The following is a 41,679-nucleotide window of genomic DNA, read 5'->3' as shown; positions in this document are numbered from 1 at the left end:
TGAGTTCCTGAATGGCGAGATGTTCTACAGCCTGCGCGAAGCCCAAATCCTAATCGAAGAATGGAGGAAACACTACAACACGAAACGCCCGCATAGTGCCTTGGGCTACCGCCCACCGGCCCCGGAAACCATCGTCCCGATGGAACCAAGGCTGATCAGCCCCACTTGAGTGGTCCAGTTTGAATGTTAGTGCATGATTGGCCTTGGTTCCATCGGGACGATTTCGGGTGCCAATCCCCTTTGTCCTGAGCGCATGTCAGCGGATGCGCGCCTCGAAGAAATCGGCCGCATTCTGGCGGCTGGCGTCATTCGCCTGAACGCCGAAGATGCCAGTTCTTTATCTGCCGAAGGCGGAGACAGTTTCGTGGACTTCTCGCCCCGGAAGAGCGGTGGTCGTCGTGCAAAACGTATCCGCATCGGAGGAATTGATGAAGCATCACAATAAGATAAGCTCTACAAAACCTGGGCAGGACCGATCCATGGATCAAACCGTCCTAGCGCGCCTGGCCACGCTGAAGGCCATGTCGGTCAGGGATCTGAAAGCCGAATGGCAAAAACTTTTCGGCAGTGCCGCGCCGAACAACAGCCGGACCTTTTTGGAAATGCGCATCGCCTATCGTATCCAGGAACTGACCTACGGCGGCCCTGACCGGGAAACGCGCCGCATGTTGGATCTGCTGGCCGATGAGGTTGAGGGTGTCGCGCGGAGGAAAAACCAGATCGCCGATCCGCGCAATCCGGTGGTGGGCACGAGACTGATCCGGGAATGGGACGGGGTCGAGCAGACGGTGATCGTTCTGACAGACGGTTTCGACTGGCAGGGCCGGAAGTTCAAATCGCTCTCGGCCGTGGCCCGTGCCATCACCGGAACGCGTTGGAATGGCTATCGCTTCTTCGGCCTGCGTGAACGCAAGCGGGAGGAAGCATGATGGATATCAACGCCCGCCCCAAGCGCAGCCTGCGCTGTGCTATCTACACCCGCAAGTCGAGCGAAGAAGGGCTCGACATGGAATTCAACAGCCTCGATGCCCAGCGGGAGGCCTGCGAAGCCTATATCGCCAGCCAGCGATCCGAGGGCTGGGTTGCGATCCGCGAACGCTACGACGATGGCGGTTTTTCCGGTGGCACCCTCGAACGTCCCGGTCTCAAGCTGCTTCTGGCCGACATCGACGACGGGTTGATCGACGTGGTCGTTGTCTACAAGATCGACCGCCTCAGCCGCTCGCTGATGGATTTCTCCAAGCTGGTCGAGATCTTCGACCGCAACGGCGTCACCTTCGTGTCGGTGACGCAGTCGTTCAACACCACCACGTCCATGGGGCGGCTGACGCTGAACATTCTGCTCAGCTTCGCCCAGTTCGAGCGCGAAGTTATCGGCGAGCGGATCCGCGACAAGGTGGCGGCATCGCGCAAGCGCGGGATCTGGATGGGCGGCTATGTTCCGCTGGGTTATGATGTGCAGGATCGAAAACTGTTGGTGAACGACGCCGAGGCCGCATCGGTGCGTCGCATCTTCGAGCGGTTTGGCGAACTCGGGTCCGCCACGGTTCTGGCACGCGAACTCCGCCGCGACGGCTTCCGCAACAAGCAGGGAACGCTTATCGACAAGGGCTACCTCTATCGGCTGCTGAACAACCGTGTTTATCGCGGTGAGGCTGTCCACAAGGGCAAGGCTTATCCCGGCGAGCACGACGCTATCATCGACAACGACCTCTGGGATCGGGCGTACGCCATCCTGCAGGAAAGCCCGCGCAAACGTGCCAATCACAGCCTGGCGCGGACCCCCGCTCTCCTGAAAGGGCTGATCTTCAGCGACACCGGCGCGGCCATGACGCCCACAAGCACAAAGAAGGGCGCGAAGCTTTACCGCTACTACGTGTCGATGGACGTCATCCGGAACCGCGAGACCGGTGCTGAGACCGCCCCGATGCGGCTGGCGGCCGGAATGGTTGAGGATGCGGTCGTGACCGAGGTCCGGCGCATCCTGCAAACGCCAGAAGTCGTGACGAAGGTGATCACGGCCCTGAGCCAACAGGATGGCGCGGTTTCGGAGGCGGACGCCATCGCGGCATTGCATGAATTCAGCACGCTCTGGGCGCAACTGTTCCCGACCGAGCAGGCACGGATCATCCAGCTTCCAATCCGTCGTGTCACCGTCACAGCCGACGGCTTGGAGTTGGACATCAGGCGCGAAGGGATCGCAGGCGTCATCCGCGAGATGGTCGCGCCGCGCAATCTGGAGACAGCCGAATGACCCGTGCCGATGACACAATTCGCGTGCTGATACCATTGAAGGTCCGCAAGAAGAATGGTCGACCGAAAATCCTGCCGCCTGCCGATTATCTGCCGAGCGAGGACCAGACGCAGGATCCGCATGTCCTCCGCGCCATTGGGCGGGCGTGGGGTTGGCGGCGGCGCATGGACACTGGCGAATTCAGCACGAGCCAAGAACTGGCCGAAGCCGTCGGGCTGGCCGAGCGCCATGTCAGTCGCCAGTTGCGGCTGGCCTACCTAGCACCGGAGGTACTCAAGCGGCTGACCTGCGGGCGCGAGCCGTTGGCGGTCAGCCTGTACGATCTGTGCTTTCTCGCAGGAGAGGCTTGGCCAGAGCAAGAACAGCGCGGGTTCAGTTAGATTCTAATGAAAGCTCGCCTGAAAGGCCGTCGCGGTCAACGAGACATGGGCATCTAGCGGCGGGCGCAACTCAAATGCTTTCGGCTCACGCGAGAAATTCCAGAGACGGAACAAGCGCCATTCTGACCGGCGCTCTTCGGCGACCGCCAGTTCATTGCGGGAGATGTAAAAGGGCGTGCGTTCCCAGCCGTTTGTCGTTTTCACCTCGATCAACCGCTCCCGTTCGTCTGGCGCGAAGCTGGCAATGTCATACCCAGCACCATCGCCATCCTCTTCTGAAACCCAACGCACCTTTCTTGCCAGATCATCTCGACCGGCCACTTTCAATGCGGATCGCTCGTGTGCAACGACTCGCTCTTCTCCCGCCCGGCCGAGGGCCCAGTTGCGTTCATCCCGACCCGCCACGTCGAACTTTCTTGCGACATGCAACATTTGCTCCAGCTCCTGCGGCGGCGGCTGGTTAGACAGCGTCGGTGACGGTCCCATCCAGATCTGCGCTGCCTCGCGCAGGCCATTAGCTGGCCGCGTCCCAGGCAGTCGACCCAGCCAAGCCGGGTTCCATGCCAACCAGCGCGCCACAGCATCAACCAAGGTCATCTGGAAATTGAACGCTGGCTTGTAGCCGGCGATCCAATCTTCGCCGAGCCCCTTCAGCACAGCACTGATATTCTGATGCTTGAACTCGATCGAGCCTTCCGTTCGGCTTCGCAAAAGGGGCATCAAACTTCGCCGGTGCTGAGCCTTGTTGTAGGGACGGCCCGCCATGTCGTCGGCCAGCATCGCGAAGTAATCCGCGACGATCAGGTCGTTTTCTTCATCTGTCCAGGGCCCGTTCGACATGCCGCCAGGCTATGAGCGGAAAGTCTGTTTGTCATCAAAGACTTCTCGCGACCGTTCGCACTGTTTCGAAGAACTACGCCGCCTTCAGGTGTCTCTGACCGTTTCGATAGCGGTCGAACCTGCCTCAACTGCGGCGTAGTGAATTTTAGGCAACCTTCTGAAGGTAAAAGCATTTTTTAATACGTCTCGTTTTGGGTGAAGGGCGGGTGAAAGGAGACGCGGGGCGTTCGGAGACCACTTTTGGGCCAACGGCCAGTCTCCGAAAGTCGGATGGCATCGTCAAACCCCTTTGAACCAAAAAGAAAAAAGGCCCGCACTAAGGCCTGGTCTTGGGTTCGCGAATGGTTTGTGGCGGAGACGAAGGCCGCCATGCATTGATCCGCTGACTTCCGAGAAAGGCGCTACATGTCCACGCAATAATGGGCATTCACCCCTTCACTTGTGCGATGTGTTCCGACATGATCCGAGGCAATCCTCGTTATTGTGGGGGATGCAACGGGGGATAATATGCCGCGTGAAAATATCCGCAGACCGGAAAAGGCCCTGTCACCGCGCTTCGTGGAGACTGTGACCGATCCGGGCAAATACTTCGACGGTCAGGGCCTCTTTCTAAGGGTGGCGAAGAACGGCGCGAAACAGTGGGTGCAGCGGATCACCATTCGCGGCAAGCGAACCGAACTCGGACTGGGCAGCCCGCCCGCCGTGACACTGGCGACTGCACGCAAACTGGCGCTCGAAAACCGTGGCAAAGCGATGTTAGGCGGCGACCCATTGGCCGACAAGCGCAAAGCCCGCGAAGGCTTGACCTTTGCCGAGGCGGTGGACAAATACTTGGCAGCGAAGCTGTCAGAATTCAAAAATGAGAAGCATCGCAAACAGTGGCGCTCGACGCTGGACACCTATGCTTGCCCTATCCTTGGTCCCAAGATGGTGGCCGAGATCACGGTGCAGGACGTGTTGCGCGTGCTTGAGCCGATATGGAAAACCAAGACGGAAACAGCCTCCCGCCTGCGTGGTCGGATTGAAAATGTCTTGTCGTGGTCGACCGTCGCGGGACATCGAACAGGTGACAATCCTGCACGCTGGAAGGGCAATCTGTCCGAGACACTGCCGAAGCCGGCAAAAGTCGCGAAGGGTGAAAACCAACCGGCGTTGGCATTGTCAGACGTGTCGCGCTGGTGGTCTGATTTGCAACGACGAGACGGGATGGCCGCGCGGGCGTTAGAATTTTTGACCCTGACAGCTGCGCGATCTGGTGAGGTACGCGGCATGACTTGGGAAGAAGTTGACATGGGCAACGCCGCTATTTCTTCAACGGGGCCCGTCTGGATGGTTCCAGCTTCCCGCATGAAGAACGGGCGCGAGCATCGCGTGCCACTGACGCGCGAGGCAGTCGCACTACTGAAAGCCCTGCCGCGTCTGGATGGCTCCCCCTACGTTTTCTTCGCTCCCCGAGGCGGAATGCTGTCTGACATGTCGATTTCCGCCGTCATGCGCAGGATGCAGGATGCCCAGACCAAACAGGGGGAAGAGGGCTACATCGACCCACGCAACAAGCGACCCGCCGTCCCGCATGGTATGCGGTCAACCTTCCGTCAATGGGCCGCGGAGAAAGGCTATCCCCGCGACATGGCTGAAATCGCGCTGGCACATTTCATCGGTTCCGAGGTCGAGCGTGCTTACCAGCGGTCCGACATGCTTGACCGGCGGCGCGATATGATGGCGGCTTGGGTCGACTTTCTCAGAGCGAGAGCGGTGCCCAACGGCAACCTAATAAACATGACCACGCCCAAATGAACGCATCACGCGATGAACTGAAAACCCGTATCAAGCGCATCTTGGAGCAACACCTCAGCTTGGATGAAGCGCCTGAATTAGCGTGTAACATGTTGATCGAAATATTTTTTTCGACATTGACTGCTGCCAAGGAAAATCGCATCGGGAGACCCTTGGAAGTAGAGAAGGCCAAGGCCAACAAACAACTCAGGGACATCGTGCAACTGCTCAAGAAGGCCGAAGGAGCACTGTCCGGTCTGAATCCTTTGGCTCGTGAGCTGATTGCGCGCAATCAAGACGGTTTGCTTGACCTGTCTAACGGTGAGTTGGAGCAGTTCATCTGGTCAGGCGCCCAATTGGGTTCTTCCCATGCTGCCAATGACTTCACCGAGCAGGTTGCTGCGATACGCCATTCTATCGAACGGGTTTCCGCCGAGCTTGAGGGTAAGGTGCAAACGTTTGGCAGAGGGGCTCCACGCAAAGATGGCGCGCTTGCCGTTGCGCAGCTTTGTTCGCAGGCTTTCAAGGAGTACGTTGGCGAACCGGCACACCCGACATGGAACGATTACTCAAATAAGACGGAAGGCCGTTTCTATTCGTTTACAAAGGACGTCTTCGACGCTGGAGGCCTAGACGCCAGCCCAGAGGAGTTCGTGAAGCAAGCAATTGAATTAAAGCAGAAAATTAATTCAGGGAAGAGGTGATTTTCCTCCCTTATCGCTGGAAGACAAGTTCCGCGATGTTCCCCGTATGTTCAACACACAAAAGGGAACATGGAATGTCGAGTTCAAGTGATGTCGAAAGCGATGAAGCCCATGCACAGTTTGAAATCGCGCAACGCTTGCAAAAGGTGAAGGCGGCCAACGAGCGAGCCGCTGTGGAAACGGGTCAAATTTCAGGGCTTGGCTCCGCAGCGGATGCCGGTTTTGAGCACTCCAATCAAACCCGCCTTCTCCGCCGCCGCGAGGTGGAGGCCTTTACCGGACTTTCCCGGTCCACCCTATACGATTGGATGAAAAGGGGAGAGTTTCCCCAGCCGGTAAAGCTGGGCGCGCGCCTTGTTGCATGGAGAGAAAGCGACATTCGTGAGTGGTTGGAAACCCGCGAGACGCGGAAAGCCTAACGGATGCCTGCCATGAATTACCCCGGCGCGCTGGCGGGCGCGACCGGGGCCGAATGTCCTATCCAAGCGACAGCGGAAGGCCTTTCGAGAATACCCGAAATGCGCGCCCAGCGCCAGCACCACGCGATTGCCGAAGCCGATCCGGGAGTCGTTGCCAATCTCGACGGCAGGTGGCCTGTCGTCGTCTGCAAAGACTTTATCCAGTGGAGTTTGCGGCGCAAGGACGCTCAGAAGGCCGGACGGGCCGTGCGCATGCGCATTGACCGTGCGACGCTGGCCGCCTTCGTCACGCTGCCCAATGCTTCGGGGGCGCATGATGGAACATCTGCAAATCAAACTTCTGATGCTGCGCCACGGGCTGACCGAGGCACGGGCCCGCACAATCGCCGCGCTGATCAGGGGGACAGGCAATGACTGATGCAAGCGATCTGACGTTAAGACTCGGCGGGCGCTGGTATCATAGCTACGGAAGCGCGCCATGCCCCGTCTGCCAGCCCGAAGGCCGCAAAGAGCAGAACGCCCTGACGCTCCGTGACGGCGCGGGCGGGCGGCTGCTAGCGCATTGCAAGCGGTTGGGCTGCGACTTTCACCACATTCTGGTGGCCGCAGGCATCGCCTCCGGCGACTACCGCGCCCCTGATCCGCGCGATCTGTTGAAACGCGAGACGTCTCGACTAGCCGAGGCAGTCAAGCGGGCACGGCAAGCCGAAAGACTCTGGAACGAGGCGCAGGGGATTGCTGGGACGCTCGCTGAAACCTATCTTCGCGAGGCGCGAGGCATCACATGCCCCCTGCCCGGCACGCTGCGGTTTCATCCCGCGTGTTGGCACGGGGCAACTGCAACCCGGCAGCCCGCCATCGTGGCGCGTGTGGAGGGCGGCGACGGTTTCTCCGTGCATCGAACCTACCTACGCCCGGACGGCTTAGCCAAGGCGGCGCTCGACCCTAAGAAGGCAATGCTCGGCGCTGTCGCTGGCGGAGCGGTGCGGATCGCTGATGCGAAGGGCCCTCTGGTAGTGGCCGAGGGTATCGAAACCGCGCTGTCGCTTGCCTGTGGTCTACTGCGAGGGCCAGCAACCATCTGGGCGGCTTTGTCGACCTCGGGGATGCGCGGGTTGCGCCTTCCCCCGGAGACAGGTCGGCTGAACATTGCCTCGGATGGGGACGACGCGGGTCAGGCAGCTGCTTTTGCCTTGGCGGAACGGGCGCACGCGCACGGATGGTCCGTTTCGCTCCTGCCAGCACCCCAGGGCCGGGATTGGAACGACGTCATCAGAGGGATTGAATGAAAATGAAAGCGGTGAATGAAATCCCGTTCGTACCCGAGTGGCCGATGGCTGACACGCGTTTGCTGCGTTCCGATCTGCCCGAACCGCCCGAGTTGCCTTTGGATGACGTCTTTTCGCCTCATTGGGCGGTCTGGATAAAAGGCGCAGCAGCGACGAAAGGTGCACCGCCCGACTACGTCATGGCCGCGCTGCTTGGTGTTTGCGGTTCGCTGATTGGGAACACCAGATGGCCGTCCCCATGGTCAGGTTGGACCGAGCCGCCCGTTATCTGGCCTGTCATCATCGGGAACCCCTCAGCAAGCAAGAGCCCTGCAATTGATGCCGTTCTAGTTCCTCTGAAACGTGTTGAGCGGGCCATGCGAGAGTCGATGCAATCCGAATGGGACGACTGGTACGAAAGGAATGAGGTAGCAAAGGTAACTGACAACCAATGGAAGGAAGCAGTCAAGAAAGCTATCAAGGAGGGTGATGAACCGCCCAAGCGTCCGGCAAGCGCCGACCCGGGTCCTGAACCTTTTGTGCCTCGATTGGCGGTGTGTGACGCTACGGTCGAAAAACTATCGATGATAGTGGGCAATCAGCCTCGCGGAACGCTCTTGGTGCGCGACGAGTTGGCCGGATGGCTGGTAAATATGAGCCGCTATTCCAGCGGGTCTGATCGTCCGTTCTGGCTGGAAGCCTACGGCGGTCGCGCCTTTTCTGTCGAGCGTATAGGCCGAGACTCCGTGAATATCGATTTCCTGACAATAGGCGTACTCGGAGGTATTCAGCCCGACCGCCTGCAAAGTCTTCTGATGAAAGCCGACGATGACGGGCTGCTGGCACGTTTCTTGCCTGTTTGGCCGAATCCAGCGCCGGTGAAACGGCCTGAAACGCTCCACGACGAAGTGTTCATCGAGTCCGCCCTTCGGAGACTTTGGTCTTTGCGAATGCCGAGCGATGAAGACGGGCATCCTCGTCCGTCGTTCGTGCCATTCGCCGAAAATACGCGCAACCTGCTCGACAAATTTCGAATTTATGTCAGAGACTTGGAGGGAAATGCCGAAGGGTTAATCCTATCGTTCCTTGGCAAACTGCCGGGCATGGCAGTGCGCCTTTCTCTTGTACTCGCAATTATGGATTGGGCCAGCGGCGAAACGGATGAGCCGCAGGAGATTTCGGTGGCGCACTTCGGCAAGGCGGCGCATCTTGTGGCGGAATACCTGTTGCCGATGGCCAGGAGAGCCTATGCGGAGCGTTCCGTTAGTCAGGCGGAGCTTTCTGCGAGAGCATTGGGATTGCTTATCCGCGAAGAAGGTTGGAAGCAATTCACTGCCCGAGAGGTGCGCCGAAAGCAACGCGCCCATCTCCATGATATGGAGAAGATCAATCCAGCGCTTCGGATCCTCGAATCCGCCGATCTTGTAAAGCTGACCACGGTTCCACCTGGCCCTAAAGGCGGTGCGCCAAAACGCCTCTATTCAGTTCATCCGATAGTCCATGAGGCCGTGCAATGAGCATCTGGCTTCAAGCGGCAAATGAGAGCCTTTGCCGAACTGACGGGACTGACACTACTGACAATAGCCTCCGAAATCGTCCGGACGTGCGGAAAGATTTGGCGTCCGGCCAAGTCTTGTCAGTTGTGTCAGTTCGTCAGGCCGACCGTCAGGCACCCAACTCCGCGGCAAGATCGCGGAATAGAAAGCCCTTGGTTCACGGGACTTCTCCAGGCGGAAGGCCACTCACTTGGACAGGCCGGGTGGTGTCACTCGACGCTTGGCGCAACCTTTCAGAGTGGGAGCGCCATGGACCGCAACGGGCCCTAGGGAACGGTGCAAGCCGCAAATGGCAAGACGGGAGGACACATTGGAAGCCGTGCCGAGGCTACGCATGGTGCGCCTGGTCATCGGTCCGGCGGTTCGGCGTTGAAACCACAATGCAAAACAAAACATTTTTTGCCGAAGAACAGTCATTCAGGACAGCGTCCCGTTCAAAGGAATGAATGCAAATGAGTGCATGAGTTCAATCGATTTTAGAAACCGGCAAAGTCCCTATCGGCCCGCGGTTGTCCAAGACGTGCAGCGCTTGTAGCGTGTCGGCTAACCATCCGTTTGAAAGGCAAATTGTTTCCCATGTCCCAGTCCGAGCTATCCAACCTCATCTGGTCCGTGGCCGACCTCTTGCGCGGCGATTACCGCCAGTCCGAATATGGCCGCGTCATCCTCGCTTTCACCGTCCTGCGCCGTCTGGACTGCGTCCTCGCGACCACCAAGGAGGCCGTCCTCGACATCCAAGAAAAGATGATCGCGCAGGACCTGCCGCCGGACAGGTTCATGCGTCGCGCCTCGGGGGCAAGCTTCTACAACGGCTCCACGCTCGATCTGGCCAAGATCATCGGCGACCAGGACAATATCGGTCCCAACCTGCTGGCCTACGTCGACGCTTTCTCGCCCGAGGTCCGCGACATCTTCGAACGGTTCAACTTCACCGAACAGGTCGACCGCTTGGTCAAAAACAAGCTGCTCTACATGGTGACGGAGAAATTCGCCGGCTTCGACTTGCACCCGCACCGCGTCACCAACGCCCAGATGGGCCTCGTTTTCGAAGAACTCATCCGAAAGTTCGCCGAGGCCTCGAATGACACCGCCGGGGAACACTTCACCCCGCGCGAGGTCATCCGCCTCATGGTCAACCTGCTGTTCATCGAGGATGACGATGTCCTCTCTGGCTCCAACGTCGTGCGCACGATCTACGACCCGACGGCAGGCACCGGCGGCATGTTGTCCGTCGCCGATGAATACCTGATGGAGCACAATCCCAACGCCGCGCTCACCATGTACGGGCAGGAGTTGAACGACATGTCCTACGCCATCTGCAAGGCGGACATGCTGATCAAGGGCCAGAACGTTCAGAACATCATCGCGGGCAACACGCTCTCGGACGATGGCCACCCGGACGCGAAATTCGATTACATGCTGTCGAACCCGCCCTTCGGCGTCGAATGGAAGAAGGTGCAGAAGGAGGTTCAGCAGGAACATAAAGTCCAGGGCTTCAACGGCCGCTTCGGCCCCGGTCTGCCGCGCGTCTCGGACGGTTCGCTGCTGTTCCTCATGCACCTGCTGTCCAAGATGCGCCCGCTCAAGGACGGCGGCTGCCGCTTTGGCATCGTGTTGAACGGTTCGCCGCTGTTCACCGGCGGCGCGGGTTCGGGCGAAAGCGAGATCCGCCGCCACGTGCTGGAAAGCGACCTGGTCGAGGCCATCATCGGCCTGCCCACGGACCTCTTCTACAACACCGGCATCGCCACCTACGTCTGGATCCTGTCGAACAAGAAACCCGCGCATCGAAATGGCAAGGTCCAGCTGATCGACGCCTCGGGCATGTGGCAGAAGATGCGCAAGTCGCTGGGCTCGAAACGGCGCGAGATCAGCGAAGAGGGCATAGGCATCGTCACCCGACTCTTCGGCCAGTGCATCGAGGCGCAGATGGCCACCCTGATCGACGCCGAGGGCAAGGAGATCGGGCAAGAGGTCGTCGAGGCAGGACAGGATGCCCCGCGCGCGCCCGACGGCGGCAAGGTCAAGCTGCGGCCACTGTCGATGCTGCTGCCCAACAAGGCCTTCGGCTATCGCCAGATCACGGTAGAGCGGCCCTTGCGCGACGAGGATGGGAACGTGATCCTCGGCACACGCGGCAAGCAGAAGGGGCAGCCGCAGCCGGACAGCGCGCTGAGGGACACCGAGATCGTGCCGCTGACCGAGGATGTTGTGACCTATTTCGAGCGTGAGGTAAACCCCACGCGCCCGACGCCTGGATCGACATACCACGTGGGCCACCTTCGCAGGCGGCCCAGAGCCGACCTTCAACCACCTCTCAAGGTGCTGCATCGAGGTGCGACGTTGTCGCCATTCGCTGCAAACGCGAAATTCAATGGTCGCGACTTCCTTCCCAAACAGCACTTTCTCAGCTTGGCGCTGACCGGTCGTTGAATTTGACTACATCCAATGAGAGATACACGGATGTATCTTCATTGATGACATCGGTTCGAACAGACTGCAGAGCGGCTTCGGGCTAGGTAATCGTGATGGATCCGGAAACTGGAACTCACCTCGGAAAGCGGGTGATCCCATCCATGGGTTTCGGCGCCCAAAGGTCGATCAGCAATTGCCATGTCATCCGGAAAAGGGCGCGTCGTCCGGGCGGACGTCGCCCGGCGTACTCATTGGCCCCTCGAAGTCGACGCCAAAAGATTTGATGCCTCGATCAGGCCATCCCAGACGATGTCCAGGGCCACGCCAAGTGAGAGGTCTGGTTCATGGTTCCAAAGGTAAATCGCCCGTCCAATCGCACCGGTGATGGCACTGGCGAGCGCGGCAGCGGTTTGACGATTGTGAACCCGCTTGCACAGGCAATCCGTGAGTTCGCCGCGCTCCATGATCAGAAACCCTTCGAGAATGCCGCGTGCCTTCTCGTTTGACCGCATGACGCTACCCAACATCCTGAGGATGGGTTCATCCTTGACCAATGTCTCCAAGTGCTGGTCCAGAAACCGTTTGATATCGTCCGCCAGCGCGCCGGTTCCATCTCGCAATGCTTCCTTGTCTTCCTGCCGGAAAGCAGGCGGCGCCCCGACCGCGGCGGTTTCCTTGTTGGTGTAATAATTGAAGAAGGTCCGCGTGCTGACGCCTGCGGAGGCGGCGATCTCTTCCGTGGTGACGTTTTCTAGCCCGTGCTGGACCGCCAGCTCCAGTGTCGCCAGCTGAATCTCGCGCGCGGTTTGCTGTCTCCGTCTCTCTCGTAACGAAACTGTCATTTTCCACATTCTTGCATAGTGTGCAACATTTGCCTAGAAGGCACAAATATTGCCAGAAAGTCAAGGATGGTGAGCCGGATGAAAGTCAGCGCTTGGAAAATGATGGGTGCGGTCTTCGCGCTGACGGTGTCTGCCACGATTGCAAATGCGCAATTCGGTCCGCCGGGTGGCATGGACATGGGGCCGCTCGAAGTCAGTGTTGTTGAACTGACACTACAAGAGGTTCCGCGTGTCGTGACCTCGCCGGGTCGAGCTGTCGCGTTTCAAGAAGTTGCGGTGCGCCCGCGTGTGGGCGGCGTCATCGAAGAGGTTCTTTATTCACCGGATCAGCTTCTTCAGGTTGGCGATCCGTTGTTCCGGATCGACGATTCCGCTTATGTTGCGGCAGAGGCCACGGCGCGGGCGGATGTGGCGATGGCCGAGGCGAACCTCGCGGTGACCCAGTCGGCCTATGATCGCGCTGAGCAGTTGGCCGGTCGCGGGTATACAGAGGCCGAGGTTGAAGCTGCGCGCGCAAGTCTGGCCGAGGCCAAGGCGACGCTGGACGCGGCGCAGGCCGCGCTGGACTATGCCCAGATCGAACTGTCATGGACCACGGTGAGAAGCCCGATTGCCGGGCGTGCCGATGTTGCGACCGTGTCTGTCGGTGATCTTGTGACAGCGGGACAGGCTGACGCTTTGACCACCATCGTACAGGCCGACCCGATCTATGTGGACATGGTGGAGGCCAGCGCGCGCATTCTGTCGGTCCGCAAGGGCATTGCCGAAGGCGCGCTCAAGCAGAACGACGCGCTTGAGGCGACCTTGACGCTTGAAAACGAAGAGGTGTTTCGCGGTACTGGCCAGTTGGTCACCGCCGGCAACACGGTCTCGACCACGACAGGCACCGTGACCATCCGGTTCAAATTCGACAATCCCGATCATGTGGTCATTCCGGGCATGTTCGTGCGGGGTGAAGTCGTGATCGGCACTATGCAGGCTTATCTCGTGCCGCAACTGGCGGCCACGCGGGGAAATTCGGGTAAGCTGACGGCCTATATCGTGGGTGAAGACGGCACCGCGCAGCAGGTCACACTGGAAGACGACGGCTCCTATAAAAACGCATGGATCGTGCGCGCGGGGTTGAGCGAGGGCGACAGGTTGATCGTGGACGCGCTGTCCTCACTCCGACCGGGACAGGCCGTGACACCAGTCACTGCGGTCATTGATGGAGACGGCATCGTGCGCAGCGCCGACACCCCCGCGGTTGAGGACTGATCCATGGCCAAGTTCTTCATTCACCGCCCGGTGTTCGCCTGGGTGCTGGCCATCTCGACCATGCTGCTGGGTGCTTACAGCATGACCGGCCTGCCGATTTCGCAGTATCCTGACATTGCACCGACAACGGTGCGGATCTCGGCCGCCTACAGCGGCGCCTCGGCCGAGACAGTTGAACACTCGGTTACCGCGGTGATCGAAGACGGGCTGACGGGACTGGATGGTCTGACCTACATGACCTCTTCCTCCAGCGAGGGGGCTGCCAGCGTCTCGCTCACCTTTGATGACACGATCGATCCCGACATGGCGCAGGTGCAGGTGCAGAACAAGTTGGCTCTTGTCGAGTCGCAACTGCCTGACGCGGTCACCAGTCGGGGGGTGTCCGTCACCCGGTCGACCAGTTCCATCCTCATGGTCGGTGCCCTGGTCAGCGAAGACGACACCTATACCTCGCTCGAACTGGGTGACATCCTGAGCAGCACCATCCAGGATGCGGTCCAACGCACCGAAGGTGTCGGGTCGATCAGCGTTTTCGGCACTGAATATGCCATGCGGATCTGGCTGAATCCGGAACGGTTGTACCAGTATCAACTGACCCCCGCCGATGTGACCTCGTCTGTTGCGCAGCAGAACACAAATGTCACCGTCGGCAGCCTGGGTGACCAACCGGTCATCAAGGGCCAGCAATTCACCGTCTCGTTGTCGGCACAGTCGCAGCTTGGGACGGTCGGGGATTTCCAGTCGATCCTGCTGAAAACCGCAGCGGACGGCTCCGCGATCTACCTCGGCGATGTGGCGACGGTCGAGCTGGCGGCAGAGGACTACGGCAGCATCAGCCGTTACAATGGTCATTCGGCAGCCGGCTTTGCAGTCAACCTGTCCACCGGGGCCAATGCGGTCGACACCGCAGAGCGGGTCCGCGCGGTGATGGACGGGCTGGCGTCGGCTTTGCCTGAAGGGGTGAGCATCGAATACCCCTATGACACCTCGCCCTTTGTCGAGGATTCCATCGACCAGGTCTATGAGACGCTGATCGAAGCCGTTGTGCTGGTTTTCCTCGTGATCTTCCTGTTCCTGCAAAGCTGGCGCGCGACGCTTATTCCGACGATCGCGGTGCCGGTGGTGCTGCTGGGAACCTTCGGCGTGCTCTCGGCCTTCGACATGTCGATCAATACTCTGACAATGTTCGCGCTGGTGCTGGCCATCGGTCTACTGGTCGATGACGCCATCGTCGTGGTCGAGAACGTCGAGCGCGTGATGGCGGAAGAGGGTCTGGACGCCAAGGCCGCCACGGAAAAGAGCATGGGTGAGATTTCGACCGCGCTGGTCGGGATCGTGATGGTGCTGTCGGCGGTGTTCCTGCCGATGGCCTTCCTGTCCGGATCGACCGGAGTAATCTACAAGCAGTTCTCGGTCACGATCATTTCGGCCATGGTATTGTCGCTCTTCGTGGCGCTGATCCTGACGCCCGCGATGTGCGCGCAGCTTCTCAAACCCGGTCATGGCAAAGCGCCTGCGGCGCCGCTGCGCTGGTTCAACACCGGGCTTGACCGGTTGACCGGCGGCTATGGCGCCACGGTCGGGCGGCTCGCGCTGCGTCCGTTCCGCATGATCCTCGTTCTGGGGTTGATGGGTGTCGGCGCCTATTGGGTCTATGACCGCCTGCCCACCTCGTTTCTGCCGACCGAAGACCAGGGCGTTCTGATGGCGATGGTCGAACTGCCGCAAGGCTCGACCGTTCAGCAGACGCAATACACGATCGAGCAAATCGAAGACTACCTGCTGACCGAAGAAGCGGCTGTCGTGGATGGAGTTTTCGCCAACGTCGGGTTCAGCTTCGCCGGTTCGGGGCAGAATTACGGTGTCATGTTCATCAAGCTCAAGGATTACGAAGAGCGCCCAGACGACGATGCCGCTGACCTGCTGGCGCGTGCGAATGGCCGGTTTTTCCAGTCCCGCCTTGGCAGCATCTTTGTGCTGCAGCCGCCCGCTATTCAGGGGCTGGGCACCACGTCTGGGTTCTCGATGTATCTGGTGGATCAATCCGGCGGCGGGCAGGACGCCTTGAGCGCGGCGGCAGATCAGCTTGTGGCGCTGGGAAATCAGGACGGGCGGGTGACCAATCTGCGCGGCAACGATGCGGCGACCGAGCCCGCCCTGAAACTGCGGATCGATCAGCAAAGGGCCGAGGCTCTGGGCGTTTCGCTCTCGGATGTGAACACCATGCTGTCCACTGTTTTTTCAGGCTCCTACGTGAACGACTTCCCGCTCGGCAACGCACTGCGCGAGGTGATCGTTCAGGGCGGCGCCGAATGGCGGATGCAGCCCTCGGATATTGATCACTGGTACGTGCGCAATGCCACGTCAGAAATGGTGCCGCTCTCTGCCTTTATGAGCCAGGAGTGGGAGATGATCACCCCGCAGCTGGCCCGTTATGGCGGCACGCGCGCGCTGGAAATCTCGGGCGAAGCGGCAGCAGGCGTCAGCTCGGGCGACGCCATGGACCTGATGGAAGAATTGGCCTCGCAACTCGACGGCTCCTATGCTGCCGCATGGACGGGCCTCAGCTATCAGGAGCGTCTGTCCGGCGATCAAGAGGCCGTCCTCTACGCGATTTCGGCGCTGGTGGTCTTTCTTTGCCTCGCCGCGTTGTACGAAAGCTGGGCAGTGCCCTTTGCGGTGATGCTGTCCGTGCCCGTCGGCATTCTGGGCGCACTGGTGACCACTTGGTATTTTGGACAGGCCAATGACGTCTATTTCAAGGTGGGCCTGCTGACCACCATCGGCCTGGCGGCACGGAACGCCATCCTGATCGTCGAATTTGCAGAATCGCTGCGCGCCAAGGGCCAGACCCTGATGGAGGCGACGACCACAGCCGCCCGTCAGCGCCTGCGCCCAATCCTCATGACCTCGCTGGCCTTTGGCTTCGGCATCCTGCCGCTGGTTCTGGCATCTGGCGCAGGGGCCAATGCGCAGAAATCCATCGGCACAGGGATGCTTGGCGGGATCATCTTTTCGGCGGTCATCGGGATCGTGATGGTTCCGGTCTTCTATGTCGCTGTCATCAAGACCACGGAGATGTTCCGTATTCGAAAGGAAGCCGTGCAATGAAACCGCAGTACCTCATCCTGAGCCTGCTTCTGGCCGGCTGTGCGGTCGGCACGGACTATCAACGCCCCGAAGTCGCCCTGCAAATCCGCTTTGTCGAGGGCAGCGCAGAGTCGATCGGTACGGTCGCCACACAGCAATGGTGGCTGGACTACAAGGATCCGGTGTTGACCGGGCTGGTGTCGCGCGGTTTGGCGCAGAACCTTGACGTGATGGCCGCGACTGAGGCGATCCGGCAGGCGCAGGCGAACCTGCGCAAGACAGGGGGCAACTCCGCCGTAGACGGCGCGTTGACGGCACAGCGCACCACATCCGGCGGCGATGCCATTGATGGCACAATCACCACCAACAGCGGCTCATTGGGCGCCGCTTTGGTGCTCGACTTCTTTGGCGGTCTGAGGCGCGAACGCGAGGCTGCAACGGCGTCACTGAACGCTGCGCGGGCCGAGGCCGAAACCGTCCGTCTGGCGTGGCTTGCCGAACTGCTGTCGGCCTATTCCGACGCGCGCTATTACCAAGAGGTGCTGGCGCTGACCCGCACGACGATCAAGACACGCGAAGAAACGGTCGAGATCACCCGCAGCCAGTTCGACGCGGGAGCGGCGACCGAGTATGAGTTGGCCGAAGCGCAGGCGCTGCTGTCCACGGCGCGGGCCAGCCTGCCGCAATATGCGGCGCTGTTCGACGCCAATGTCTTTGCGATTGCAACGCTGCTCAACGAACCCGCCGCGCCGATCCTGACGCAGCTGCAGAAGGGCGCACCGCAACTCACCACCCCCGGCGGCGCGGGCACTGGAGTACCTGCGGATCTGCTGCGCAACCGTCCCGATGTGCGCAGCGCCGAGGCTGATCTGGCCGCTGCGGTGGCCGAGGTTGGCGTCGCAGAGGCTGCGCTTTATCCGTCGCTGTCGCTGACCGGCACGGTCAGCCGCTCTGAGATCGCCGACAGCTGGAGCTTTGGGCCGCAATTGTCGCTGCCGGTGTTCAACCAAGGGGCGCTGCGGGCGAGCCGCGATGCCCAGATTTCTGCCGCCAAACAGGCCGAGATCGCATGGCGCGGTGCGGTCGTTTCGGCGGTCGAGGATGTGCAGGTCGCGCAATCCAACCTGACCCGCTATCGGCAGCGCGCGTCTTTGTTACAGACGGCGGCCCGCGATTACGACCGCGCGCTTGATCTGGCGCGGCAAAACTATCGAAGCGGGGCAATCACGCTATTGAACCTGCTCGAAACCGATCGCAACGCCAATGCGGCAAGGATTTCAGCAGCGGCGGCGGTGAATGACGCCGCGAAAGCCTGGGCCACACTGAAGATCGCCACAGGCGCGGGCTCCGCCGCACCTGAACAATTCAGCAATTGACCGGCCCGCGATGATGCCTGAACCGATGGCCGACGGCCGGAGAACGAACTTGGGTAGTGAAGGACCTATTAACCTATGAAACATACTGGAAAAGTCGCACTTTTTGTTGCCGTCCTTGGCGCCCTTTGCGCGGCACTGATACTGTTTGGCGGCCGCCTGGGGCTGTGGCAGCCGATCACCGGCTTCGGGCTCTACCGAAGCTACTTCAATCCATTGGCGATGATCATCGCCGCTCTCGGTCTGATCGCTCTGGTCATCCACATTGTGCGCAAGGAACGCGGCGGCATGCTGGCAGGGGGGATTGCCGCGGTTATCGGCCTCGCGCTGCTCGCGCCGTTGGCCGCCTCCACGCTCAACCCGGCGCCCCGGGCCGCGCCGATCCACGACATCTCGACCGATACCGCCAATCCGCCCTTGTTCGAGGTGCTGGATGAGACGCGCGAGGGTGCCAGCAACACGCTCGACTACGGCGGGCCGGAACTGGCCGAGGCCCAGGCCAAGGCCTATCCCGATATCGCCCCCCTCGAAACAGAGCTGTCTGCGGAAGCCGCGTTTCAGCGCGCGCTGGAGGTTGCTCAGGACATGGGATGGGAAATCGTCGCCTCCGACACGGAACGCCTTCGGTTTGAAGCGACCGCCCGGACGTCTGTATTTTACTTTGCTGATGACGTCGTTGTTGTCGTGACACCCCAAAAAGACGGCAGCCGCGTCGACATGCGCGGCGTTTCGCGCGTCGGACGCAGCGACCAAGGTGTGAACGCTGCGCGTATCCGGGATTTCCAACAACGGTTTGGCGAATAACCTACGGGGCTTGCGAATATTCCGCGGCCCCCGGCGGGCCGCAGAGATTGCGGGAAACGGGTTTTGAAAGCAGCACATGGCTGATGAAACAGAAATGGCCAATGTTCGTATGCGCAGCACCGGTGCAACGACTTGGCGTGACAGGTTCCTGCAATACAAGTGGACCCTTCTGGCGATCTTGGTGTGCCAAATCGGCCAGGTAACGGCATCTCTGCTTTTGCCAAGTTTCAGCGCCGATATCATCGACCTCGGGATCGGAGGCGAAGACCCCTCGGCCATTCGATACTATGGCGGGCTCATGGGGATTGCCGCCGGGGTACAACTGGTGTTGAGCGCCACGGCGGTCTTTCTCGGGGCATCTGTTGCCTATCACATCGGACAAAGCCTTCGCGCCGATGTCTTCGCCAAGGTCCACAGCCTCGCCCTGTCGCAGGTACAGGGATTTACGGTCGGCTCGCTCATAACGCGCTGCACCAACGATGTCTTGCAGGTCCAGTCGATGCTGATCATGGCCCTCACGATGATCGTCGTCGCCCCCATCATGGGCGTTGGGAGTGCGATCATGGCGGTCCGTCAGGATGCGCAGCTTTCACTGCTCTTGGTGATTGCCGTCCCCGTTTTGGCGGTCTTCATCGGCTTTCTGACCTTCAAGGCCGTCCCGCTGTACCAGCGTATTCAGACGCAACTCGATCGTGTGAACAGCGTCCTGCGAGAACAGATCGAGGGCATTCGCGTCATTCGCGCCTTTCTGCAACAGACGCGCGAAGCCAGGCGGTTCGGAACGGCGAATGCTGACCTGACCGGGACAGCGATTCATGCTGGCCGGCTGATGGCAATGATCATGCCATCCCTGGTCGCCGTAATGCAGCTGACTTCTGTTTCTCTGATCTGGATCGGTGCCAACCGAGTCCGCAGTGGCGATCTGGAGATCGGCGCGCTCATCGCCTTTCTGTCCTATGTTGCGCTGATCCTCATCGCGGTGATGATGATGGGCCTGATGATCGTAATGCTCCCGCGCGCGCTCGTCAGTGCCCGGCGCATCACCTCTCTGCTGCAAAGCCCGGTCGAAGTCGGCCCGCCATCGCGGCCCAAACCCCTGCCGCCGCGCGGCTCCGGGTTGCACCTGCGGCTGGAGGACGTCGGATTTGGCTATCCCGGCGCAGAGGCGATGGTGCTTGAGAATATCACCTTCGACGTCGGTCCCGGCGAAACTCTCGGCATCATTGGCGCGACAGGATCGGGCAAATCCACCATTGTGAACCTGATCGCGCGTCTCAACGATCCGAGCACCGGGCGCGTTATGTTGGGCGATGTCGATCTGCGAGAGATCGCGCCCGAGGCGTTTTCCTCTCATATCGGCTACGTTCCGCAAAAAGCCTATCTTTTCTCTGGCACCATCGCGGACACCCTGCGGCTTGGAAACGCCGGGGCGGACGAGGCTACGCTGTGGCAAGCGCTGGAGATTGCCCAAGCCGCCGATTTCGTCCGGGCCATGCCCGAAGGGCTCATGTCACCCGTGGCTCAGGGCGGGGCGAACTTTTCTGGCGGTCAGCGCCAAAGACTCGCCATCGCCCGTGCGCTTGTTTGCGACGCCGATCTTTACCTCTTCGACGACAGTTTCTCTGCCCTGGATCAGGCAACGGATCGCAGGCTGCGCGCGGCGCTCAGAAAAGCCGTCAGCAACGCGGCCACGGTGATTGTCAGTCAGCGTGTGGCGTCGATCCGGGATGCCGACCGGATCCTCGTCATCGAGAAAGGCCGCATGGTCGGTCTTGGTCCGCACGATACCCTGATGCAGGCATGTCCGGTCTATGCGGAAACCGTCCACTCGCAGGCCCGGCCCGAGGAGGATGCAGCATGACCGGGGCGGAAGACGTGAAACTTGAAACCGTCTCACGAACGCAGAGCAGCACCCCCGGCCCCAGAACACCCGGCGGTTCGGTTGCAGGGGAGAAACCAAAGGCTGCCGGGGATGCCGCACGGCGGATCTGGACGGCCTTTGGCAGCAGCCGCAAGATCCTGATTGGTACGCTCTTGCTCAGCGTCGGCAGCGTCATCGGCAGTTCCATCGGTCCCTGGCAATTGGGCCTTGCGACCGACCTTCTGGTCAGCGACGGCTTTACGCTATCGGCCCTCGTTCGCCAGCTTCTGCTCGTGGCGGCGATCTATCTCGTCGCATCTGGTCTCAATTTCGCGCAGGCTTGGCTGATCAATGATCTGGTGCAGAACATGGGTCGTGATCTGCGCCAAGCAGCGCAGGCCAAGCTTGCCCGGGTCCCGCTCAAATGGTTCGATGCCCAACCTCGCGGAGAGGTTCTTTCGCGGTTCACCAACGATATCGACAACATGGTGCAGAACCTACAGCAGGTCGCCAGTCAGGCGATGTTGGCGATGATGACTATCGTCGGCGTGTTTGCGATGATGTTGCTACTCTCGGTCCCCCTCGCCGTTGCCGCAGTGGTGGCGATCGGGATTTCGGTTGGGGCGACGCGCCTTCTGAGCCGTGCCGCGCAGCCGAGATATGCGGAGCAATGGCGTGAAACCGGCCATCTGAACGCACTGGTGGAAGAGTCCGTCACCGGGCAGGCATTGATCCGGGTCTATGGTGCACGCGACCGCGTGGACCAGCGGTTTGCCGACAAGAACAACGCGCTGACCGCCGCCAGCATGCGCGCCCAAGTCTTTGCCAGCCTGATCCAGCCAGCGACGATGTTCGTCAACAACCTCGCCTATATCGCGGTGGTTGTTTTCGGCGCATTTCAAGTGCTGTCGGGCGCGCTCAGTCTTGGCGGGGTGCAGGCCTTCATCCAATACATCCGTCAGATCGGCCAGCCGATCTCGCAGCTTGGCAGCATGGCGGCGCAGGTGCAGTCCGCACTTGCGTCGGCGGAGCGGGTTTTCGAGTTGCTGGATGCGCCCGAAATGTCCCCCGACGCCGCGGTGGACGCAGAGCTGGAAACGCCGGTCGCAGGCCATGTCCGATTTGAGCATGTCGGGTTTCGTTACCGACCCGATCAGCCGCTGTTCGAAGATGTCAGTCTTGAGGCGGCGCCCGGTCAGATGCTGGCCATCGTCGGTCCAACCGGCGCGGGCAAGACCACATTGGTCAACCTGCTGATCCGCTTCTACGAGATTGACAGCGGGGTGATCTGGCTCGATGGCAAGGATATCGCCGCCATGCCGCGCAACGCGTTGCGGCGCGCCATGGCGATGGTGTTACAGGATGCGTGGCTCTTTACCGGGACGATCCATGACAACATCGCCTATGGTCGACCGGATGCGACGCGCGACGAGGTCATCGCCGCCGCAAAACGCTGCCACGTGGATGGTTTTGTCTGCACCCTTCCAGAGGGGTACGACACGGTTCTAAATAACGGCGGAGCGAGACTTTCCCAAGGACAGCGCCAGCTTATGACGATTGCGCGGGCCTTCCTGCTCGATGCCCCGATCCTCATCCTGGACGAAGCCACAAGTTCGGTCGACACCCGCACGGAAATGCAAATCCAGACTGCCATGGCCGATCTGCGCCAGGGCCGCACGAGTTTCGTCATCGCGCATCGCCTGTCGACGATCCGCGACGCGGACATGATCGTTTATATGGAGAACGGAAATGTGCGTGAAACCGGAACGCACGACCAACTCATGGCGCTGGAAGGGGGGTATTGGCAACTCCAGACCGGGGCGCAGGGCTGACCCTCCGAATTACAAATTGCGCCTGAACCCACATCAAGAAAGGACTGACCGATGAGAAATAACACTTCAGTTTACGCCGCCGCTCTTGCCGCCGCATTGGCCCTCGTAGTGCCTCAAACCTTGCTTGCCGAAGCGCCGACCATTCAGACCGTCGGGCCGGTAATCCACCTTGCCGACAACCTCGATGAAGAGGCCAAGCTCGGTTGGTGCATCGACACCGAAGGTCGGGGTTTGAGTGACCAACTGCACACGCATTCCTGCAAGCCAACCGGCGACGACGTGCTTTTTTCCTTTGAGCCCGACACCGGCATGATCAAGTCGGCGACCTATGCTGACAAGTGCATGGCCTACAACGCGCCCGACAATGCCGAGAACCCCTTTGGTCTGATCGCCTGCGACGCAGCGGATGAGGCTCAGCTGTTCACCTATGACGACACCTCCATGGAGATCCATCTGGCGTCTGACCCGGCGCAATGCGTGACCGTCGCGCCGACCATCGACGACGCCGGCCCCTTCCAGTCGCGCGATCTGATTGTCGCGGCTTGTGGCGACCTGGAGCCTGTCTTCAAGCAGTGGGTCATTCGCGACTAACCTGAACATGCGCGCTGCCGGGGTCAGCTTTCAGCCCCGGCAGCGTGATCCTGTGCCGCCCGCAGGGCCGGGCACTTCAGCGATCGGCTGGCCGCCAGACATGGAAGCACCGAACAAACTCACGCATCCTGCAATGAGAGAAATCCATGACGATCAGCAACAAGGCGCTTGTTGTCGCAGCCGCAGCCATTCTGGTTGCAGCGACGGCACCGCAAGCCAAGGCACATGACATCACCGACGCGTTCCTGACGGAGCGTTCCGCAAATTGCGCGGACTACGTTGACGAGCACACAGCCTCTGCCACGGACCTGTTCACCAAAACACGATATGACGCCGCAGTGACGATCACCGCGGACGGACAGACCTGTACGATTGCATCAAACGCCGTGCCCAACCACGACTTCAACACCGTCGAAGGATTCTTCAACGGATTTGCCGAGCAGGATCAGACATATACGATCACGGCGACGCCGACCGCGACTGAAACGCCAACACCGCTCACGCTGCGCATGGACAACGCGGTGTTCCTGAACGGTGTAAAGCTTGATCTGATCGCGGCCGGGTGCCACGGCATCGGGGACGGGTTGATCGGGTGCTTCGACATGACCACACCCTACCGCTTTGATCCGATGGGGGCCGCGAGCAACATGTTCGGCACCGACGCCCACAACGCGCACACCCAGAATGATGGGCTCTACCATTACCACGGCAACCCGATGGCACTGTTCGAGCAGGACAACCCGGGCGCGGCGTCACCGGTCATCGGTTTTGCAGCGGACGGCTTCCCGATCTTCGGCAGCTACATCGACGACAACGGCACGATCCGCGCGGCCACCACAAGCTATCGCTTGAAATCCGGCACACGCCCGGACGGCGACGATGGCCCCGGCGGCGCCTACGACGGCACCTTTGTCGACGATTGGGAATTCGTCGAAGGGCTGGGCGATCTCGACCAATGCAACGGCATGGTCCAGAACGGCGTCTACGGCTACGTCGTGACCGAGACCTATCCGCATGTCATGGGCTGCTTTACCGGAACCCCTGACCCATCGTTTGAGAAACCCCGCCCCTAGGGTCAGGACTCATAGCCAGTAGATGACGGTTGCCGCGAGTGCGATGGCAGAGAGCAAGACCTTGGGGGCTTCGGTCGTAGCGAGTTGCTACGCGTCTCCAATCCTTGAGCCTGCCGAACATGATCTCGCATCACTGCCCGGTAGTGCATTGCGGAGCAATGTCACGAGAGGGGCGGTTGCGGCGTTTGTAACGACGCTTGTCGTACTTCACCGGTTTCTTCCGCTGTTTCCGGCCAGGGATGCAGGCACGTATCCCTATGTCTTTCAACGCTTCTCTGAACCAGTCGGCGTCATATCCACGGTCCCCGAGCAGCCAATCGACATCTGGCAGGCTGCTGAGCAGTGCCCGCGCACCGATGTAATCGGTGACCTGACCAGCGGCCACGAACAGGTTCAAAGGGCAGCCTTTGCTGTCGCAGATGGCATGCAACTTGGTGTTCATGCCGCCTTTGGTCCGGCCAATCAGGCGTCCACGCCCCCCTTTTTGACGCCCATGCTGGTCGCTGTGCGGTGTGCCTTCAGATACGTTGCGTCGATCATCACGGTCTTTTTTTCGCCGTGCTCGGCTGCCAGACCCGCCATCGTCCGGGCGAAGATGCCCTTATCACTCCAACGCTTCCAACGGTTGTAAAGCGTCTTGTGCGGGCCATAGGCTGCGGGTGCGTCACGCCATCTTAAGTCATTGCTATTGATGAAGATAATGCCGCTCAACACACGCCGATCATCGACGCGTGGCTTGCCGCGGGACTTTGGGAAGTAGGGCTCAAGACGCGCCATTTGCGCGTCGTTCAACCAGAAGAGATCAGACATGTCACCGCTCGTTTTTCGAACGCTGAATCACGCCACAACACGGAAATCAATGGGTCCTGACCCTAGTCCTCCAGCCGGAAATATTAGCGCCTGTCCACGGCTTCATGGCCATTTTCGGCTGCAGTTCCGGGCTTCCAAGCCGAGTTGGACGTCCGGGTTTCGCGATACCCGAACAAGCATCGGTCTCAAAGCGAGGCAGCGGCGCGGCTGGCCTGGTCGTAATGGCCCGAAAGCGCCCGTAACATCCTCGCCACTTCGCGCAGCTCGCTGCCGCCCAAATCGGTCGAGGACAGCCCCTCCAGCAGGCACTGCCGCCGCACATCGCGATACGCCATGCAAAGCGCTACTCCCTCGGTGGATGTGCGGTAGAACACTTCCTTGCCGCGCTTTTCGGACACCAATAGCCCTGCACGCAGGAGTTTGCGCAGGGCGTAATTCACCGTGTGCGTGTCCTCAATATTGAGCAGGAAACAGATGTCGGACAGGCGTTTGTCGCGGGCGCGGTGATTGACGTTGTGCAGGATGAGGATCTCCAGCGGACTCAGATCTGGCTGACCGGCGGCTGCCATGCAGCGATTCATCCAGCGAGAGAACCCATTATAGACGACGATCAAGCCGAATTCCAACTCTGACAATTCCCAGCCGTCGCCTTCTGCAAGATGGCGGGACGAAACGATTCGGCGGTCGACCGGGGTTTGCTCTGACATCTGGCACTCTCCTCGGGCACATATCGCTGACGTTTTAAGCACATCATGTCACAATTATTCCATCGTTTCAACGAGCAACGCATCAATCTTCAGCAGACGCTGGCAAAACGTTGACAAATTATAAACGTAACGTCAGCCTCGGGACATCCAAAATCAGGGAGTGCAAAATGATCGCATCACGTATTCTGGGCGGTGCCGCCGCCGCCTTGGCCGGGCTGGCCATGACCGCCCATGCCGAAACCTGGGACATGCCGACGCCGTACCCGGACGCCACCTTCCACACCGTCAACATCTCCGAATTCGCAAGCGACGTGGCGGCCGCCACAGATGGCGCGCTTGAGATCAAGGTGCATTCGGCCGCCTCGCTCTTCAAGCATCCCGAGATCAGCAAGGCAGTGCGCAGCGGGCAGGTGCCGATCGGCGAGTTCTTCCTGTCGCTCCTGGCGAATGACAACCCGGCATTCGGGGCCGACTCGCTGCCCTTTCTCGCGACAAACTACGACGACGCCGAAAAGCTTTGGGCGGCACAGAAAAGCGTGATCGAAGGGCTGCTGGACGAACAGGGCATGATGGTGCTCTACGCCGTGCCGTGGCCGCCGCAGGGGCTCTACACCACCAAGGAAATCACCAGCGTCGCCGACCTGGCGGGCCTTAAGTTCCGCACCTACAACGCCACGCTCGAGCAATTCGCCAACCTCGCGGGCGCCGCGCCGACACAGGTGGAAGTGCCGGACATTCCGCAGGCGTTTTCCACCGGCCGGGTCGAGGCGATGATCACCTCGCCCTCGACCGGGGTGAATTCCAAGGCGTGGGATTTCCTGACCCATTACACCGACATTCAGGCCTGGATTCCCAAAAACATCGTGGTGGTGAACAAGCGTTCGTTCCGCCGTCTCGACGAAGCCACCCAGGCCGCCGTGCTCGAGGCCGCCGCCGCAGCCGAGGCACGCGGTTGGGAAATGAGCCGCTCCGAAACCGAGGCGCAGACGAAAGTGCTGGCCGAAAACGGCATCACGGTGGGGGAGCCATCGGAAGAGCTGATGACCGGCCTCCGTGAGATCGGCGCGCAGATGCTGGAGAACTGGAAAGCTGAGGCAGGCGAGGCCGGTGAGGCCCTGCTGTCCGCCTACCAGCAATAAGCCATTCGGCCGGGCGCCATGGAGCCCCCGGCCCCGCAGCGCCACGGGGGACAACATGCGGACGACACTGGATTTCATATACCGGGCCTCAGGCGGCCTCGCGGCCTTCTTCATCTTTGCCATCGTGGCGCTGGTCTTTGCCCAGGTCTGCCTCAACCTTGCCGACAAGATCGCCGCCGCCGTGACAGGCATCGGCATCGGGCTGACCATCCCGTCCTACGCGGATTTCACCGGCTTCTTCCTGGCTGCCTCCACCTTCCTCGCGCTGGCTTATACGCTGCGGGCGGGCGGGCATATCCGCGTCACGCTCCTTTTGGGCCGTCTGCCGAAGAGCGGGCAGCGGGTTTTCGAGATCTCTGTCGTCACCGTCGCGCTTGCGATGAGCGCCTTTGCGAGCTGGTACGTAATCCTGCTGGTCTACGAATCTTTCGAGTTTGGCGATCGGTCCTCCGGCATGGTCTCTGTCCCGCTCTGGTTGCCGCAATTGCCCGTGGCACTGGGCATCATCATCCTCACCATCGCCCTGGTCGACGAACTGATCAGCCTGCTGCGCGGGGCTCCGGCCTCGTGGGATGGCAAGGGCGAAAGCCTTTTGAGCGAATAGGAGCCTGACCGATGTCCGTTGCCGTTCTCTCCGTCATACTGCTTGTTCTGCTTTTTTCCTTTCTCGGCGCAGGCCTCTGGGTCGCCTTTTCGCTGCTGGGCGTTGGTATCGCCGCCATGGCGCTGTTTTCCAACGCGCCGCTGGGCCTTGTCATGGCCACAACCATGTGGGGGCATTCGAATTCCTGGGCGCTGGCCGCCCTGCCGCTGTTCATCTGGATGGGCGAGATCCTGTTCCGCTCGCGGCTGTCCGAGGATATGTTCACCGGGCTATCGCCGTGGATGAACCGGCTGCCGGGGCAATTGTTGCACGTCAATATCTTTGCCTGCGGGATCTTCGCCGCGGTATCCGGTTCGTCCGCCGCCACCGCCGCCACCATCGGCAAGCTGTCGATCCCCGAACTGTCGCGTCGGGGCTATCCAGAAAAGCTGGTGATCGGCACGCTGGCGGGGTCCGCCACGCTGGGCCTGTTGATCCCGCCGTCGATCATCCTGATCGTCTATGGCGTGGCGACCGAGCAATCCATCGCCCGGCTGTTCATTGCGGGCGTCCTTCCGGGTGTGCTTCTGGTGACACTTTTCGTCGGCTACGTGGTGATCTGGGCGCTTCTCAACCGCGACACCCTGCCGATGGAAGACATCTCGGCCAACTTCCGCGAGAAACTGCGCCGGTCGCGCCGTCTTCTGCCGGTGGTGCTGCTGATCGGCGGCGTCATAGGCTCGATCTACGCCGGGATCGCATCACCGACCGATGCCGCCGCCGTGGGCGTCGTGCTGGCGCTGATCCTTTCGTGGAGTTCCGGCACGCTGACGCGCGAGAGCTTCGTGAGCGGGCTGATGGGCGCCACCGTGACCTCCTGCATGATCGGCTTCATCCTCGCGGGCGCGTCGTTCCTGACCGTCGCCATGGGATTCACCGGCATCCCGCGCATCCTGGCCGAATGGATCGGCGGGCTGGGTCTGTCGACCTTCACGCTTTTGGCGGCGCTCACCGTGTTTTTCGTCATCTTGGGGTGTTTCCTCGACGGCATTTCAGTGGTGGTCCTGACGGCTTCGGTCATCATGCCGATGGTATTGCAAGCGGGGATTGACCCGCTGTGGTTCGGCATCTTCCTCGTCATCGTCGTGGAAATGAGCCAGATCACGCCGCCCGTGGGCTTCAACCTTTTCGTCCTGCAATCACTCACCGGGCGCGATATCCTGACGGTCGCCCGCGCCGCTTTGCCGTTCTTCTTCCTGATGGTCGTGGCGCTGGTGACTATTGTGATCTTCCCTTCCATCGTAACCTATCTTCCGGAGCAGATGTGACCGAGGTCCATGCCAATTTTCCCGTGATCCGCAGCGGCGGCGTCGACGGCATGCTGGTCAGCTTTGGCGACCGGCTGAGCGAGGCCGCCAATCGCGCAGCACTTGCCTTTCGAGCGGCGGTGGACTCCGCTGGCTGGGACGGGGTCGAAGAAACCTCATCGACGCTGGTTTCGACCTTCCTGCGCTTCGATCCGCTGGCCCTCCCGCATGAGCGCCTGCGCATGCAGGTTCAGGCCCTGCTGGAAAGCCAAGACTGGTATGCCGCCGCAATGCCCGGCGGCCGCCGCTTCTGGCGCATTCCCACCGTCTACGGCACTGATCTTGCGCCGCAACTTGCGCAGGCGGCGGAAGCCGCAGGGATGAGCGCGGCGGAGGCAGTCACATCGCTGTCCGAGGCCCGCGTCCGCGTGCAGACGCTGGGCTTTGCCCCGGGTCAGCCTTATCTCGGCGAACTGCCCGAAGCCTGGGACATTCCGCGCCAGAGCCAGTTGACCGAACGCGTTCCCGAAGGCGCGCTGGTGGTGGCGATCCGGCAATTCGTGCTCTTCGCGGTCTCGGCCCCCACCGGTTGGCAACATGTGGGCCAGACCGCGATCACGCTGTTCCAGCCCGAAGCGAAGGAGCCGATCCTGCTGCGCCCGGGTGACGAGGTGCAGTTCATCGCCACCGATCCCGAAAAGCTGGAAAACATGCGCCAAGATCCCAATGGTGGCGCAACCTATGAGGCCATCCGATGACGGCGCGCCTCGAAATTCTCCGCGCAGGTCCGGGCGTGACATTGCAAGACATGGGGCGCGCGGGCCATCTGGCGCTTGGCCTGTCACGCGGCGGGGCGGCGGACTGCTTGGCGCTGGCCGAGGGCGCGGCGCTGCTGGGCCAGGCTGCGGGCACACTCGCGTTGGAAATGGCTGCAATGGGCGGCGATTTCGAGGCCACCGAAGACATCCGTATCGCCCTGACCGGCGCGCCGATGCGCGCCACGATCGACGGCGAACCCGTGGCGTGGCACGCCTCGCATCTGCTGCCAGCCGGGGCGCGGCTTTCCATTGGGGCGGTGACGCGGGGCTGCTACGGCTATCTGCACGTCGGCGGCGGGTTCGTTGCAGAGACGTTTCTTGGCGCAGGCTCTGCCCACATCGCCACCGGGATCGGCAGGGTCATGCAGGACGGCGATACGCTCGAAATCGGCCCCGACAAGGGCGGCGCGACCGGACTGCTGCTGGAGCCAGAAGACCGCTTCAATGGCGGCTCCGTCCGTCTTACCGCAAGCTTCCAGACGCATCTCTTTGCCGAATCCGAACGCGAGCGCCTGCAATCCGAACCCCTGCGCCGCGCCGCCCGCGCCAACCGGATGGGCGTCGCCCTGAAACCGCAAAGCGGCGGGTATCACATTGAGGGCGGGCGCAACGTGGTCTCGGAGATCGTGTTGCCCGGCGACATCCAGATCACCGGCGACGGCACACCCTTCGTACTGATGTCGGAATGCCAGACCACCGGCGGCTATCCCCGGATCGGCACCGTGCTGCCCTGCGACCTGCCCCGCGTGGCGCAGGCCCCTGCGGGGGCGGAATTGCGATTCCGCTTCGTCGATCTCGACGAGGCTGTGGCGCTGGAACGCGCGGAAACCAAGTGGCGGGCGGAACTTGGCAAACACCGCCGCCCGTTGATCCGCGACCCGCGCCGGATGCGCGACCTGTTGTCCTACACGCTGATCAGCGGCGTCATTACCGGTTACGAGGAGGCCTGAGGAGGCAACATGGCAAAGACGGTCGATCTCAACGCCGACATGGGCGAAAGCTATGGGCCTTGGACAATGGGCGACGACGCGGCATTGCTCGACATCGTGACCTCGGCCAACGTCGCCTGCGGCTTTCACGCCGGCGATTGGGACGTGATGGCCGCGACGATGCAGGCGGCGGTGGCGAAAGGCGTGGGCATTGGCGCCCATCCCGGGTTCCCCGACTTGCACGGTTTCGGACGCCAGCGGATGAAGATTGCCCCGGCCTCGCTGCAAAACCTTGTCCGATACCAGGTGGGCGCCGCGCAGGCGATGGCAAGGGCCGCGGGCGGAGAGGTCCGCCATCTGAAATTGCATGGTGCACTGGCCAACATGGCGTCGGAAGATGAGACGATGGCGCGGGCCTGCTACGAGGCCGCCTTGTCGGTCGCGCCCGAGATCATCGTCATGGTGCTGGCCGGCACGGCGCAGCAACGTGCCGCCAGCGCGCTGGGGTGTAAGGTCGCCTGCGAGATTTTCGCCGACCGTGCCTACAACGACGATGCCACGCTGGTTGACCGAAGCCTGCCCGGCGCGGTGATCCATGACCCGGACGAGGCCGGAAGGCGCATGGCCGAGATGGTGCGCGAAGGTGCCATCCTGACGCAAAGCGGTAAGCGCATCGAAACCCGGATCGACACGATCTGCCTGCACAGCGACACGCCGACAGCGGTCAGGATCGCCGCCGAGGTCCGCCGCGCGCTGCAAGACAGCGGTGTCACCCTGGCGCAATTCAACGGCGCGCCGGTCTGACCACGGGGTCGGATGAGCGGCCTCAAGGCGCGTTCGCGCACGCTCCGGTGTCAAAGGACGCGGCGGTTTCGCGCAGGATGTCGATGAAGGCCTTGATCAAGCTCGAAACAGCCTGCAACTCTGGCTGAGCCACCACATAGGTATAGTCAAGCCGCGGCTCGAAGGGCCGCGTTATCACTCCGTTCCGGTGCCAGGGATGCGCGGCAAAGGGCTCGATCAAGCCAAGCGCCAGGTTCTGAGCGATGAGCGCATAGCCAGTGTGCGAGCTTTGGGTCGCGATATCGCTGCGGAACCGGACGCCAGCGTTTTCCAGAACCGCCATAGTGGCATCCCAATCCACCTCACCCTCGGGCAGAATGCGCAAGACATTCTCGCCAGCGAGGTCCTTCGGCACGATCACATCCTTGCCCGAAAGCGGATGCGATCTGTGCATCGCGCAGACATGAGACGCCCGCAGGAAGGTCTCTTGCGTCAGTCCCGGAAGGTCGGGAAAGGCATGAGTGATTCCCAAGCTGGCCTGATGTGTCTGCAACCTTAGGGCGATTTGCGTATATGGTGCAGATTCAAGCTGGAATGCCACATTTGCGTGCAGTTTGCGAAAGCGCGAAATCGCCCTCGGAACAATACTTGTCGACAGCGCGGGCGTCGCAAAGACCGTTAGCGAAGTTGGTGACCGGTCGCGAAGTTGCTGGGCGGAATGCTCCAGTTCCTCGATTCCGATAAAGAACCGCTCGACCGCCGAATAGAATTGCGTCGCCTCGGGCGTCGGAAGTAATCGCCCCTTGCTTCGCTCGAACAGATTGAATTTCAAGTGATATTCCAGATCCGCGATGAGCCGGCTGACTGCAGGCTGGGTCACGGACATCAGCTTTGCAGCCTGCGCCGTCGTGCCGGTCTGCATCACGTATCGAAAGGCCTCGACCTGCCGGTGCTTCATGTTTCGCTCTGTCAGCTATAATATTTACGCATACATCCATGCAGCAAAATGACTTGATCGCAACAAGTCGGTGACCAAGAAACGTGCCCAACATGACGTCAAGGAAGGACGCAGGGTGCATCAACCAAGGATACTTCTCGCCGGTTACGGCGCATGGGCGAAGGCGGAAAACAACCCTGCGGCACAAGTTGTGGGCGAGCTCGGAAAACGCAGCTGGACCGGCTGCGAGGTGATCGGCCATGTGATGCCGGTCAACTCTGACGATCTTCCGTCGAGCATCGACGCGCTGCTGGACGCGTACCGCCCGGATGCCTGGGTTGGCATGGGCGTGTCGGAAGCGGCGATCATCCAGACCGAGATGGTCGGCATCAACTGGCGCCATTTCGACGTGCCTGACAGCTCCGGTGCACAGATCGACCTGTCGCCGATCGTGCCCGGCGGGCCGGTGGCCTATAACGCAACTCTGCCGCATGCCGAGATGGTGGCCGCCGTGCACGCCGCGGGCATTCCGGCGGCGCTGTCCTTTCACGCCGGAACGCATCTGTGCAACCAGATGCTCTACACCACAGCACATGCGATCCAGAAGCGCGGCCTGCCGACGCTCACCGGTTTCATCCATGTCCCGCAGACCCCCGAGAATGTCGCCGTGATGGAGCGCCGCACACGGCAGACGGCCTCCATGAGCCTTGCCATGACAACCGACGCCATCGCGATCTGCATCGACACGCTCGCGACCGTATTGACAGCCCGACAAACCGAGACCGTTTGAGCAGGAGACCGACATGCCCGAGACCACCCCACCGAAAACGCCCCTGCTGTCCGTCCGCGACCTGAGTGTCGAGTTTGGGGACCCGTCTTCCGCCGCCCGCGTCGTCGACGGCGTGTCCTTCGATCTGGATCATAACCGCACGCTTGCCATCGTTGGCGAGTCCGGGTCCGGCAAGTCGATCACGTCGCTGGCGATCCTCGGATTGCTGAAGCACCTGGGTGGCCGCGTTGCCGGGGGCGAGTTGCTGTTTCAAAGCGACGTTCTCGGGCGACCCGTCAATCTTGGCAATCTGTCCGAGCGCGAGTTGCGCAAAATTCGCGGCAACGAGATCGCGATGATCTTCCAGGAGCCGATGACATCGCTAAACCCGGTCTACACCATCGGGTCGCAGATGGGCGAAACGCTGGCCTTGCACCAGAACCTGTTGCGCGGTGCTGCGCGGCGCAAGGCGCAGGAGTTCCTCGATCTGGTCCGGCTCCCCAATGCCAAGCGGCTGCTCGACAACTATCCGCACCAGCTTTCGGGTGGTATGCGACAGCGGGTGATGATCGCCATGGCGCTTTGCTGCCAGCCCAAGATCCTGATCGCGGATGAGCCGACCACGGCGCTCGACGTCACCATCCAGGCGCAAATCCTGCACATCATCCGTGACCTGCAGGCCGAGATGCAGACCTCGGTGATCTTCATCAGCCATGACATGGGTGTCGTGTCGGAAATGGCCGATGACGTGCTGGTGATGAAGGCGAGCAAGCCCATTGAGGCCGGGGCGGTGAAGGAGGTGCTGGGACATCCCAAGGCGCCTTATACGCAGGCGCTTCTGGCGGCGGTGCCGCGCATCGGATCGATGACCGGCACCACGATGCCGAAACTCTTCGATATTCCGGGGCAGGAGATCGCGCCCGAGGACGTCCCTGCCAAACCGGTGGATCGCAGCAAACCGGTTCTGGAAATCGAGGACCTGACGGTGCGCTTCGACATCCGGGGCGGGCTGTTGAGCCGCGTCACCCACCGCGTCCACGCCGCTGAGAAGGTGTCGTTCAACATCTATCCGGGCGAGACACTGGCGCTTGTGGGTGAATCCGGCAGCGGCAAGTCGACCGTCGGCAAGACCATTCAGCAATTGCAGGATCCGGTCTCCGGCGCGATGCGTTTTCACGGGCAGGATATCTTTTCGCTCCCCCCCGAGGACCGCAAGGCGTTCCGCAAGCAGACGCAATATGTCTTTCAGGACCCCTACGGCTCGCTTAACCCGCGCAAGCCGGTGGGCGAAAGCCTGATCGAACCGGCCTGGGTGCATGGTCTGGTCACGTCGCGGGCCGAGGCCAAAGAGAAGGTCGCAGACCTCTTGGTCAAGGTCGGCCTGCCGGCGGAACATGCAGGGCGCTATCCGCACCAGTTCTCGGGCGGCCAGCGCCAGCGCCTGTGCATCGCCCGCGCGCTGGCCTGTGATCCGAGCCTGATCATCGCGGATGAAGCCGTTTCAGCCCTAGACGTCAGTGTTCAGGCTCAGGTGGTCAACCTCCTGATGAAGCTGCAAGCCGAGCAGGGTCTGTCCTATCTCTTCATCACCCATGACATGGCGGTTGTTGAGCGTATCAGCCACCGGGTTGCCGTGATGTACCTGGGCCAGATTGTCGAGATCGGCACCCGCCAGCAGATCTTCGAGAACCCGCAGCACCCCTATACCAAACGGCTTCTGTCCGCCGTGCCGGTGCTCGATCCCGGCGTGCGCCCGACGCGGGCACCGCTCGAAGGCGAAATCCCCAACGCCATGCGAGCCGTCGGTAACGAACCCGCGCCGATTGAATTCGTCGCGGTAAGTGACGGGCACTTCGTCGCCGCACAGGCATGACCCCCCATCCATTCGCCCTTTCACAATCCCAACAGGAGACTTGATAGATGACCATCCGCCAAACCTTCTCGGCCAAGACCGCCCTGCGGTCCGCGCTGCTGGTGTCCTGCCTCGCGCTGGCCGCGCCGGCCTTTGCCCAGGACACCACCCTGAACGTTGCGCAGCAGCAGGACCCGCAGAACCTCGACCCGATCGACACGTTCCGCCTTTCCTGGGGCTCGATTGGCAGCAATATCTTCGAAGCGCTCGTGTTTCGCGGCGAAAACCTCGAACTTCAGCCCGGGCTGGCCACCGGCTGGGAATTTCTCGACGATGAGACCCGCATCCGCTTTACCCTGCGCGAGGGCGTGGAATTCCACAACGGCGAGCCGTTCAATGCCGAGGCCGTCAAATACACCTTCGACCGCCTTCTGGGTGACGAAGGTGCGAAAGGACCGCAGCGCAGCAACTACACCTCGATCCGCGAGGTTGTCGTTGTGGATGCCTACACCGTCGATTTCATGATGGAGCGCCCCGACCCGGTGCTGATCACCAAGCTGGCCGGCTATGGTTCGATGATCGTGCCGCCGAAATACGTCGAAGAAGTCGGCGAAGAAGCCTTCGACATGAAGCCCGTCGGCACCGGCCCCTTCCAGGTGGTTGAGTACACGCCCACCGTCGGCGTGAAGCTGGCGAAGTTCGACAACTACTGGAACGGTGAAGCCAAGGTCGATGCGGTCAACATCCGCTTCATCCCCGAAGACGCGACCCGCATTGCCGAGCTTCTGTCGGGCGGCGTCGATATCTCGATGAATATCCCGACCCCTTCGGTGGAGACTGTCAAACAGAACGCAAATGTCGATCTGGTGGCCGTGGATGGCCCGACCGTTGTTCTGACCCGGTTCAATACCGCAAGCGGCATCACCGCCGATCCGCGCGTGCGCAAGGCCATCACCATGGCGGTTGACCGCAAAACCATCGTCGAGGCGCTGCTGGGCGGTCTGGCCAGCCCGATCTCCAGCGCGCAGGGTGCCAAATCCTTTGGCAACGATCCCGCGCTCGAAGCCTACGCTTACGATCCCGAGGCCGCCAAGGCACTTCTGGCGGAGGCCGGGGTCGCACCGGGTACCGAAATCACGCTCGACATGCCCAACAACGACGAAACCTTCCGTGAAGTCGCCCAGGTGATTGCCGCCTTCCTCGGTCAGGTCGGTCTGAACGTGAACATCCGCACCCACGAACGCGGTGTCTACTTCAACGACATCATCGAGAACGGCAAAACCGGCGAGATGTATTATTACGGCTGGGGTGGCTGGACGTTCGATTTCGACAACACCGCCTACATCCTCTACCACACCGGTGAGCGCTTCAATCCTTACGTGTCGGATCCGAAGCTCGACGAGTTGCTCGACGCGCAACGCCAGACCTATGACCGCGACGTGCGCGAAGCCGCGCTGCAGGAAGTGGCACGCTACGCCCATGAACAGGCGCTCGATCTGCCGCTCTACAACACGTCGACGATCTATGGCGTAAGCACCCGCGTCGAGGGTTTCGATCCGGCGCCGGATGACCGCGCCCGCTACATGAACGTCACCCTGAAATAAGCCCGGTCCCGGCCTCCCGCTGCGCGCGGGGGGCCGGGCAACGCCACTGCGCTGGCCGTAGAAGAGGACCCCAATGCCCGTATTCCGTTTCATCCTGCAACGCGTCTTTCAGGCCGTCCTCGTGACCCTGGCGGTGACGCTGTTCGTGGCCTTCGCCGTGCGCCTGACCGGTGACCCGGCGGTGATGCTGACCGCCGAGTCGAGCAGCGTGACCGAGGACGACCTTGTGCGCATCCGCGAGGCGCTGGGCCTGAACCAGCCATTCTACGCCCAGTATTTCGACTTCATCAAAAGCCTGGTGACCTTCGATCTGGGCAATTCCTTCTTTCGCGGGTCGATCCGCGACCTGATTGCCATTGCGCTTCCCTCGACCCTGCTTCTGGCAGTGGCCTCGATGGGCATCTCGATCCTGATTTCGATCCCGTTGGGCGTTCACGCCGCGCTCCACAAGGGCGGCATTTCCGACCAGATCATCCGGGTGCTCTCGCTCGTCGGGCTGTCTTTTCCGAATTTCTGGCTCGGCATCATGTTTGTGCTGCTGCTCTCGATCACCTTCCCGATCCTGCCCGCTTCGGGCTTTGAGACATGGTCGGCGCTGATCCTGCCGGCTTTGACCATCGGCATTATCCTGACCGCGACCAATGTGCGCCTTGTGCGGACCCAGATGCTCGAAACGCTCTCGCAGCAATATGTGATGGTCGCCCGCGCCAAGGGCCTGAACGAACGCTCGGTGATCTACAAGCATGCGCTGCGCAACGCGGCCATCGCCATCGTCACCTTCCTAGGGCTGCAATTCGGCAACCTGATCGGCGGTCTGGTGGTGGTCGAGCTGGTCTTCAACTGGCCTGGCATGGGCACCTTGTCCATCGACGCCATCGCACAGCGCGATTACCCACTTTTGCAGGCGACCGTTTCTATTCTGGCGATCATGATCGTCGCCGTGAACCTTGCCGTGGACCTTGTCTATGGCCTGATCGATCCTCGCATCCGGGTGGCCTGACATGTCCGATACAACACAAACTCCCCGCATGTCCGCCTTCCGCCGCTTCAAGCGAAGCCCCTTCGCCAAGTTCGAATTCGTGGCCGGTGCAACGCTGACTGCGGTTCTGACCCTGCTGGTGCTGTTCTCGGGCCTCCTTTTTCCCGGCGGAGGCACCGAGGTGAACCTGCTGGCCCGGCTGTCCGAGCCATTCCAAAGCTGGGCGCATCCGCTGGGCACAGATCCGCTGGGCCGCGATATCCTGGCCCGGATCATCCACGGCGGGCGCATCTCGCTGACAGTCGGTCTGCTGTCGGCCCTTGGCTCGGTGGTCCTCGGCACGGTGATCGGGCTCTATGCGGGCTACTATCGCGGCTTCCTCGACAGCTTCGTGATGCGTTTTGCCGATGTGCAGCTTGCCTTGCCGTTCATCCTGCTCGCGATCACGGTCATCGCCATCGTGGGTCCTGGCATCGACCGGATCATCATCCTGATGATCGTGTCGCAATGGGTGCAATATGCGCGCCTCGTTCGCGGTTCGGTCCTGAACCTGCGCCAGCGCGAATTCGTTCAGGCGGCGGTCAGCTACGGCCTGCCGAACTGGAAGATCATCTTCAGCCACATCCTGCCGAACGCGATGGGGCCGCTGATCATCCTGCTAACCCTGAACGTGGCCAACAACATCCTGCTGGAAAGCAGCCTGACCTTCCTCGGCCTCGGCGCCGACCCTCAAACGCCCAGCTGGGGCGGCATGCTGTCCGAAGGCCGGAGCTACATCCAGACGGCATGGTGGATCACAGTCTTCCCGGGCATTGCCATCATGCTGACGGTGCTGGGGCTAAACCTGCTCGGAGACTGGCTGCGCGACGAGCTTGACCCGTTGGGCAAGACCCGCTGACGCCGTCCCGCTGATGTAAAACCGATTCTGTGCCGCCATTCAGTGGCGCAGAATCCCACTACAGATCCGTATCAACGGGACAGAGCCCTATGTGCTGATTGGCTTGTGCGAACATGATCGAAGCGACCGGGCGTCAGAGCAATCGTGCGAAACCAGTTCGCGAGCTTTCCTTGCCGCTGCTGCTGCCGTCATTGTTATGCCTGTTTGCCTTTCGAGGCGCGCCATTCGAAGAACTCCGCCGCGGAATAGCGGGGAAAACGAGTGACCGCTTGCCCGCACTGCAGACCTCAAGCTGGAATCGATGCTGCGCCGTGCTGCCAAGGTCCGGTTACGGGAAGCCGCGACGCAACGATCCATCATGCCGGAGGTCCGGTTTGGGCCGTCAGTAACCACCTTTTACCCAAGCAGCGCAACGGCATCCACTTGGGATCTGCGTCACTGCTCATGCTTCCCCGACACGCGACCAGAACCCTGATTTCCGGTGGTGCGCCTGTTTGACCTCGGCAAGATATGTAGCGTGGTCGGCCATTTCACCGGGGCGGGTGGCATCGGCATTTTCCGCCAACAGGGCCAGTTTCCCGAGGTATGTCGCGCCATGCCCATAGGCCTTGGACCGCGCGCGGGTCAGGATGTCGTCCAGAAGGGCTCGGTAGAGGATTGTCGCCGCCAGCGGATGATCATGCTCAAGAACCGACGCGACCTTGGGCAGGATGTGCCAGTCGCCGCCGTCCCAGTGCTCCGGGTGCATCATGATCAGCTTGGCCGCCAGATCCGTCCGAGGCCAGTCCAGAAAGAACTGCAGGGCCGCCTCGGGCGCGGCCATTTCCAGGGCATAGGCAAGGGCCCGGTCTTCGGCCTCGATATCCTCGAAATCCGGCAATTGACCAAGGTAGTCCCGCAGGACCTCAGCCGACAGGGTGGCCTCGAAACACCGCCAGCGCAGGGCCTGCGCGGAAGAGGCGTCACCCAGAGCAATCAGGATACGCGCCTCCAGGCTGACCCGTGCCGGGGACAGGGCGCTGCCTGTCTCGCCGTTCGCGTGCCGCCCCGGTTTGCGCACCCAGTCGAGCGCCTCGGCGCTTCGCCCGGCCTCCAGAAGCTGTGCCGCGATGCCCAGCGTGTCCTGCATGTGCCGGCGCTTTTCTGCCTCCAAGGCAATGACCTGATCAAGATCCCCACGCGCGGCGGCGATGGTCTGGCGTATCTCGGCCCATTGCGAGGTCATGGAATAAAACCAACCATCGTGCGGGCGCACCGCCTCCTCGGCCTGCCGCTCGGCGATGGCTTCTTTCAGATCGGCATCCCAGCGCGCCAGGCCGTCGTGCGGCAGATGCGGCGCCACGGCAGCAGTGACATCGACCAGGTAACCGTGCGTGCTTTCGCCGAGGGCGGTCATGATCTTCTCGGGCAGCTGATCCTTCTCCGCGGTCGTCAGTCGCGGCGCCAAGTCGCTGGTCGCGGCGATTGCTTGGTAATAGACGTCCTGAACACGGCCCGAGGAATCATCGACCCGTTCGAACACCTGTTCATGCGTTGCGATGAAGCGCAGCAGCCGATCCACCGCCAGCCCCGGCGCGGCGACGCCCAGCTGAGAGGTCAGGGTATCGGTCAGGCTGCGCAGATCCTCCGCAAAGGCGCGTGCCTTGTCCCATTCGATAAAACTCCTGGCCCGCGCCAGCCCCGAGAGCCGCCGGTCGACCAGCTTGGCAATGGCCTGAGGCCCGGACCTGCCGGCCAGCGCCGCCTTGACCTGCCGCCGAAACCCGGCGTTGCGCTCCGCTTCGTCCAGCACCAGCTGTGCAAGCTTCTCGACACCGAGATCTTTCAATTGGTCGGTGGAAAGGGCGGGTTTGCGGGCCATGCGTGAGTCTCAGATTTGAATTCTCCGCAATCCTTCCTGCCTCGGCCAGATCGTTGAGGCAAGTCTTCCCCCCCTGACGAGATGCTGCGGGAAGATCCGAGGATTGCAATGGGGCGCTTGCGAGGCCGTATAGGACTATCGAGGGCCGAGCGTGATCAAGCCACGATCGAAACGCCTACCTGGCACAAACACCTCTAATGGGAGATGGACAGCCGCGCCGCACTCTGTCGGAACCGATTTGCCCACGCCTGCTCCAGTCGCAGGACATGTCGCAACGCGTCGCTTCCAAGCGCAAATGGGACGGCGGGCGGATTGGCGGGTGCCGCCCCGGGTGGCCAAAGTTTTCATTGAATATCAATGATGTATGGCGGAGGGCGCGGGTCTGGAATCGAACCTTCTCCGCGTCATATACAATTGATATCAAACTGTTTTCCGTTCGCGCCCCATTTGATCAGGTTTTTTTCAAGACGACGTCGCTCGTCGTCAATCCTATCACCCCAGCCACACGAATTGCGGCGTCAACCGTCCCGTCGTCATCGACATCCAGTTGAACGTTTGTCGATCCCGAAGGTGTTTCGAACAGCCGCATTTCGGCATTCCCCGAGGGTGCGAAGGCGTTGGTGTCACGGAACTCGAATGCACCCGGCACCATCACCGAGACATTGACCTGCCCCCCGCTGGTCCCTCAGTCATAACGAGAGTCTGCAGTTGGTTTGCTCACTCCTTTGGCGCCTTGCGCAGACCCAATCTGACAACCTCTTCACGCTCGTCGTCTAGTGACGGACAAGCATCAAAAATAAGGTCTTCATCCTCTGGAGATCGTGAAAAAACCTCAGACGCAACCACTTCGGTTGCATCGCGCAGCACGGACTGTGTCTTTGTCAATTGGTTCTTCTCAGCGTAATCGACCAAGTCTCCCAACACACCAACCACCCATGAATGCGACTTCATTTTCTTCCCCCACAATCAAATTGAACTGAAAGAGAAAGTAGCGAAGCGCCATTGTTCAACAAAGGGGAACTGTTTTTTCTTGGCGTCACCCCCCTTGGCAGCCGCGCTTGGGCGTGACTGATCTCGAGAAACGGCGATCACCATTGCAATAGCTAGAAAGATTATAGCCAAAAGTATAAGCGAAATATCCCAATGGATAATCGGCTTAATTATACGCCATCTCAGATTGATTTTAAGTGAATCTATTCAATCCTGGGCTGCGCCTCAATACAGTCGAGCGTCCCTTTGCGGTTGTTTCTTTCTGTCAGGCTTGCAAATATGTTAACCTTTGGGAAAGCAAACTTGGAACGTCGATGCGCCTTGACCAACTGGACCGCATGACCGAGTTTGCGGTCGAAACTCTGTCAAGTGGCGATC

The 41,679-nt window shown here is 61.1% G+C and carries 38 protein-coding genes and 1 pseudogene; 32 read left to right on the top strand and 7 right to left on the bottom strand.

The genetic code is table 11. From position 1 onward, the window contains the following. The 5 genes from ACTXGA_RS23110 to ACTXGA_RS23090 form a co-directional block, all read left to right on the top strand. Nucleotides 1-169: integrase core domain-containing protein (locus tag ACTXGA_RS23110; protein ID WP_443397082.1), on the top strand; the 169-nt coding region annotated here is incomplete at its 5' end. A gap of 24 nt (nucleotides 170-193) precedes the next feature. Then, a complete protein-coding gene (locus ACTXGA_RS23105; protein WP_443397080.1) occupies nucleotides 194-445 on the top strand; it encodes a hypothetical protein in 252 nt (83 codons plus the stop codon). Between the two features lie 34 nt (nucleotides 446-479). After that, nucleotides 480-929, top strand: coding sequence for a DUF2924 domain-containing protein (locus ACTXGA_RS23100; RefSeq protein WP_443397079.1), 450 nt, complete (start codon nucleotides 480-482; stop codon nucleotides 927-929). Continuing rightward, nucleotides 929-2,254 carry a recombinase family protein gene (locus tag ACTXGA_RS23095; protein ID WP_443397081.1) on the top strand — a complete coding sequence of 442 codons (1,326 nt, stop codon included), beginning with the start codon at nucleotides 929-931 and terminating at the stop codon, nucleotides 2,252-2,254. The genes ACTXGA_RS23100 and ACTXGA_RS23095 overlap by 1 nt, the downstream gene beginning before the upstream one ends. Next, the gene (locus tag ACTXGA_RS23090) at nucleotides 2,251-2,634 is read left to right on the top strand and encodes a ParB/RepB/Spo0J family partition protein (protein ID WP_443397078.1); all 384 of its coding nucleotides are present in this window, start codon (nucleotides 2,251-2,253) and stop codon (nucleotides 2,632-2,634) included. Before ACTXGA_RS23095 ends, ACTXGA_RS23090 begins: the two co-directional genes overlap by 4 nt. 3 nt (nucleotides 2,635-2,637) lie before the next feature. Here ACTXGA_RS23090 and ACTXGA_RS23085 read toward each other — a convergent pair whose 3' ends face one another. After that, complete coding sequence (locus ACTXGA_RS23085; protein WP_443397077.1) at nucleotides 2,638-3,474, bottom strand: protein NO VEIN domain-containing protein; 837 nt, start codon at nucleotides 3,472-3,474, stop codon at nucleotides 2,638-2,640. A gap of 507 nt (nucleotides 3,475-3,981) precedes the next feature. On the opposite strand from ACTXGA_RS23085, the gene ACTXGA_RS23080 reads away from it, so the two are divergent. The 7 genes from ACTXGA_RS23080 to ACTXGA_RS23050 all read left to right on the top strand — a co-directional run bounded on the left by ACTXGA_RS23080 (nucleotide 3,982) and on the right by ACTXGA_RS23050 (nucleotide 11,630). After that, complete coding sequence (locus tag ACTXGA_RS23080) at nucleotides 3,982-5,271, top strand: tyrosine-type recombinase/integrase (protein ID WP_443397076.1); 1,290 nt, start codon at nucleotides 3,982-3,984, stop codon at nucleotides 5,269-5,271. Continuing rightward, the gene (locus tag ACTXGA_RS23075) at nucleotides 5,268-5,954 is read left to right on the top strand and encodes a hypothetical protein (protein ID WP_443397075.1); all 687 of its coding nucleotides are present in this window, start codon (nucleotides 5,268-5,270) and stop codon (nucleotides 5,952-5,954) included. Before ACTXGA_RS23080 ends, ACTXGA_RS23075 begins: the two co-directional genes overlap by 4 nt. Nucleotides 5,955-6,028: 74 nt before the next feature. After that, nucleotides 6,029-6,373 carry a helix-turn-helix transcriptional regulator gene (locus ACTXGA_RS23070; RefSeq protein ID WP_443397074.1) on the top strand — a complete coding sequence of 115 codons (345 nt, stop codon included), beginning with the start codon at nucleotides 6,029-6,031 and terminating at the stop codon, nucleotides 6,371-6,373. Nucleotides 6,374-6,385: 12 nt separating this feature from the next. Then, entirely contained in the window at nucleotides 6,386-6,787 is a 402-nt protein-coding gene (locus tag ACTXGA_RS23065; protein ID WP_443397073.1) for a hypothetical protein, read from the top strand. Beyond that, nucleotides 6,784-7,662: a DUF7146 domain-containing protein gene (locus ACTXGA_RS23060; protein ID WP_443397072.1), complete on the top strand. Its 879-nt coding sequence runs from the start codon at nucleotides 6,784-6,786 to the stop codon at nucleotides 7,660-7,662. The genes ACTXGA_RS23065 and ACTXGA_RS23060 overlap by 4 nt, the downstream gene beginning before the upstream one ends. Then, the gene (locus ACTXGA_RS23055; protein WP_443397071.1) at nucleotides 7,659-9,158 is read left to right on the top strand and encodes a DUF3987 domain-containing protein; all 1,500 of its coding nucleotides are present in this window, start codon (nucleotides 7,659-7,661) and stop codon (nucleotides 9,156-9,158) included. Before ACTXGA_RS23060 ends, ACTXGA_RS23055 begins: the two co-directional genes overlap by 4 nt. Nucleotides 9,159-9,773: 615 nt before the next feature. Beyond that, on the top strand, nucleotides 9,774-11,630 hold the full coding sequence (locus ACTXGA_RS23050) for a type I restriction-modification system subunit M (protein WP_443397070.1): 1,857 nt from the start codon (nucleotides 9,774-9,776) through the stop codon (nucleotides 11,628-11,630). 230 nt (nucleotides 11,631-11,860) lie between these two features. Here ACTXGA_RS23050 and ACTXGA_RS23045 read toward each other — a convergent pair whose 3' ends face one another. Then, nucleotides 11,861-12,454, bottom strand: coding sequence for a TetR/AcrR family transcriptional regulator (locus ACTXGA_RS23045; RefSeq protein ID WP_443397069.1), 594 nt, complete (start codon nucleotides 12,452-12,454; stop codon nucleotides 11,861-11,863). 78 nt (nucleotides 12,455-12,532) lie between these two features. Here ACTXGA_RS23045 and ACTXGA_RS23040 point away from each other — a divergent pair, with 78 nt between their 5' ends. The 8 genes from ACTXGA_RS23040 (at nucleotide 12,533) to ACTXGA_RS23005 (ending at nucleotide 24,335) form a co-directional block, all read left to right on the top strand. Beyond that, nucleotides 12,533-13,711 (top strand): efflux RND transporter periplasmic adaptor subunit, encoded by a 1,179-nt coding sequence (locus ACTXGA_RS23040; RefSeq protein ID WP_443397068.1) that lies wholly within the window; start codon nucleotides 12,533-12,535, stop codon nucleotides 13,709-13,711. 3 nt (nucleotides 13,712-13,714) lie between these two features. Then, on the top strand, nucleotides 13,715-16,822 hold the full coding sequence (locus tag ACTXGA_RS23035; protein ID WP_443397067.1) for an efflux RND transporter permease subunit: 3,108 nt from the start codon (nucleotides 13,715-13,717) through the stop codon (nucleotides 16,820-16,822). Further along, a complete protein-coding gene (locus tag ACTXGA_RS23030) occupies nucleotides 16,819-18,177 on the top strand; it encodes an efflux transporter outer membrane subunit (RefSeq protein WP_443397066.1) in 1,359 nt (452 codons plus the stop codon). Before ACTXGA_RS23035 ends, ACTXGA_RS23030 begins: the two co-directional genes overlap by 4 nt. A 75-nt stretch (nucleotides 18,178-18,252) precedes the next feature. Then, the gene (locus tag ACTXGA_RS23025; protein ID WP_443397065.1) at nucleotides 18,253-18,978 is read left to right on the top strand and encodes a DUF1499 domain-containing protein; all 726 of its coding nucleotides are present in this window, start codon (nucleotides 18,253-18,255) and stop codon (nucleotides 18,976-18,978) included. Nucleotides 18,979-19,054: 76 nt separating this feature from the next. Next, entirely contained in the window at nucleotides 19,055-20,839 is a 1,785-nt protein-coding gene (locus ACTXGA_RS23020; RefSeq protein ID WP_443397064.1) for an ABC transporter ATP-binding protein, read from the top strand. Further along, a complete protein-coding gene (locus ACTXGA_RS23015; protein WP_443397063.1) occupies nucleotides 20,836-22,671 on the top strand; it encodes an ABC transporter ATP-binding protein in 1,836 nt (611 codons plus the stop codon). Before ACTXGA_RS23020 ends, ACTXGA_RS23015 begins: the two co-directional genes overlap by 4 nt. A 51-nt stretch (nucleotides 22,672-22,722) precedes the next feature. Then, nucleotides 22,723-23,262 (top strand): ricin-type beta-trefoil lectin domain protein, encoded by a 540-nt coding sequence (locus tag ACTXGA_RS23010; RefSeq protein ID WP_443397062.1) that lies wholly within the window; start codon nucleotides 22,723-22,725, stop codon nucleotides 23,260-23,262. 146 nt (nucleotides 23,263-23,408) lie between these two features. After that, nucleotides 23,409-24,335: a YHYH protein gene (locus ACTXGA_RS23005; RefSeq protein WP_443397061.1), complete on the top strand. Its 927-nt coding sequence runs from the start codon at nucleotides 23,409-23,411 to the stop codon at nucleotides 24,333-24,335. Nucleotides 24,336-24,344: 9 nt separating this feature from the next. Here the strand turns inward: ACTXGA_RS23005 and ACTXGA_RS23000 are convergent. Then, a pseudogene (locus tag ACTXGA_RS23000) lies at nucleotides 24,345-25,145 on the bottom strand (IS5 family transposase). 185 nt (nucleotides 25,146-25,330) lie between these two features. Beyond that, nucleotides 25,331-25,852 (bottom strand): winged helix DNA-binding protein, encoded by a 522-nt coding sequence (locus ACTXGA_RS22995; protein WP_443397060.1) that lies wholly within the window; start codon nucleotides 25,850-25,852, stop codon nucleotides 25,331-25,333. 167 nt (nucleotides 25,853-26,019) lie between these two features. Here ACTXGA_RS22995 and ACTXGA_RS22990 point away from each other — a divergent pair, with 167 nt between their 5' ends. From ACTXGA_RS22990 to ACTXGA_RS22965, 6 genes are read left to right on the top strand one after another with little or no spacing between them, the layout of a single operon-like run. Beyond that, on the top strand, nucleotides 26,020-26,991 hold the full coding sequence (locus ACTXGA_RS22990; RefSeq protein WP_443397059.1) for a TRAP transporter substrate-binding protein: 972 nt from the start codon (nucleotides 26,020-26,022) through the stop codon (nucleotides 26,989-26,991). A 55-nt stretch (nucleotides 26,992-27,046) separates the two neighbouring features. After that, nucleotides 27,047-27,595, top strand: coding sequence for a TRAP transporter small permease (locus ACTXGA_RS22985; RefSeq protein WP_443397058.1), 549 nt, complete (start codon nucleotides 27,047-27,049; stop codon nucleotides 27,593-27,595). Nucleotides 27,596-27,606: 11 nt separating this feature from the next. Then, nucleotides 27,607-28,902 carry a TRAP transporter large permease gene (locus ACTXGA_RS22980; RefSeq protein ID WP_443397057.1) on the top strand — a complete coding sequence of 432 codons (1,296 nt, stop codon included), beginning with the start codon at nucleotides 27,607-27,609 and terminating at the stop codon, nucleotides 28,900-28,902. Beyond that, nucleotides 28,899-29,639 (top strand): 5-oxoprolinase subunit B family protein, encoded by a 741-nt coding sequence (locus ACTXGA_RS22975; protein WP_443397056.1) that lies wholly within the window; start codon nucleotides 28,899-28,901, stop codon nucleotides 29,637-29,639. Before ACTXGA_RS22980 ends, ACTXGA_RS22975 begins: the two co-directional genes overlap by 4 nt. Then, a complete protein-coding gene (locus tag ACTXGA_RS22970) occupies nucleotides 29,636-30,649 on the top strand; it encodes a 5-oxoprolinase subunit C family protein (RefSeq protein WP_443397055.1) in 1,014 nt (337 codons plus the stop codon). The genes ACTXGA_RS22975 and ACTXGA_RS22970 overlap by 4 nt, the downstream gene beginning before the upstream one ends. A gap of 9 nt (nucleotides 30,650-30,658) precedes the next feature. Further along, nucleotides 30,659-31,432 carry a LamB/YcsF family protein gene (locus ACTXGA_RS22965; protein WP_443397054.1) on the top strand — a complete coding sequence of 258 codons (774 nt, stop codon included), beginning with the start codon at nucleotides 30,659-30,661 and terminating at the stop codon, nucleotides 31,430-31,432. Between the two features lie 22 nt (nucleotides 31,433-31,454). On the opposite strand, the gene ACTXGA_RS22960 is transcribed toward ACTXGA_RS22965, so the two are convergent. Next, on the bottom strand, nucleotides 31,455-32,369 hold the full coding sequence (locus tag ACTXGA_RS22960) for a LysR family transcriptional regulator (protein WP_443397053.1): 915 nt from the start codon (nucleotides 32,367-32,369) through the stop codon (nucleotides 31,455-31,457). 70 nt (nucleotides 32,370-32,439) lie between these two features. Between ACTXGA_RS22960 and ACTXGA_RS22955 the strand changes: the two genes are divergently transcribed. From ACTXGA_RS22955 to ACTXGA_RS22935, 5 genes are all read left to right on the top strand, one after another. Further along, nucleotides 32,440-33,138 carry a pyroglutamyl-peptidase I gene (locus tag ACTXGA_RS22955; RefSeq protein ID WP_443397052.1) on the top strand — a complete coding sequence of 233 codons (699 nt, stop codon included), beginning with the start codon at nucleotides 32,440-32,442 and terminating at the stop codon, nucleotides 33,136-33,138. 13 nt (nucleotides 33,139-33,151) lie between these two features. Next, nucleotides 33,152-34,990: an ABC transporter ATP-binding protein gene (locus ACTXGA_RS22950; protein WP_443397051.1), complete on the top strand. Its 1,839-nt coding sequence runs from the start codon at nucleotides 33,152-33,154 to the stop codon at nucleotides 34,988-34,990. A gap of 47 nt (nucleotides 34,991-35,037) precedes the next feature. Continuing rightward, entirely contained in the window at nucleotides 35,038-36,573 is a 1,536-nt protein-coding gene (locus ACTXGA_RS22945) for an ABC transporter substrate-binding protein (RefSeq protein ID WP_443397050.1), read from the top strand. 73 nt (nucleotides 36,574-36,646) lie between these two features. Continuing rightward, nucleotides 36,647-37,573 carry an ABC transporter permease gene (locus tag ACTXGA_RS22940; protein ID WP_443397049.1) on the top strand — a complete coding sequence of 309 codons (927 nt, stop codon included), beginning with the start codon at nucleotides 36,647-36,649 and terminating at the stop codon, nucleotides 37,571-37,573. 1 nt (nucleotide 37,574) lies between these two features. Continuing rightward, complete coding sequence (locus ACTXGA_RS22935; RefSeq protein ID WP_443397048.1) at nucleotides 37,575-38,450, top strand: ABC transporter permease; 876 nt, start codon at nucleotides 37,575-37,577, stop codon at nucleotides 38,448-38,450. A 442-nt stretch (nucleotides 38,451-38,892) separates the two neighbouring features. Here the strand turns inward: ACTXGA_RS22935 and ACTXGA_RS22930 are convergent, their stop codons facing one another. Both ACTXGA_RS22930 and ACTXGA_RS22925 read right to left on the bottom strand, forming a co-directional pair. Beyond that, nucleotides 38,893-40,311, bottom strand: a complete 1,419-nt coding sequence (locus tag ACTXGA_RS22930; RefSeq protein WP_443397047.1) for a DUF6880 family protein — start codon at nucleotides 40,309-40,311, stop codon at nucleotides 38,893-38,895. A gap of 717 nt (nucleotides 40,312-41,028) precedes the next feature. Further along, on the bottom strand, nucleotides 41,029-41,262 hold the full coding sequence (locus ACTXGA_RS22925; RefSeq protein WP_443397046.1) for a hypothetical protein: 234 nt from the start codon (nucleotides 41,260-41,262) through the stop codon (nucleotides 41,029-41,031). A 236-nt stretch (nucleotides 41,263-41,498) separates the two neighbouring features. Between ACTXGA_RS22925 and ACTXGA_RS22920 the strand changes: the two genes are divergently transcribed. After that, the coding region (locus tag ACTXGA_RS22920) for a hypothetical protein (protein ID WP_443397045.1) at nucleotides 41,499-41,679 on the top strand (181 nt) is incomplete at its 3' end.

It is taken from the genome of Antarctobacter jejuensis (genome assembly GCF_052266595.1).
Classification (GTDB): Bacteria; Pseudomonadota; Alphaproteobacteria; order Rhodobacterales; family Rhodobacteraceae; genus Antarctobacter; species Antarctobacter jejuensis.
Note: the sequence above shows the minus strand (reverse complement) of the source record. Positions and strands in the feature narration are given on the sequence as shown.

What these genes read in the sequence shown, in the direction of transcription:
- ACTXGA_RS23040 (WP_443397068.1), top strand. Translation starts at nt 12,533, where the DNA reads ATGAAAGTCAGCGCTTGGAAAATGATGGGTGCGGTCTTCGCGCTGACG.
- ACTXGA_RS23060 (WP_443397072.1), top strand. Translation starts at nt 6,784, where the DNA reads ATGACTGATGCAAGCGATCTGACGTTAAGACTCGGCGGGCGCTGGTAT.
- ACTXGA_RS22995 (WP_443397060.1), bottom strand. Translation starts at nt 25,852, where the DNA reads ATGTCAGAGCAAACCCCGGTCGACCGCCGAATCGTTTCGTCCCGCCAT.
- ACTXGA_RS22935 (WP_443397048.1), top strand. Translation starts at nt 37,575, where the DNA reads ATGTCCGATACAACACAAACTCCCCGCATGTCCGCCTTCCGCCGCTTC.
- ACTXGA_RS23070 (WP_443397074.1), top strand. Translation starts at nt 6,029, where the DNA reads ATGTCGAGTTCAAGTGATGTCGAAAGCGATGAAGCCCATGCACAGTTT.
- ACTXGA_RS23010 (WP_443397062.1), top strand. Translation starts at nt 22,723, where the DNA reads ATGAGAAATAACACTTCAGTTTACGCCGCCGCTCTTGCCGCCGCATTG.
- ACTXGA_RS23075 (WP_443397075.1), top strand. Translation starts at nt 5,268, where the DNA reads ATGAACGCATCACGCGATGAACTGAAAACCCGTATCAAGCGCATCTTG.
- ACTXGA_RS23080 (WP_443397076.1), top strand. Translation starts at nt 3,982, where the DNA reads ATGCCGCGTGAAAATATCCGCAGACCGGAAAAGGCCCTGTCACCGCGC.
- ACTXGA_RS23095 (WP_443397081.1), top strand. Translation starts at nt 929, where the DNA reads ATGGATATCAACGCCCGCCCCAAGCGCAGCCTGCGCTGTGCTATCTAC.
- ACTXGA_RS23005 (WP_443397061.1), top strand. Translation starts at nt 23,409, where the DNA reads ATGACGATCAGCAACAAGGCGCTTGTTGTCGCAGCCGCAGCCATTCTG.
- ACTXGA_RS22940 (WP_443397049.1), top strand. Translation starts at nt 36,647, where the DNA reads ATGCCCGTATTCCGTTTCATCCTGCAACGCGTCTTTCAGGCCGTCCTC.
- ACTXGA_RS23050 (WP_443397070.1), top strand. Translation starts at nt 9,774, where the DNA reads ATGTCCCAGTCCGAGCTATCCAACCTCATCTGGTCCGTGGCCGACCTC.
- ACTXGA_RS23045 (WP_443397069.1), bottom strand. Translation starts at nt 12,454, where the DNA reads ATGACAGTTTCGTTACGAGAGAGACGGAGACAGCAAACCGCGCGCGAG.
- ACTXGA_RS22925 (WP_443397046.1), bottom strand. Translation starts at nt 41,262, where the DNA reads ATGAAGTCGCATTCATGGGTGGTTGGTGTGTTGGGAGACTTGGTCGAT.
- ACTXGA_RS23100 (WP_443397079.1), top strand. Translation starts at nt 480, where the DNA reads ATGGATCAAACCGTCCTAGCGCGCCTGGCCACGCTGAAGGCCATGTCG.
- ACTXGA_RS22990 (WP_443397059.1), top strand. Translation starts at nt 26,020, where the DNA reads ATGATCGCATCACGTATTCTGGGCGGTGCCGCCGCCGCCTTGGCCGGG.
- ACTXGA_RS23015 (WP_443397063.1), top strand. Translation starts at nt 20,836, where the DNA reads ATGACCGGGGCGGAAGACGTGAAACTTGAAACCGTCTCACGAACGCAG.
- ACTXGA_RS22980 (WP_443397057.1), top strand. Translation starts at nt 27,607, where the DNA reads ATGTCCGTTGCCGTTCTCTCCGTCATACTGCTTGTTCTGCTTTTTTCC.
- ACTXGA_RS22965 (WP_443397054.1), top strand. Translation starts at nt 30,659, where the DNA reads ATGGCAAAGACGGTCGATCTCAACGCCGACATGGGCGAAAGCTATGGG.
- ACTXGA_RS23065 (WP_443397073.1), top strand. Translation starts at nt 6,386, where the DNA reads ATGAATTACCCCGGCGCGCTGGCGGGCGCGACCGGGGCCGAATGTCCT.
- ACTXGA_RS23020 (WP_443397064.1), top strand. Translation starts at nt 19,055, where the DNA reads ATGGCTGATGAAACAGAAATGGCCAATGTTCGTATGCGCAGCACCGGT.
- ACTXGA_RS23025 (WP_443397065.1), top strand. Translation starts at nt 18,253, where the DNA reads ATGAAACATACTGGAAAAGTCGCACTTTTTGTTGCCGTCCTTGGCGCC.
- ACTXGA_RS22970 (WP_443397055.1), top strand. Translation starts at nt 29,636, where the DNA reads ATGACGGCGCGCCTCGAAATTCTCCGCGCAGGTCCGGGCGTGACATTG.
- ACTXGA_RS23030 (WP_443397066.1), top strand. Translation starts at nt 16,819, where the DNA reads ATGAAACCGCAGTACCTCATCCTGAGCCTGCTTCTGGCCGGCTGTGCG.
- ACTXGA_RS22945 (WP_443397050.1), top strand. Translation starts at nt 35,038, where the DNA reads ATGACCATCCGCCAAACCTTCTCGGCCAAGACCGCCCTGCGGTCCGCG.
- ACTXGA_RS22930 (WP_443397047.1), bottom strand. Translation starts at nt 40,311, where the DNA reads ATGGCCCGCAAACCCGCCCTTTCCACCGACCAATTGAAAGATCTCGGT.
- ACTXGA_RS23085 (WP_443397077.1), bottom strand. Translation starts at nt 3,474, where the DNA reads ATGTCGAACGGGCCCTGGACAGATGAAGAAAACGACCTGATCGTCGCG.
- ACTXGA_RS22960 (WP_443397053.1), bottom strand. Translation starts at nt 32,369, where the DNA reads ATGAAGCACCGGCAGGTCGAGGCCTTTCGATACGTGATGCAGACCGGC.
- ACTXGA_RS22950 (WP_443397051.1), top strand. Translation starts at nt 33,152, where the DNA reads ATGCCCGAGACCACCCCACCGAAAACGCCCCTGCTGTCCGTCCGCGAC.
- ACTXGA_RS23055 (WP_443397071.1), top strand. Translation starts at nt 7,659, where the DNA reads ATGAAAATGAAAGCGGTGAATGAAATCCCGTTCGTACCCGAGTGGCCG.
- ACTXGA_RS23035 (WP_443397067.1), top strand. Translation starts at nt 13,715, where the DNA reads ATGGCCAAGTTCTTCATTCACCGCCCGGTGTTCGCCTGGGTGCTGGCC.
- ACTXGA_RS23105 (WP_443397080.1), top strand. Translation starts at nt 194, where the DNA reads ATGATTGGCCTTGGTTCCATCGGGACGATTTCGGGTGCCAATCCCCTT.
- ACTXGA_RS23090 (WP_443397078.1), top strand. Translation starts at nt 2,251, where the DNA reads ATGACCCGTGCCGATGACACAATTCGCGTGCTGATACCATTGAAGGTC.
- ACTXGA_RS22985 (WP_443397058.1), top strand. Translation starts at nt 27,047, where the DNA reads ATGCGGACGACACTGGATTTCATATACCGGGCCTCAGGCGGCCTCGCG.